This is a genomic window from Arthrobacter psychrolactophilus, from assembly GCF_003219795.1.
GTDB lineage: Bacteria > Actinomycetota > Actinomycetes > Actinomycetales > Micrococcaceae > Specibacter > Specibacter psychrolactophilus.
In genome coordinates this window covers 1-56,284 of the sequence record NZ_QJVC01000008.1, presented here as the reverse complement: position 1 = coordinate 56,284, position 56,284 = coordinate 1, and the positions used below count along the sequence as shown (strand labels likewise).

Annotated in this window: 57 protein-coding genes (1 of these 57 cut by a window edge); 29 read left to right on the top strand and 28 right to left on the bottom strand. The window is 60.6% G+C overall.

All coding sequences use genetic code 11. The annotated features are described in order from the left end of the window. Both tpiA and secG read left to right on the top strand, forming a co-directional pair. Nucleotides 1-625: the 3' portion of a triose-phosphate isomerase gene (tpiA, locus tag CVS30_RS10100; RefSeq protein WP_110485264.1), read on the top strand. Its footprint begins 191 nt before the window's first position; only the last 625 of its 816 coding nucleotides appear in the window; its start codon lies beyond the left edge, outside the window; the stop codon is at nt 623-625. 180 nt (nt 626-805) lie between these two features. Continuing rightward, the gene (gene secG, locus CVS30_RS10095) at nt 806-1,060 is read left to right on the top strand and encodes a preprotein translocase subunit SecG (protein ID WP_110485214.1); all 255 of its coding nucleotides are present in this window, start codon (nt 806-808) and stop codon (nt 1,058-1,060) included. A gap of 190 nt (nt 1,061-1,250) precedes the next feature. Here the strand turns inward: secG and pgl are convergent, their stop codons facing one another. From pgl to tkt, 6 genes are all read right to left on the bottom strand, one after another. Next, nucleotides 1,251-2,054, bottom strand: coding sequence for a 6-phosphogluconolactonase (gene pgl, locus CVS30_RS10090; protein WP_110485213.1), 804 nt, complete (start codon nt 2,052-2,054; stop codon nt 1,251-1,253). After that, complete coding sequence (locus CVS30_RS10085; protein WP_110485263.1) at nt 2,051-2,992, bottom strand: glucose-6-phosphate dehydrogenase assembly protein OpcA; 942 nt, start codon at nt 2,990-2,992, stop codon at nt 2,051-2,053. The genes pgl and CVS30_RS10085 overlap by 4 nt, the downstream gene beginning before the upstream one ends. Beyond that, nucleotides 2,989-4,533: a glucose-6-phosphate dehydrogenase gene (gene zwf, locus CVS30_RS10080; RefSeq protein ID WP_110485212.1), complete on the bottom strand. Its 1,545-nt coding sequence runs from the start codon at nt 4,531-4,533 to the stop codon at nt 2,989-2,991. Before zwf ends, CVS30_RS10085 begins: the two co-directional genes overlap by 4 nt. 16 nt (nt 4,534-4,549) lie before the next feature. Next, nucleotides 4,550-6,187 carry a glucose-6-phosphate isomerase gene (locus CVS30_RS10075; protein WP_110485211.1) on the bottom strand — a complete coding sequence of 546 codons (1,638 nt, stop codon included), beginning with the start codon at nt 6,185-6,187 and terminating at the stop codon, nt 4,550-4,552. A 5-nt stretch (nt 6,188-6,192) separates the two neighbouring features. Further along, nucleotides 6,193-7,314 carry a transaldolase gene (gene tal / locus CVS30_RS10070; RefSeq protein ID WP_110485210.1) on the bottom strand — a complete coding sequence of 374 codons (1,122 nt, stop codon included), beginning with the start codon at nt 7,312-7,314 and terminating at the stop codon, nt 6,193-6,195. Between the two features lie 221 nt (nt 7,315-7,535). Continuing rightward, nucleotides 7,536-9,710 carry a transketolase gene (tkt, locus tag CVS30_RS10065; RefSeq protein WP_110485209.1) on the bottom strand — a complete coding sequence of 725 codons (2,175 nt, stop codon included), beginning with the start codon at nt 9,708-9,710 and terminating at the stop codon, nt 7,536-7,538. A 355-nt stretch (nt 9,711-10,065) separates the two neighbouring features. Between tkt and CVS30_RS10060 the strand changes: the two genes are divergently transcribed. The 3 genes from CVS30_RS10060 to CVS30_RS18460 all read left to right on the top strand — a co-directional run bounded on the left by CVS30_RS10060 (nt 10,066) and on the right by CVS30_RS18460 (nt 12,212). Then, the gene (locus CVS30_RS10060; RefSeq protein ID WP_370800778.1) at nt 10,066-11,025 is read left to right on the top strand and encodes a heme o synthase; all 960 of its coding nucleotides are present in this window, start codon (nt 10,066-10,068) and stop codon (nt 11,023-11,025) included. A 181-nt stretch (nt 11,026-11,206) separates the two neighbouring features. Beyond that, on the top strand, nt 11,207-11,503 hold the full coding sequence (locus tag CVS30_RS18465; protein WP_306418770.1) for a hypothetical protein: 297 nt from the start codon (nt 11,207-11,209) through the stop codon (nt 11,501-11,503). Next, nucleotides 11,442-12,212 (top strand): intradiol ring-cleavage dioxygenase, encoded by a 771-nt coding sequence (locus CVS30_RS18460; protein WP_370800776.1) that lies wholly within the window; start codon nt 11,442-11,444, stop codon nt 12,210-12,212. The genes CVS30_RS18465 and CVS30_RS18460 overlap by 62 nt, the downstream gene beginning before the upstream one ends. A 167-nt stretch (nt 12,213-12,379) precedes the next feature. Here CVS30_RS18460 and CVS30_RS10050 read toward each other — a convergent pair whose 3' ends face one another. Next, the gene (locus CVS30_RS10050; RefSeq protein ID WP_146233382.1) at nt 12,380-12,685 is read right to left on the bottom strand and encodes a hypothetical protein; all 306 of its coding nucleotides are present in this window, start codon (nt 12,683-12,685) and stop codon (nt 12,380-12,382) included. Between the two features lie 244 nt (nt 12,686-12,929). Here CVS30_RS10050 and CVS30_RS10045 point away from each other — a divergent pair, with 244 nt between their 5' ends. Together CVS30_RS10045 and CVS30_RS10040 are read left to right on the top strand one after the other, a co-directional pair. Next, nucleotides 12,930-13,460 carry a C39 family peptidase gene (locus CVS30_RS10045; protein WP_110485206.1) on the top strand — a complete coding sequence of 177 codons (531 nt, stop codon included), beginning with the start codon at nt 12,930-12,932 and terminating at the stop codon, nt 13,458-13,460. Nucleotides 13,461-13,646: 186 nt separating this feature from the next. Then, entirely contained in the window at nt 13,647-14,399 is a 753-nt protein-coding gene (locus CVS30_RS10040) for a phosphotransferase (protein WP_110485205.1), read from the top strand. Between the two features lie 908 nt (nt 14,400-15,307). On the opposite strand, the gene CVS30_RS10035 is transcribed toward CVS30_RS10040, so the two are convergent. Then, nucleotides 15,308-15,955, bottom strand: coding sequence for an isochorismatase family protein (locus CVS30_RS10035; RefSeq protein ID WP_110485262.1), 648 nt, complete (start codon nt 15,953-15,955; stop codon nt 15,308-15,310). A gap of 104 nt (nt 15,956-16,059) precedes the next feature. Here CVS30_RS10035 and CVS30_RS10030 point away from each other — a divergent pair, with 104 nt between their 5' ends. Continuing rightward, a complete protein-coding gene (locus CVS30_RS10030) occupies nt 16,060-17,007 on the top strand; it encodes a GlxA family transcriptional regulator (RefSeq protein WP_110485204.1) in 948 nt (315 codons plus the stop codon). Nucleotides 17,008-17,058: 51 nt separating this feature from the next. Here the strand turns inward: CVS30_RS10030 and CVS30_RS18420 are convergent, their stop codons facing one another. Both CVS30_RS18420 and CVS30_RS10020 read right to left on the bottom strand, forming a co-directional pair. Beyond that, nucleotides 17,059-17,259 carry a CGNR zinc finger domain-containing protein gene (locus tag CVS30_RS18420; protein WP_281268080.1) on the bottom strand — a complete coding sequence of 67 codons (201 nt, stop codon included), beginning with the start codon at nt 17,257-17,259 and terminating at the stop codon, nt 17,059-17,061. A 772-nt stretch (nt 17,260-18,031) separates the two neighbouring features. After that, nucleotides 18,032-18,943, bottom strand: coding sequence for an Abi family protein (locus CVS30_RS10020; RefSeq protein WP_110485202.1), 912 nt, complete (start codon nt 18,941-18,943; stop codon nt 18,032-18,034). Between the two features lie 917 nt (nt 18,944-19,860). Between CVS30_RS10020 and CVS30_RS10015 the strand changes: the two genes are divergently transcribed. The 3 genes from CVS30_RS10015 (at nt 19,861) to CVS30_RS10005 (ending at nt 21,668) form a co-directional block, all read left to right on the top strand. Then, on the top strand, nt 19,861-20,517 hold the full coding sequence (locus CVS30_RS10015; protein WP_281268079.1) for an NADPH-dependent F420 reductase: 657 nt from the start codon (nt 19,861-19,863) through the stop codon (nt 20,515-20,517). A gap of 240 nt (nt 20,518-20,757) precedes the next feature. Next, nucleotides 20,758-21,024, top strand: coding sequence for a GNAT family N-acetyltransferase (locus tag CVS30_RS18455; protein WP_306418768.1), 267 nt, complete (start codon nt 20,758-20,760; stop codon nt 21,022-21,024). 359 nt (nt 21,025-21,383) lie between these two features. Continuing rightward, on the top strand, nt 21,384-21,668 hold the full coding sequence (locus CVS30_RS10005; RefSeq protein WP_110485200.1) for a hypothetical protein: 285 nt from the start codon (nt 21,384-21,386) through the stop codon (nt 21,666-21,668). 292 nt (nt 21,669-21,960) lie between these two features. On the opposite strand, the gene CVS30_RS10000 is transcribed toward CVS30_RS10005, so the two are convergent. From CVS30_RS10000 to CVS30_RS09990, 3 genes are read right to left on the bottom strand one after another with little or no spacing between them, the layout of a single operon-like run. Beyond that, nucleotides 21,961-22,923 carry a COX15/CtaA family protein gene (locus CVS30_RS10000; protein WP_245934541.1) on the bottom strand — a complete coding sequence of 321 codons (963 nt, stop codon included), beginning with the start codon at nt 22,921-22,923 and terminating at the stop codon, nt 21,961-21,963. A gap of 14 nt (nt 22,924-22,937) precedes the next feature. Continuing rightward, complete coding sequence (locus tag CVS30_RS09995; RefSeq protein ID WP_110485198.1) at nt 22,938-23,708, bottom strand: ABC transporter permease; 771 nt, start codon at nt 23,706-23,708, stop codon at nt 22,938-22,940. After that, complete coding sequence (locus CVS30_RS09990; protein WP_110485197.1) at nt 23,705-24,682, bottom strand: ABC transporter ATP-binding protein; 978 nt, start codon at nt 24,680-24,682, stop codon at nt 23,705-23,707. Before CVS30_RS09990 ends, CVS30_RS09995 begins: the two co-directional genes overlap by 4 nt. A gap of 150 nt (nt 24,683-24,832) precedes the next feature. Here CVS30_RS09990 and CVS30_RS09985 point away from each other — a divergent pair, with 150 nt between their 5' ends. From CVS30_RS09985 to CVS30_RS09960, 6 genes are read left to right on the top strand one after another with little or no spacing between them, the layout of a single operon-like run. Next, nucleotides 24,833-25,636: a helix-turn-helix transcriptional regulator gene (locus CVS30_RS09985; RefSeq protein WP_110485196.1), complete on the top strand. Its 804-nt coding sequence runs from the start codon at nt 24,833-24,835 to the stop codon at nt 25,634-25,636. Further along, the gene (gene sufB / locus CVS30_RS09980; RefSeq protein ID WP_110485195.1) at nt 25,636-27,111 is read left to right on the top strand and encodes a Fe-S cluster assembly protein SufB; all 1,476 of its coding nucleotides are present in this window, start codon (nt 25,636-25,638) and stop codon (nt 27,109-27,111) included. Before CVS30_RS09985 ends, sufB begins: the two co-directional genes overlap by 1 nt. Further along, entirely contained in the window at nt 27,112-28,413 is a 1,302-nt protein-coding gene (gene sufD, locus CVS30_RS09975; RefSeq protein ID WP_110485194.1) for a Fe-S cluster assembly protein SufD, read from the top strand. Continuing rightward, nucleotides 28,410-28,766 (top strand): non-heme iron oxygenase ferredoxin subunit, encoded by a 357-nt coding sequence (locus tag CVS30_RS09970; RefSeq protein WP_110485193.1) that lies wholly within the window; start codon nt 28,410-28,412, stop codon nt 28,764-28,766. Before sufD ends, CVS30_RS09970 begins: the two co-directional genes overlap by 4 nt. Nucleotides 28,767-28,808: 42 nt before the next feature. Then, nucleotides 28,809-29,576: a Fe-S cluster assembly ATPase SufC gene (gene sufC, locus CVS30_RS09965; protein WP_110485192.1), complete on the top strand. Its 768-nt coding sequence runs from the start codon at nt 28,809-28,811 to the stop codon at nt 29,574-29,576. A gap of 39 nt (nt 29,577-29,615) precedes the next feature. Beyond that, on the top strand, nt 29,616-29,966 hold the full coding sequence (locus CVS30_RS09960; protein WP_110485191.1) for a metal-sulfur cluster assembly factor: 351 nt from the start codon (nt 29,616-29,618) through the stop codon (nt 29,964-29,966). Between the two features lie 96 nt (nt 29,967-30,062). Here the strand turns inward: CVS30_RS09960 and ypfJ are convergent, their stop codons facing one another. Then, a complete protein-coding gene (gene ypfJ, locus CVS30_RS09955) occupies nt 30,063-30,968 on the bottom strand; it encodes a KPN_02809 family neutral zinc metallopeptidase (protein WP_110485190.1) in 906 nt (301 codons plus the stop codon). Nucleotides 30,969-31,018: 50 nt separating this feature from the next. Between ypfJ and CVS30_RS09950 the strand changes: the two genes are divergently transcribed. Together CVS30_RS09950 and CVS30_RS09945 are read left to right on the top strand one after the other, a co-directional pair. Beyond that, nucleotides 31,019-32,440, top strand: coding sequence for a class I adenylate-forming enzyme family protein (locus CVS30_RS09950; protein WP_181419766.1), 1,422 nt, complete (start codon nt 31,019-31,021; stop codon nt 32,438-32,440). After that, nucleotides 32,421-33,593: a thiolase family protein gene (locus tag CVS30_RS09945; protein ID WP_110485188.1), complete on the top strand. Its 1,173-nt coding sequence runs from the start codon at nt 32,421-32,423 to the stop codon at nt 33,591-33,593. Before CVS30_RS09950 ends, CVS30_RS09945 begins: the two co-directional genes overlap by 20 nt. Here CVS30_RS09945 and CVS30_RS09940 read toward each other — a convergent pair whose 3' ends face one another. The 3 genes from CVS30_RS09940 to CVS30_RS09930 are packed head-to-tail and all read right to left on the bottom strand — an operon-like array spanning nt 33,594 to nt 35,601. Then, on the bottom strand, nt 33,594-34,229 hold the full coding sequence (locus tag CVS30_RS09940; protein WP_306418767.1) for an energy-coupling factor transporter transmembrane component T family protein: 636 nt from the start codon (nt 34,227-34,229) through the stop codon (nt 33,594-33,596). 17 nt (nt 34,230-34,246) lie between these two features. Next, entirely contained in the window at nt 34,247-34,966 is a 720-nt protein-coding gene (locus tag CVS30_RS09935; protein WP_370800766.1) for an energy-coupling factor ABC transporter ATP-binding protein, read from the bottom strand. Beyond that, entirely contained in the window at nt 34,963-35,601 is a 639-nt protein-coding gene (locus tag CVS30_RS09930) for a biotin transporter BioY (RefSeq protein WP_110485186.1), read from the bottom strand. Before CVS30_RS09930 ends, CVS30_RS09935 begins: the two co-directional genes overlap by 4 nt. A gap of 151 nt (nt 35,602-35,752) precedes the next feature. On the opposite strand from CVS30_RS09930, the gene CVS30_RS09925 reads away from it, so the two are divergent. Beyond that, entirely contained in the window at nt 35,753-37,351 is a 1,599-nt protein-coding gene (locus CVS30_RS09925) for an ABC-F family ATP-binding cassette domain-containing protein (RefSeq protein ID WP_110485185.1), read from the top strand. 101 nt (nt 37,352-37,452) lie between these two features. Here the strand turns inward: CVS30_RS09925 and CVS30_RS09920 are convergent, their stop codons facing one another. From CVS30_RS09920 to CVS30_RS09905, 4 genes are all read right to left on the bottom strand, one after another. Further along, on the bottom strand, nt 37,453-37,950 hold the full coding sequence (locus CVS30_RS09920; RefSeq protein ID WP_245934540.1) for a YbaK/EbsC family protein: 498 nt from the start codon (nt 37,948-37,950) through the stop codon (nt 37,453-37,455). 78 nt (nt 37,951-38,028) lie between these two features. Beyond that, entirely contained in the window at nt 38,029-38,922 is an 894-nt protein-coding gene (locus CVS30_RS09915) for an SURF1 family cytochrome oxidase biogenesis protein (RefSeq protein WP_110485184.1), read from the bottom strand. A 4-nt stretch (nt 38,923-38,926) separates the two neighbouring features. Then, complete coding sequence (locus CVS30_RS09910) at nt 38,927-39,190, bottom strand: hypothetical protein (protein ID WP_110485183.1); 264 nt, start codon at nt 39,188-39,190, stop codon at nt 38,927-38,929. Then, nucleotides 39,177-39,668: a DUF3099 domain-containing protein gene (locus CVS30_RS09905; protein ID WP_110485182.1), complete on the bottom strand. Its 492-nt coding sequence runs from the start codon at nt 39,666-39,668 to the stop codon at nt 39,177-39,179. The genes CVS30_RS09910 and CVS30_RS09905 overlap by 14 nt, the downstream gene beginning before the upstream one ends. Before the next feature lie 149 nt (nt 39,669-39,817). Between CVS30_RS09905 and CVS30_RS09900 the strand changes: the two genes are divergently transcribed. Together CVS30_RS09900 and CVS30_RS09895 are read left to right on the top strand one after the other, a co-directional pair. Further along, entirely contained in the window at nt 39,818-40,552 is a 735-nt protein-coding gene (locus CVS30_RS09900; RefSeq protein ID WP_110485259.1) for a beta-ketoacyl-ACP reductase, read from the top strand. A 126-nt stretch (nt 40,553-40,678) separates the two neighbouring features. After that, nucleotides 40,679-41,419: an SDR family oxidoreductase gene (locus CVS30_RS09895; RefSeq protein WP_110485181.1), complete on the top strand. Its 741-nt coding sequence runs from the start codon at nt 40,679-40,681 to the stop codon at nt 41,417-41,419. 118 nt (nt 41,420-41,537) lie between these two features. Here CVS30_RS09895 and serB read toward each other — a convergent pair whose 3' ends face one another. Beyond that, nucleotides 41,538-42,455 carry a phosphoserine phosphatase SerB gene (gene serB, locus CVS30_RS09890; protein ID WP_110485180.1) on the bottom strand — a complete coding sequence of 306 codons (918 nt, stop codon included), beginning with the start codon at nt 42,453-42,455 and terminating at the stop codon, nt 41,538-41,540. A 114-nt stretch (nt 42,456-42,569) separates the two neighbouring features. Here serB and CVS30_RS09885 point away from each other — a divergent pair, with 114 nt between their 5' ends. The 6 genes from CVS30_RS09885 to lplAB all read left to right on the top strand — a co-directional run bounded on the left by CVS30_RS09885 (nt 42,570) and on the right by lplAB (nt 46,952). After that, nucleotides 42,570-43,355: an ABC transporter ATP-binding protein gene (locus CVS30_RS09885; RefSeq protein WP_110485179.1), complete on the top strand. Its 786-nt coding sequence runs from the start codon at nt 42,570-42,572 to the stop codon at nt 43,353-43,355. 15 nt (nt 43,356-43,370) lie between these two features. Continuing rightward, nucleotides 43,371-44,150, top strand: coding sequence for a sulfite exporter TauE/SafE family protein (locus CVS30_RS09880; RefSeq protein ID WP_110485178.1), 780 nt, complete (start codon nt 43,371-43,373; stop codon nt 44,148-44,150). Further along, the gene (locus CVS30_RS09875) at nt 44,147-44,962 is read left to right on the top strand and encodes a TrmH family RNA methyltransferase (RefSeq protein WP_110485177.1); all 816 of its coding nucleotides are present in this window, start codon (nt 44,147-44,149) and stop codon (nt 44,960-44,962) included. Before CVS30_RS09880 ends, CVS30_RS09875 begins: the two co-directional genes overlap by 4 nt. A 9-nt stretch (nt 44,963-44,971) precedes the next feature. After that, complete coding sequence (locus CVS30_RS09870; RefSeq protein WP_110485176.1) at nt 44,972-45,430, top strand: peroxiredoxin; 459 nt, start codon at nt 44,972-44,974, stop codon at nt 45,428-45,430. A 114-nt stretch (nt 45,431-45,544) separates the two neighbouring features. Then, nucleotides 45,545-45,799 (top strand): type B 50S ribosomal protein L31, encoded by a 255-nt coding sequence (locus CVS30_RS09865; RefSeq protein ID WP_110485175.1) that lies wholly within the window; start codon nt 45,545-45,547, stop codon nt 45,797-45,799. 91 nt (nt 45,800-45,890) lie between these two features. Then, on the top strand, nt 45,891-46,952 hold the full coding sequence (gene lplAB, locus CVS30_RS09860; RefSeq protein ID WP_110485174.1) for a lipoate-protein ligase LplAB: 1,062 nt from the start codon (nt 45,891-45,893) through the stop codon (nt 46,950-46,952). Nucleotides 46,953-46,996: 44 nt separating this feature from the next. Here lplAB and CVS30_RS09855 read toward each other — a convergent pair whose 3' ends face one another. The 5 genes from CVS30_RS09855 to glgC form a co-directional block, all read right to left on the bottom strand. After that, nucleotides 46,997-47,962, bottom strand: coding sequence for a VOC family protein (locus CVS30_RS09855; RefSeq protein WP_110485173.1), 966 nt, complete (start codon nt 47,960-47,962; stop codon nt 46,997-46,999). A gap of 71 nt (nt 47,963-48,033) precedes the next feature. After that, entirely contained in the window at nt 48,034-50,646 is a 2,613-nt protein-coding gene (gene pepN / locus CVS30_RS09850) for an aminopeptidase N (RefSeq protein WP_110485172.1), read from the bottom strand. A 48-nt stretch (nt 50,647-50,694) separates the two neighbouring features. Further along, nucleotides 50,695-51,744: a YeiH family protein gene (locus tag CVS30_RS09845; protein WP_110485171.1), complete on the bottom strand. Its 1,050-nt coding sequence runs from the start codon at nt 51,742-51,744 to the stop codon at nt 50,695-50,697. After that, nucleotides 51,738-53,177 (bottom strand): SDR family NAD(P)-dependent oxidoreductase, encoded by a 1,440-nt coding sequence (locus CVS30_RS09840; protein WP_110485170.1) that lies wholly within the window; start codon nt 53,175-53,177, stop codon nt 51,738-51,740. The genes CVS30_RS09845 and CVS30_RS09840 overlap by 7 nt, the downstream gene beginning before the upstream one ends. A gap of 15 nt (nt 53,178-53,192) precedes the next feature. Next, nucleotides 53,193-54,605, bottom strand: coding sequence for a glucose-1-phosphate adenylyltransferase (gene glgC, locus CVS30_RS09835; protein ID WP_181419765.1), 1,413 nt, complete (start codon nt 54,603-54,605; stop codon nt 53,193-53,195). A 106-nt stretch (nt 54,606-54,711) separates the two neighbouring features. On the opposite strand from glgC, the gene glgA reads away from it, so the two are divergent. Next, complete coding sequence (gene glgA, locus CVS30_RS09830; protein WP_110485168.1) at nt 54,712-55,911, top strand: glycogen synthase; 1,200 nt, start codon at nt 54,712-54,714, stop codon at nt 55,909-55,911. 124 nt (nt 55,912-56,035) lie between these two features. Here the strand turns inward: glgA and CVS30_RS09825 are convergent. Next, nucleotides 56,036-56,284: HNH endonuclease (locus tag CVS30_RS09825; RefSeq protein ID WP_146233381.1), on the bottom strand; the 249-nt coding region annotated here is incomplete at its 5' end.

The following is a 56,284-nucleotide window of genomic DNA, read 5'->3' as shown; positions in this document are numbered from 1 at the left end:
GACCTTGGTCCAAGGCGACAAGCTCAAGCTGGCCTATGGTGGACAGGACCTGTCTGCTCAGGATTCCGGCGCCTACACCGGTGATATCTCCGGTGCGTTCTTGAACAAGCTCGGTTGTGCTTATGTTCTGGTTGGTCACAGCGAACGCCGTGAAATCCACCAGGAAAGCGACGAGCTGCTGAACTCCAAGGTCAAGGCCGCTTACCGCAACGAGGTTACCCCCGTGCTGTGCGCTGGCGAGGGCTTGGAAATCCGCCAGGCCGGAACCCACGTGGAGCACACGCTCGCACAGGTTCGCGCCGGCGTTGCCGGTTTGACCGCTGAGCAGGCTGCAACGCTCGTTATCGCCTATGAGCCCGTCTGGGCCATCGGCACTGGCGAAGTTGCTGGACCGGAAGATGCGCAGGAAATGTGCGCCGCTATCCGCGCCGAACTCGTGGAACTCTTCGACGCTGAAACCGCCGCTAAGACGCGTCTGCTCTACGGCGGATCAGTCAAGGCCAACAACGTTGGTGCCATCATGGCAGAGCGCGACGTTGACGGTGTACTCGTGGGTGGCGCAAGCCTGGATGCCGGCGAATTCGCTAACATCGCCCGCTTCGAAAGCCACCTCGTCACGAAGTAGTCCCCGCGCCCCATTGGGGTCAGTCTTGAACCGTGTCCATTCGCTATGTGTGGGTGGACACGGTTAGACTTGATTGCGGATACTCCGAGGCCCTCGGACGAGGCGGTGTATCTTCGAACGCACTAATTTTTTGGCAGCCCAAGTCCTGGGCGGCTCCATCCCCACGCTGAAAGGCAACTCGTGGAAGCACTACAAATCGCCCTGCAGATCCTTCTGGGTGTCACCAGCTTGCTGTTGACCTTGCTGATTCTGCTGCACAAGGGCCGTGGCGGCGGTCTGTCTGACATGTTCGGTGGCGGCATGAGCTCCAACCTTGGCTCCTCCGGTGTAGCCGAGCGTAACCTCAACCGCTTCACGGTGGTCCTCGGACTCGTGTGGGGTGCGGTCATCATTGGCCTTGGCCTGATCATGTCCTACGGCAACATCGGCGGCTAAGCACGCGCCACAGCACGTAGAACGCAAAAAAGTCCCGTCCTTCTTCCGCTGGACGGGACTTTTTTGCGCCCTTTTGGGCTGGTAAGAGCTGCCCTACGAGAAATGCCATAGCTGGGCATTCTCGCTATAGCTCGAACTATAGCGAGAATGCCCAGCTATGGCATTTATGCCCCAAGGGGCTCTTGCTGCTTTAGTGCTCGCGGCGCATCAGCGCCGAGGGAACCTTTGCCGCTGCGGCTTCGTCAATCAGCCACATGGTCTTGTTGACGCCGCGGGCACCGGACGCCGGTACCTGGAAGGCATTGGCGCCAGCGAGACCGAGGCCAACGGCCGCAGCCTTGTCCGCTCCCGCTGCAACAATCCAGATTTCCTGGGCCGAGTTGATGGTTTCCAAGGTCAAGGACACACGCGTGGGCGGAGGCTTGGGGGAATTGTGCACTCCCACCACGGAACAACCCTTGGTACGGATTCCCGCCATCTCGGGGAAGAGCGAGGCAATGTGAGCGTCCGGGCCGAGGCCCAGCAGCAGAACATCAAAACGGGGTACGACGGGAGCTTCCGCGGGGGACGCGTCGTCGTTCTCCCATTCCTGCCGGGCCGCATCGGCTAGCTCGGCAGCATACCTGGCAACAGCCTCATCCAGATCGGCCACCTCATCCGAGGCGGCCATGATGTGAACACGCGCCGGATCCACGGGGATGTGGTTCAACAAGGCCTCGGCTGCCTGACCGTAGTTACGGTCAGCAGAATCGGCGGCCACAAATCTGTCATCGCCGAACCAGAAGTTCACCTTGCTCCAGTCAACCGCCAAATGGGCCGGTGACTGGGCAATCTCACGCAAGGTGGCGATGCCGACGCTGCCGCCCGTGAGAACAACGGTTGCCTCGCCACGTTCGCTTTGAACGTCCAGAAGCCGAGTGATCAGTCTGGCAGCCGTGGTGGCGGCCAAGACGTCAAAGCTCGGATGGGGAGTGATGCGGACATTTTTGCTCATGCCTTAACAACCTTTTCTTCGGCCAACAACTTGATGAGGCCCTCGGTGATGACCTCGCCAAAGACCAAATCCGGGTCGAGCCGACGCAATTCCTCGGCCAAGCAGTCCTGCAAAGAACGACGCGGCAGGGAAATCTTCTGCTCCGGTTGGCCCGGCTGAGTCAGGGAAGCTTCCATGGTGCCCGGGCGGGTCAGGGAAATATTGCCCTTGCTCCGCTCAATGATGACCTGACGGATTCCGGTTCCGCGAGGATCCTCGGTCACTGTGACGGGGACGTCCAAGGCACGGTGGAGCCACGCCGCCAACAACAAGGTGCTGGGGGAGTCGCTCGCGCCTTCCACCTGAAGACCCTCGATGGGATCTGAGCCATCGTACTGGTCCAGGGCGGCGGCGAGCTGAACACGCCAGCTCGTCAAACGCGTCCAGGCCAGGTCGGTGTCGCCATCTGCATACGTGGCCGCAATGTGCTTGAGCGCGTCACGCGGATCGGCCGCATTGGCCGAGTCGGTGATGCGACGGTGCGCAATGCGCCCCACGGGGGACTTGATGGGAGACTCGGGTGCCTCGCTATGCCACCAGGCCACAATGGGAGCATCTGGCAAGAGCAACGCCGAAACGACTGATTCGCTCTCAGCCGCCAGCTCACCTGAACCGCGCAGCACAATAACCTCAGAGGCACCGGCGTCGCCGCCAACACGAATCTCGGCATTCAAGCAGGTTGCCGCTTCCGGCGAACCGGCAGCCAGGACAATAATGCGGCACGGGTGCTCGCGGCTGGCCAGGTTGGCAGCCTCGATGGCTTCTTCTTCCAGGCCACTCTTCGTGATGACCACCAGGGTCAAGACGCGACCCAGGGCGACAACGCCACCCTGCTCACGCATCTTCACGATGCGCTTGGTGATCTGAGAGGTGGTTGTATTGGGGAGGTCAACGATCATGGTCGGCGCCACGTCCTTCCATCACGCTTCAAGAGTTCGTCAGCTGAAGACGGACCCCAGCTGCCGGGTTCATAGGCTTCCGGCTGAATGCCTTCGGCCGCCCAGAATTCCTCAAACGGGTCAAGGATCTTCCAGGACAGCTCAACTTCTTCGTGACGGGGGAACAGCGGCGGCTCACCGAGCAACACATCGAGGATGAGTCGTTCGTAGGCCTCCGGGCTGGACTCGGTGAACGCGTGGCCGTAGCCAAAGTCCATCGTGACATCCCGAACTTCCATCTGGGTTCCTGGAACCTTGGAGCCGAAACGGATCGTGACACCCTCGTCGGGCTGGACGCGAATAACGACGGCGTTCTGACCGAAGTCATCCTCGGCGTGGTCCGTGAACAACAGATTGGGGGCGCGCTTGAACACAACAGCAATTTCCGTCACGCGACGGCCAAGACGCTTGCCTGCGCGCAGGTAAAACGGCGCACCGGCCCAACGACGGGTGTTGATGTCGAGGCGGATAGCGGCAAAGGTCTCGGTAGTGGAGTCAGCGGGAATGCCCTCTTCTTCCAGGTAACCGAGCACATGCTCGCCACCTTGCCAGCCACCAGCAAACTGTCCGCGTGCCGAGTGAGCCGAGAGGTCCTCTGGCAACTTGACGGCTGCGAGAACTTTTTCCTTTTCAGCCCGCAGGTGATCTGCGTTGAAGGAGATGGGCTCCTCCATGGCCGTCAGGGCCAGCAACTGTAGCAGGTGGTTCTGGATGACGTCGCGGGCAGCACCCACGCCGTCGTAGTATCCCGCACGACCGCCGGTACCGATATCCTCGGCCATGGTGATCTGTACGTGATCGACAAAGTTTGCATTCCACAACGGCTCAAAGAGCTGGTTGGCGAAACGCAGGGCCAGGATGTTTTGAACGGTTTCCTTGCCCAGGTAGTGGTCGATCCTAAAGACAGCATCCGGCGGGAATACCGATTCAACGATGTCGTTGAGCGCGCGCGCCGACTTGAGGTTGTGACCAAACGGTTTCTCGATGACAACCCGACGCCAGGATCCATCAGGAGCCTGTGCCAGTTTGTGCTCCGAGAGCTGCTTACACACCAGCTCAAAAGCCTTCGGCGGAATCGAGAGGTAGAAGGCATGGTTGCCTCGTGTACCGCGCGTTTCGTCGAGCTCGGCCAAGGTGGCCTTGAGCCGCTCAAAGGCGGCATCGTCGTCAAACTCACCCTGCACAAAGCGAATACCTTCGCTGAGCTGATTCCAGACGGTCTCATCATAGGGTGTACGGCAATGTGCCTTAACCGATTTCTGGACCTCCGCTGCGAATTCGGCATCAGACCAGGCCCGACGGCCAAAACCTACTAGGGCAAAGCTAGGCGGCAACAATCCGCGGTTCGCCAGATCATATACCGCAGGCATGAGCTTCTTGCGGGACAAATCCCCGGTGACTCCAAAGAGCACCAGGGAAGACGGGCCCGCCACCCGGGACAGTCGCCGATCGCGACTGTCCCGGAGCGGGTTTTCAGTGTTTTTTGTGGCAGAGGATGACATCTTGAGAGAGGCTGCCTTATGCGTCTAAGGGACGGCCAGCAAGTTCGGCCACCACAGTTTCTAGTTGAGCAACGCCGGCGGCAACGTCCGTGAAATGCAGACGCAGTACCGGGCACCCATGGTCAGCGAGGACGGCTGCGTCGCCAGCGGCTTGAGCTGCAATGAGCTCTCCGAAGCTAAACGGCCGTTCCGGGATTGCCAGATCTTCCTGTGCGGCACCTGTTACCTGAAGGAAGACACCCACTGCGGGGCCGCCCTTGTGGAACTGGCCGGTGGAGTGCAGGAAGCGCGGGCCCCACCCGAAGGTGACGGGACGGCCGCTGAGGCCTGCAAGCTCGTCGCGAACCTGCTCTAGGGGAGCGTTGGCCAAGCGGTCGAGGTAAACCTGAACGCTAAGGTAGCCATCGCTCTGCAAGGTACCGGTCAAGGCGGTGATAGCGTCGGCGAGGGTCGAAACCTCAGCCAGCCATCCGGCGTCGTTATTGGCCGTACGGACCTCGACGGCACCGTCGGTGAACAGTGCCGGGGTCGGGGCCGGAGTCGCGTCGAGCAGGCCGCGAGCAGCAGACTTCGCTGCCTCAACGTCCGGCTGATCGAAGGGGTTGATGCCCAGCAGGCGACCGGCGACGGCCGTGGCAAATTCCCACACCATCATCTGTGCGCCCAGGTCACCGGCGATGCTGACTTCGTTGTCACGAAGTTCGACGTCGGAGTCCCCGGCTACCAGCCGCACCACAAGAACGTCCGCGGCACCGTTGAGCACCTCGGGGGAGTTCGGCGAGGCAACAACCGGCAGAACGCCCGTTCCGAGCTTGCCCGTGGATTCGGCGATGAGCTGTTCGGCCCAGTCGGGGAAACCAACAATGCCCGAGCCGTCTTCGACGATCACGATCTTGTTGCGCAGGGGCGAGGTGCCACCGAGGGCGGCGCCGAGGCGCAGACCTACGTTGTCAACATCGTCATCACGCAGCATCTCTGCTGCTTCTTCGGCGGAATCAAGCAAGGCGGCAAGATCCACGCCGGCCAAGCCGGAGGGGACCAGACCAAAAGCCGTCAGACCCGAGTAGCGGCCACCCACGTTGGGGTCAGCGTTGAAGACCTTGCGGTAGCCAGCCTCGCGGGCGGAACCGTCCAGCGGGGAACCCGGATCCGTGACAATGATGATGCGTGACTTCGCATCGATGCCAGCGGCATTGAATTCCTGCTCGAAAATGCGGCGCTGTGAGTCGGTTTCCAAGGTGGAACCCGACTTCGAGGAGACAACGATGGCCGTCGTGGCCAGGCGGTCGCTAATAGCGGCGCGCACCTGGGCGGGATCGGTGCTGTCCAGAACGCTCAGCTCAACACCGGCGGTACCGGTGATGACCTCAGGCGCGAGGGAGGAGCCACCCATGCCGCAGAGCACGATGTGGTTGATGCCTTCGGCACGCAATTCATCGCGCAAGGCGGTGATGTCGGCCAAGAGCACGGCGGAAACCTCGGGGGCTTCGACCCAACCCAGACGGATGGCCGATTCTGCTTCAGCGTCGGCGCCCCACAGGGTGGCGTCCTTGGCGAAGATCCGCGAAGCAACCTGATCGGCGACAAGCGTCATCAGGTGAGCATCGCCAGCAGCCTTAGCCGCACCAGTGGCTGCAAATGCCAGTGATGTCATGGTGCTCAGCCTTCCGCGCCGGCAGCGTCAAGAGCAACCTGAACGTGGTTCAGGAGGTCCTTCCAGCTGGCGACGAACTTGTCCAGGCCTTCGGTCTCAAGAACGCCGACAACGTCGTTGTAGGAGATGCCGAGACCTTCGAGCTGGTTCAGAAGAGCGTTAGCTTCTTCGTAGCCGCCCGTGATGGTGTCGCCCTTGACCACGCCGTGGTCGAAGGTGGCATCCAGAGTCTTTTCCGGCATGGTGTTGACGACGTGAGCGGCAACCAATTCGGTGACGTACAAGGTGTCGGGGTAGGCGGGGTTCTTGACGCCGGTGGAGGCCCACAGCGGACGCTGGGGGAGTGCGCCGGCTTCGGCGAGAACGGCCCAGCGCTCGGAGGAGAAGACTTCCTCGAAGGCCTGGTAGGCGAGACGAGCGTTGGCCAGTCCGGCCTTGCCCTTCAGGGCTGCAGCTTCCTCGGTGCCGAGGGCATCGAGGCGGTTGTCGATTTCCAGGTCCACGCGGGAAACGAAGAACGAAGCAACGGAGTGGATGTCGGCCAGATTGTGACCGTTAGCCTTGGCCAGTTCAAGACCGCTCAAGAAGGCGTTCATGACGGCGCGGTAGCGCTCGAGGGAGAAGATCAAGGTGACGTTGACGCTGATACCCTCGCCCAAGGTGGACGTGATGGCGCCGAGGCCTTCAAGCGTTGCGGGGATCTTGATCAAGACGTTCTTCTTGTTGACCTTGGCGTAGAGGCGCTTGGCTTCTTCGAAGGTGCCTTCGGTGTCCCAGGCCTTGCGGGGATCAACTTCAATGGAGACGCGGCCATCGACACCCTTGGTGGCGTCGGCGATGCCAGCGAAGATATCGCAACCGTCAGCAACATCTGCTGTGGTCAATTCAAAGACAGCTTCTTCGGCGGAAATGCCAGCAGCGGAGAACTTCTTCAGCTCAGGCTTGTAGTCATCGCTCTTCGTGATGGCTGCTTCGAAGATGCTGGGGTTGGTCGTAACGCCAACAACGTTCTTTTCGGCAATCAGCGCGGTGAGGTTACCACTGCTGATGCGGCTGCGGGAGAGATCGTCAAGCCAGATCGAGACACCGGCAGCTGAGAGGTCTGCGGTGGGAGTTGAATTCGTCATTGTGCTTACTTCCTTGAACTTAAGTACCGGCAGATTGCATGCTTCTTTAGTGTGCAACCTATTGGTGGGGTGTCGTGTTCCCGCGGCCGGAGAAGGAAGGCCGGATTGAGTCGGCGAGGCTAGTTGGTGCCAGCGGGAACACCTTGAAGATGAGGGGTGGTGCGAGGTGCCGTGTCGCTCAGGATCGTCCCGAACGACACGGCATCCTCAGTTTTCGCCTCTTAGGCGTTAGCGTCAGCCAAGGAGTCCTTGGCTGCTGCGGTCACGGCTTCGGTGGTGATACCGAATTCGTTGAACAGCACCTTGTAATCAGCGGATGCACCGAAGTGCTCGAGGGAGATGGAGCGGCCGGCGTCGCCGACGAATTCGCGCCAGCCCAAAGCCAGACCGGCTTCAACCGAAACGCGGGCCTTGATGGCCTTCGGCAGAACCTGCTCGCGGTACTCGGCGCTCTGAGCGTTGAACCACTCGACACACGGCATCGAGACAACGCGGGCAGCGATGCCATCGGCGGCCAGTGCTTCGCGGGCTTCCACAGCAAGCTGAACCTCGGAACCCGTGGCGATCAAGATGACCTCGGGGGTGACAACAGCGCCGTCGGACACTGCTTCTGCCAGAACGTAACCACCGTTAGCTACCAGCTCAGCCGAAGCGAACTCGGTGGCGGTAGCCGCACCTGCGCCACGGGCGTAGGTGGGGATATTCTGACGGGTCAGCACGATGCCAGCCGGGTTGTCCTTGGTTTCCAGGATCTTCTTCCAGGAAGCCGAGACCTCGTTGGCGTCACCGGGGCGGACAACGTCCAGTCCCGGAATCGCACGCAGGCTCGAGAGCTGCTCAACCGGCTGGTGGGTGGGTCCGTCTTCGCCGAGGCCGATGGAGTCGTGCGTCCAGACGTACACGGACGGGACACCCATGAGAGCCGAGAGGCGGATGGCCGGGCGCTGGTAGTCGCTGAAGATCAAGAAGGTACCGGAGAAGGCGCGTGTGGGCCCGCTCAGGTGGATACCGTTCACGATCGATGCGGCAGCGTGCTCGCGGATACCGAAGTGGAGTACGCGGCCGTAGGGGCCACCGGACCAGGTTTCGGTCTGCTTCGAGGCCGGGACGAAGGATCCGCCGCCCTCAATAGTGGTGTTGTTGGAACCGGCGAGGTCGCAAGAACCGCCCCAGAGTTCCGGCAAAACGCCACCGATAGCGTTCAGGACCTTGCCTGAAGCCACACGGGTGGAAACATCCTTGCCACCTTCGAAGACCGGAAGGTTTTCTTCCCATGCTGCGGGAAGTTCCTTCTTCTCGATGCGATCGAGCGTTGCGGCGTTCTCCGGGTTAGCGCTCTTCCACGCTTCGAAGCTGGTGTTCCACTCTTCACGTGCTGCCGCGCCGCGCTCAACGAGCTTGCGAGCGTGATCCAGAACAGCAGGCTCAACCTCGAAGTTCTTTTCCGGGTTGAAGCCCAGAACTTCCTTCAGGGCCGCAACTTCGGCTGCACCCAAAGCGGAGCCGTGAATGGCGCCGGTGTTCTGCTTCTTCGGTGACGGGAAGCCGATGATGGTGCGCAAGGAGATGATGGACGGCTTAGTCGTCTCGGCCTTGGCAGCAGCCAGGGCTGCGTGCAGCTCGGCAACGTCTTCAACGTATTCGCCGGTCTTGGTCCAGTCAACGCGCTGTACATGCCAGCCGTAGGCCTCGTAACGCTTGAGGACATCTTCGGAGTAGGCGATGTTCGTGTCATCTTCGATGGAGATGTGGTTGGAGTCATAAACAACAACCAGGTTACCCAGTTCCTGGTGACCGGCAAGGCTGGAAGCCTCGCTCGTGACACCTTCCTGGAGATCGCCATCAGAGGCGATAACCCAGACGGTGTGATCGAAGGGGCTCGTGCCCTCAGCAGCGTCGGGATCCATCAGGCCGCGCATGCGGCGCTGTGAGTAGGCAAAGCCAACAGCCGAGGCCAGGCCCTGACCCAACGGGCCGGTCGTGATTTCAACACCGGCGGTGTGCTTGTATTCGGGGTGACCCGGGGTCAAGGAACCCCAGGTGCGCAAGGCTTCAAGGTCAGAAAGTTCCAGGCCGTAGCCGGACAGGAACAACTGCACGTAGAGCGTCAAGGACGTGTGACCGGGGGACAGAATGAAACGGTCGCGACCGAGCCAGTCCGGGTTCTTCGGGTCAATGCGCATGACCTTCTGGAACAACAGGTAGGCGGCCGGAGCCAGGGACATTGCGGTGCCCGGGTGACCGTTACCGACCTTTTCCACAGCGTCAGCGGCGAGAATACGTGCAGTATCGACTGCTCGCTGATCTTCGGCGGTCCAGGTAAATGTAGGCAATTCCAGATGTGACACTGACAGGTCCCTCTCGTTATGGGAATAAAAAATGCAACTCCGGGGCATCCATAGAACATCAACCGAATCATTCGTTGTGTCCCGCGCCCCAGTACTCCTTCAGTAAACTTTAGCCATGTCCAGACGAGCGGCACTATAGCTCGACTCTGCTGTGTTAGGCGCTTCTAAAGCTACACGACATTAGGCGTTAGACGTGATTAGTTTTCACATGCTGAGAACAGTTCCGTCATGCTTTGACATTCCTGCTTTTAGTGGTGCAGCGGTAAGGGCGGCTATGATATGGAGTGATTAGCTACGGCGCAGGCCGGTCCCGCAAGACGCGTGCCCGTAGGTTCAAATGAAGTAACAGTTCGGCATTTTGCGGCAGGTGCGGAATTAACAACGAAAACATGGTGACATACACGTGAGTGCGACGCATGCCCCGAGCTCCGAAACCTCCCCTAAGGTTTCTGTCGGTTTTTCAGAAAAAGCCAAAGGCTATTTGGCCCTGACTAAACCTCGGGTCGTGGAACTATTGTTGGTTACCACTTTGCCGACCATGTTCTTTGCGCAGGGTTACTCGGGCAAGAGCGGTGTTCCCAGCCTCTGGCTCATGATCGCCACCATGGTGGGCGGCGCCCTCGCGGCCGGCGCATCGGGTGCCTTCAATTGCTACATCGACCGCGACATGGACAAACTCATGCACCGCACGTCCAAGCGCCCCTTGGTGACAGGCGTCATCACCCCGCGTGAGGCATTGGTCTTTTCTTGGGTGCTGACGGTGCTCTCGATTGCCCTGCTCTGGAGCATCAACCCGCTGACCGGCCTCCTGGGCGTCGGCGCGATCTTCCTCTACGTGGTGGTCTACACCTTGATCCTCAAGCGCCGCACCACCCAGAACATTGTCTGGGGTGGCGCCGCCGGTTGCATGCCCGTACTGATCGCTTGGGCCGCCGTGACCAACACGGTGCAGTGGCCGGCCGTCATTCTCTTCATGATCATCTTCCTCTGGACCCCGCCACACTACTGGCCGCTGTCCATGCGCTACAGCGACGACTACAACGCCGCCAACGTCCCCATGCTTGGCGCAGTTGCCGGATCCCGGACGGTTGCAGTTCAGGTTGTGCTGTACACCTGGGCCATGGTCGCCTGCTCCCTGCTCATGATCCCGCTCGGTGGCGCAGGCATCGTCTACACCGTGGTGACGGCCGCGGCTGGTATCTGGTTCCTCATCGAGGCACATACCCTCTACAGCAACTCCAAGAAGGACCTCGTCACGAAGAAGAACGCCATGAAGGTCTTCCATGCCTCCATCACGTACTTGACGCTGGTCTTCCTGGCTCTGGCCGTCGACCCCTTCGTCGGCTCGGCCCTCATGGGCTAGTCACCTCAAGAAGTACGACGGCGGCCGGCTGGCTCTCAAAGAGAGCTCGCCGGCCGCTTTTCTGATGTCTGCAGCGGGCAAGTAGCTTTCACAGCTGCCGCACAGCAATGGTATGGCGCGCACCTATTGGCTGCAGGGAGACTTGAAGTATTCCCCACAACGAGCCAAGCGAGGCCACCTGATGAAGATTCCAGAACCACAGAACAGCCCAGACGGTCTGCGCTACGAAGGTCGACTCCTTGACCGGGCCGATGAAGAGGTCGTTGACCACGGCATTTCCTTCGACATCGGCACCCTCGTGAGCCGCCGCTCGATGATGGGTTTGCTGGGCACGGGAGTAGGGGCTTTTGCCCTGGCTGCCTGCTCCACCGGCACCTCTCAAACCACACCCACGCAGAGCGCCAACGCGGCAGCCATTGCCACGCCATCGGCAAGCGCCGCCGCTACGGTCGGAGCGGTGGAAGAAATTCCGGAATGACACGGCGGGCCCCTACCCGGGTGACGGCTCCAACGGCCCCGATATTTTGGAAGGCGCCGGCATTCTCCGGAGCGATATCCGATCCAGCATCGGGGGCGGCACCACGGCGACAGGTGTGCCCATGACCCTGACGTTGAATATTAAGGACATATCCAAGGGCAACACAGCTTTCGCGAACTCGGCCGTCTATGTCTGGCACTGCGACGCCAGCGGGGCCTATTCGATGTACTCATTGGGGGTTGAAAACGAGAGCTACCTCCGGGGTGTACAGATCGCCGACAGCGATGGCAAGGTGACCTTCACTTCCATTTTCCCAGCCTGTTACCCAGGTCGCTGGCCACATATTCACTTCGAGGTGTACTCCGCCGCGGCGGACATTACGGATTCCTCCAAGGCGATTTCAACCTCCCAAGTTGCCCTGCCACAAGACATCAGTGAGGCCGTGTATGCTCTGGCCGACTACGAGGGTTCTACTGCCAATCTCTCCCAGCTGAGCCTCGATTCGGACAATGTCTTCGGCGACGACGGCGGCGCCTTGCAACTGGCATCCGTCACCGGCGACGTTACACAGGGCTTCCAAGTGGAGCTCACTGTGGGCGTCGACACTGCCACGGCACCTACAGCCGGAGCCGCTCCGGCCGGAGGTATGGGTGGCTCCGGGAGCACACCGCCCGAAGGTGGCCCGGGAGGTACCCCGCCGAGCAACTGACAACTGTCAGGCCCGGTGCTGTCGTTGCGATCCCGCTCCTGGGACTGCAGCTGCAGGCCACTACGGCGAGCATGCTCACCAAGACCCGCAAGCACGCTTCAGCCTGAAACCCAGGTTTCTCCTGTCTTCAGCCTCCGTTGACGCCTACGTCGAAAGCCTATTCAGCGTCAAGGATTGTTGGGGCTAATGACCACTCGATAGGGAATGCCGTCGTCATTCACGGCCATATGGAGCCCGTCCATAGGGTCCCCAGGGACGGGTGCCGGAGCCTGCAACTGACCTTGCCGTTCCAAATCAATCCGAGCCTCATAGCTCGACGGAGCGAAGCGGCTCTCCACCGAAAGCAAGCCGGCAGCCGCGCCTGTCCCTTTGCGACCGCCGGGATGGGCAAGGTGCCGTTGAAAATTGATCAGCACACCTACAATGACGCCAACGAAGACAACTATGAACAGAGCGTTACCCAACCAATCCATGGATTGATCCCGGCTCAGAACGGCCAGCAAGCTCCCGCGGTTCCGCAACGGCCCTAGAATCGGGGTCAGCGACAATTCCAGTCAAGATTCAGGCAATCCTGCTCGAGCTTCCGTTGCAGAAGCGGCGCGTTTCTTTTTCGATTTAGACTGTTGGCAGCAGCTAAAGCTCCTTGTCTCGCGCCTGAAATCAGTCTGAACGAGACTCCTTTAAGCTATTTTTCCGGTAACGATGGGATTCTCTCCCATGCAGTTTGCCAGCGCCATGGTCAGTCATGACTGGAGAAGACTGGGCTACCCCAGCGTACGTGTCGCCAAATTCTGGGACAGCAGATCCTGTGGCATTGCGTGCCTGAGAATGGCTTTCGGGGCACTAAACGTTGTTGGGTCCCTAGGGCCAGCCGCCCTGACCGAAGCCCTGTTAAAACGTGGAGCTTACTCGGAAGCCTCCGGATGGAATCACAGCCGTCTCGCGGCGTATGCCAACGAACTGGAGTTATCCGCCGCACCGCAGCGCATTGACAGCATTGACCAGTTGCTGAGAATCCTTGCCAGTGGCGCAGTCGTCATTGTCTCCGTCGGCCACAATTTTGAAACGCCAGGAAGGGCCGGCCACCTTGCCGTGCTCCTGTCAATCGTCGGGAACGGCGAAGCTGTTTTGCACATGCCCTCCGGGGACGACCCGCATCAGGGGAGAGGAATCACTGTTTCGACCGACGTTTTCTGGGAGCATTTCTCCGGGCGGGCAGTCGTCCTATCGAATCCCGATCACCCATAACGAGGCCCGATGCGGCATTTTTTCCCTCGTTCTTATTGCGGAAATTCCCAAGCGTCAGGACTCTGCCCGCTCAAGGTTCGGTTTGCGAAACGACGTTGCTTCGCGAGGCCGATGCTCTCCGCTGTAAATTGGCGGGCTGTCTAGGGTCCCCGCCGCGGGCCGGGACGTGAGCGCTAGGCTTGTGGGATGGAAGAGATTCTCCTGGTTGGCGGCAATGCCAGCGATGATGTTGTGCGTGTGGGCTCAACGGTACGAAAACCGTGGACGGCAGCGACTCCGAGTGTGCTCGCATATATGCACGCCGTGCGCGAGGCTGGCGTTGATGTGCCTGCGGTCCACGGGCGGGACGCCCAGGGGCGGCAAATGACGGAATTTATCCCCGGTGGCCTCGCCATGGATTCGGAACCGCTGTCACTCTCCGAGCTGTGCAGGGTCGGTCGCATCGTGCGCGCAATTCACGACGCCAGTGCCGCCTACAAGCCTGACTCCGAAGCAACGTGGAGCGCACTCATTCCGGCACCCGGGGCCGAACTGATCTGCCACAACGACCTGGCACCGTGGAATCTGATCATCGGAGAGCGATGGGTGTTTATCGACTGGGACGCGGCAGCACCGAGCACCCGGCTGTGGGACCTCGCGTACGCCGCGCAGACGTTCACGCTGAACGACGCATCCGCGGATCCCCGCGTGGCGGCACGGGCATTGGCGGCCTTCATTGACGGTTATGGTGCCGACGACGAGCTCCGGGCGGCCCTCCCCGTCACCATGTGGCAACGCACAGCGGCCATGCATGAACTGCTCAAGAATTCCCATGTATCAGGAATCGAACCGTGGGCGACAATGTTCACGAGCGGCCATGGTGACCACTGGCTCTCCGTGACCCAGTTCGTGAGGAACAACGAGCCCGTATGGGCAGAAGCGGTCCAGATTGCCCGGTAGACCTCTTCTTGCAGGACGAGTCGGGACTCTGGCGGGCAGGAATGCAGCCGAGTTCACATGTTCCTGCTCTAGTCCATCGTTGGGTTGATGGTTCACGGCGATATTGCCGAATTACGTGAGTTGAAAGATTAAATCTGTCGCGATGGGCTGCTTGCCTTTTCAAGGGTGTTTTTTTGGCCAACCGACGATGTTCCGTGCCAAAAGTGCCGCGTTCGGAAGGCCAATTTTCGACAGTCTCCGTTGCGGAACGTGGCGTCATAAGGAAACCACGGATTTCCGCCAGTTTCCTTCCCCGTGATTGAAAATCGTGACTTGGGCTGCTTGGGCTGCTTGGGCCCTCACTGGCTCTGAATTGCGCAACATAGCCGCCGCTCAGAGCCATTTTTGGCGCTCCGGGCGGTGCACCAGACGTGACTTGAACCCACGTCCAAGAGACACACAGGGCTCTCATGCCACCAGTGATCTTTTCACGTCAGAAACCGTGTGTTTGCGGGGGAGTGCGGAACAATAGTGCCCCTTTGGCTTGCCAAGGATTGGCGTGGGTTTCGTTCAATAACGTGAGAAAAACGTGACGAGCACCTGCACCGTGACGCCAAGGTTGCTGTTTGGTGGCCGGTCACATGCAATACTTCGTTGCATGCATTTGCCTTCTTCACTGCATCGGGCCGCTCGCGCATCAGCACGTGGGGTCGTTGCGCTACGCGGCGCGTAGGCCCGATGGCAGCAGAAACAATCCATTCTTCAATGGTCACCAAGGGAACTCTCGGTCGGTTGGCGTTGACACTGAGCCGCGCCCACCACAACTACGTCCACGTCAAACATTCCAACAGTTGCCAGATACTCATTCAGTCATATACACAACAGTGAGGCCACGATCGGCCTCACTGTTGTGTCACTATCCGGATTGATCAGGCGACCGGTGCGAATGCTGCCCGGCCCTGCACGGCCGAGGATCCCAAGTCGCCTTTGGGAAGGGTGGTTCCCGACGTGACGGCCTGCACCCAGTCGTTCGTGGTGGCAACGGTGGCGAAGTTGGAGTGCAGCAGGACCATCAGTGTCTCGTGCAGCTGCTGCGCGCCGACCTGGCCCGCCTCATTGGCCAGATGGACCGCGCCACTGGCATCGGAGAGCACTTCAACCCCGAAACCCAACGGTTCGGCTGCTGCTGCGGTGGCCAGATCGCAGTTGTTGGTCATATAGCCGACTACGGTGATGACCTCGACATCGTTGGATCGCAGCCACCCTTCGAAGTCGGTACCCGCGAAGACGCTGGCATGGCTCTTGGTGAGGTGCTTCCATGAATCCTTTCGGCGAGCGGATATCTCCGGGTGCAGCTTCCAGCCTTCAGAGCCCTCGGCGAACACCGGGGCACCTGCCGGATATTGGTGCTGCACCACGGCTACAGGCATGCTCTGAGCTTCGGCGAGGTCGATCACTTGGGTGATGTTAGCTAAGGATTCATTGCGATCAGGGTACTGGATTGCCAATGGTCCTTCATCAGCAAAATAATCGTTTTGCACGTCGACAATAACCAGTGCGCGGCGCAATTCAGCCATGGTGGGCTCCATTCGTTGTATGTGGTTGATGATTCCAGCATGTCATCGTGCTCTCCGGTACAGTGAGTGGCGTATATGCATACTTTCGATGGAAATGCGCCAAGTTGAAGATTGCCATCCACGCCTTCGACGGCATGACCATGTTCCACTTGGCGACACCGCTACTAGTCTTCGGTGAAGTGGTGCGGTTGGGTTTGGACGACGGCTGGGAGACGAGCGTATTCACCGAGGGTGGCCGGTCGGTGCACAGTGCCGAAGGGTATTTGATTGGGGGAGTCTGCGGGCCGGAGGCAGTCGATGACGCCGATCTTGTGGTGTTTCCGTCATGGTTGTCAGAGCTGCCGGATCCGTCCAAAGCTCTGCTTCGACTGGTCCGAAAATCCCACGAGCGGGGAGCCATGATTGCCGGCCTGTGCCTTGGCGCGTATCCGGTGGCGTGTAGCGGCGTTCTTGATGGACGCGCTGCGGTGACACACTGGGGTGCCGCCCGGACCGTGGCGGGCAAGGCTCAGGCCGTGAATTTTGACGACTCCGCGCTCTATGTCGATCACGGTGATGTACTCACCTCGGCAGGCACTGCTTCTGCGTTGGATGCTTGCCTTCATATTGTGCGAACACGTCTAGGTTCGGCGGCCGCGGCTGATGTGGCGCGTCAAATTGTCATAGCTCCGCACCGAGAAGGTGATCAGGCGCAGTACATCGCCCGACCCCTGCAGGATCCTGACTTGGACGGGCCGCTGGGCCGTACCATCCGATGGGCGATGGCGAACCTAGACCAGGACCTTGAGGTCGAGGGGTTGGCGGCGCACGCCTCAATGAGCAAACGGAATTTCACCCGTAGGTTCAAGGAAGTCACGGGGCTCTCCCCGGCGCGGTGGGTGCTGGGCCGCCGTCTCGACGACGCGCGTCAGTTGTTGGAAACCACGAGCTGGAGCATCGCACGCATTGCGGAATCGTGCGGTTTCGGCAGCCCGGTGACCTTTCGCCAGAACTTCATCGCAGCCTATGCCACGACCCCGACTTCCTACAGGGCCCGCTTCACCAGCCGCTAGGCTCCACTTCCCTCAACTGCCCGGCCCGGGCTCGACGTGGTACCGATCCCGTCACGCGGCCGGAGATTTGTCCTGCTTGCGGGCATAGGCGCGATTGGCCCTTTGTCTGGCGCCGCAGCGTTCCGAGCACCACTGCCTCCTTGCGTGCGTTCGAATCATGAACCGATCACACGGTGCGGCTGCGCAGCGTGCAATGCGGCGTGCATCCGGGCCAGTCAACAAGGCGGCGGCATCTTCGGCGATGTGAGCCATGGCGTGATTGACGAGCTGGCTCGTTGGGTGGTTCACAACCCGCAATAGCCCTTTGTCGGGGTCGTAGTGCAGCAATGCGGCGCTGGGCAAAAAGGGGGATCGAACTTCGCGGAAGATCTTGATGAAAAGGGGAGCTGACCCTACTCGCCTCTGAGGTGCGGATATAACCGCTGGTCCGAGGCCCTTTTGTGCCCCGGCGGGAATTGAACCCACGATCAAGAGAAACTCAGGACTCTCATGCCAAAAGCCTCCGTTGACAGTCACAAACATCGTGTTTTTCGGAGATTCTGGGACGACGGGGTCCCTTGGGCATGCCAAGGATTGCCAGGGGGCTTTCGTTCAAAAACGTGGGTAAAACGTGATGAGGCCCTGCAACGCAGCGCCGAGGCTGCTGTTTGATGGCCGTTTGGAGGTTCATCAGCATGATCGACGGTATGGCACCAGTTGTCGATGGCGGACTGTCATGTGTCAACGGCGGGTGCTGTCAAGGGTGCGGTTTCCTTCCGGTCCACCAGATGGATAATTGCCATTGCAAGGAAGCATTTCGGTGACTTCTCATTGGGCGATTGGAGGAGCATCAACTGCCGTGGTTTAGGGGGCAATTTGGGCCCGGTCTGTCGTCGTGCCCGGTATGGATTGGGATCATTTCTCGGGGTTAAATTGCAAACCAAAAGACGACTGTCGGACGCGATGAGGTGCGAATCTGGTTCCTGATCGCTTTGAGCGGGCCCCAGCTCGTGTTGTGAATACTCGCCGCGGGGTGTTCTCTGAGTTAGGTGGCCCAGATTGCGTGAGTCTGCCAGTTCTCTGGTGCGCCGATGTCATTGAGGGTCGGGCCTGGAACGCTAGGGAAGGAGGCCACGAGAGCCTGTGCCTTGTTCGTCCAATCGCTATTCTCACCAAGGCTGTCAAGGAGGAACGCGCAGAGATATAGGACTGAGTAGATGCGGGTTTTCGGCGTTCCGGTCAGCGTATTGAGTGGGTCTAGAAGGGGTGATATTCCGGTGGGTATTCGTTGGAGCCGGAAGGTCACTGGCTGGTTCCATACGCGCGCGTGGTGAGCGCACATATTGCGGACGTGATTGAGGACTTTGATCCAGTTGACCAGAAAGCTACCTTGGGAGATGCCGAAAGTCCGTGAGATTTCGCTTTGCTGGGCTTTGGTCAGAAATTGCCTGAAGAAGGTAGAGAGCATCCCGAAGTCAAGCAGCTCAACGGCAACCCATACAGGGGGTTTGAGCTCCCAGCGGGACCTGTACAACCGCAGAATGTCATCGTGTGTGCTTGCAAGCTTTTCTTCGTAGCGGGCCACCCACCATTGATGGGCGGTCATTGATCCTTGCGGTGTATGCACGATTGCCAGGCAGCGGGCCGTGTCCAAGTGGAAGGCGTTTAAGTGAGCGAAAGGATCCTGAGCGCCGATGCAGTGAGCCGTCCGGACACGCAGGGCAACCTCGATCTGTTCCAGCGCCTCCAACAGTATGAGACGCAGTCGTTGGTCGAACGTCCACAAAGCGTGAGCGTCATCGAACGTCGTTCCTGCTTGCAGGAGATCCGAGCGTACAACGGTCCCGTCCGCATCAACGTGGTCAATTTCGCGGAATGGATACCAGTAAGCGGCCAATCGGTAATAGCCAACATTGCGCAGATCTCGTAGCCCATGCTCGTGGCTGGGGATGATCATCCCGCGTGAGAGGAGGATTTCCAGCTGTTGCTCGTAGGTGCGATGCGGTTTCGGCTCCAGAATGGCCCCTTCGAGTTAAAGAAAGCCAGCCCTTGCCGATGGCAGAGGGGCTGGGGCTTAATACATACAGTCTATCGCAAACCGTGCGCAACTGGGGTATCTGTTCTCTGGGTTTTGACTACTTCCGCTTTGTCACACACCCTCCACCAGTAGTGCCGTCGTTCAGATGATCTTCGGTCCGGAAAACGACAGCTGCAATAGGCTAAGATCACGAAACGCGGGCCTGCATACCATCTCGATGCGGTAGCAATACGCGTCGCAGCGGTTGATGAACGGATCCAAATCCCACAAACACCCGACCAGGAAGCAACATCGAAACATCATCGGCGGGGTAACTGTGGGACTTTCTCGTGATCTTAATGGTCGCTGGACTCTCTGGATCAGAACCTGACGGCAAGTCGAGCACTCGCCTGGATTCGGGGCCGAGAGGTGTCCCAAATAACTTCGCGAGACCGGACTTTTTCTCGGGCACGGTATGCGGGAGTCTGACGCCTGCGGAACCACACAGATTCGAATGTTCAGAAGTCGTCTGCACCCGATCCGGTGAACTCACCTTCCCGCTACAAGAATGGGTACGTTCAGTACAAGGACACTCCGCGTGGCTTGATCCACGTAGCGTGAATTTCCGTACCGATCGTCCCCAGACCCCGGGGTCTGAGTAATCTTTCTTTCGGGATAATTCTGAGCTTCAATCCTGTCTTCGCGTTACTCACCGGCGTGATTGTTCTCGTACATCGTCTCGACGCAGTTGCCGCGTCGGTAATGCACCGTAAACGGCAGTATTCAGTGGCTGACGCCGCCGACACGTTGCACCCCAACGTCATCTGGCGACACATGGGAATACGGCGCCCAGCGGCATCGTTCGAACCAGCATGACAACCATAGGAATCATCGGAGCAGGACACATTGGATCACAGGTCGCTCGCAAAGCCGTGCAGCTGGGATATGACGTGGTCATCGGCAATTCGCGTGGGCCAGAAACCCTGACGGACCTGGTGGCCGAGTTGGGTCCGCGGGCGCGTGCAGCAACAGCGATCGACGCCGCGGAGGCGGGCGACTTCGCCGTGGTCACCATCCCAATGAAGAACTACACGGACCTTTCCGTCGAAGCGCTGGCAGGAAAGATCGTGATCGATACACTTAATTACTACTGGGAGCGCGACGGTCACATCGAGGTACTAGATGATGGCGAAGCCACAACCTCCGGCCTGGTCCAGGAACACCTGAAGGGTTCTATGGTGGCCAAGGGCTTCAACCACATCGAATCCGCGGACATCACGACCACCGGCGCGCTGACCGGCACCGACAACCGCCGCGCTTTAGCCACCGCGAGCGACCATCAGGAAGCGGTGGAGCTGATCACCGAGCTGTACGACGAATTCGGTTTCGACACCGTCAACATTGGCACGTTGGCCGAGAGCTGGCGGGTGGAGCGCGACCGCCCGGCCTACGGTCCGCGGCAAAACGCGCAGGAACTGACCGCCAACCTAGCCAAGGCGCCACGGGTCATTTAGTTCAGTCGCCGCATCGTCTGACAACGAGAAGGGGGTTCGTCACGGATCACAAACCGTGACGAACCGCCTTCTCGTTTGTTTGCGCTGCAATTCGCCGAGGCGAAGGCTTAGCGTCGGATATTCGACTTTTTCACAAGCCACCCATTACCGTCTCGCGGATGCAGCGGACACCATGGCGATCTTCCTTGCCCCAGTTACTGACACCGCTGCCGCCGATTACTCGCCGGAGCAGATTCAGGCGTGGGCACGGTCAGAAGAGCGCGAAGTATCCACTTGGCACGCCGCGATGCAATCGCGGAACAGCTATGTGGCTACCGTGGATGGGAACCAGCGGGATTCTCTGATGTAGACCCGAATGGGTACATAGACATGATGTTCGTGGCCCCTCGCTTTCACCGCCGTGGAGTAGCGAAGCAACTCCTGGCCCATGTAGAGACCCACATGCGCGCAAAGAGGTCTGATAGACCTCACTTCCAATGTCAGCATTACGGCCCGTTCCTTCTTTGAGAGATACGGATTCATCGTCCAAGTCGAACAACATCCTGTTATGGTCGGCGTGTAGCTAACCAACCACGCAATGAAGAAGAACCTGATCGCCACCTAATCCGCACCTGAAACCAGACTTCTCCCAACGGCAGGAGTCAACTGACGGCCTGACTTACCGGTTCCGCGGCGTGAGTGTCCGCCGGCATGGTGGGCGTGATGACCAGGAGAAATTCTGTGTGTCTGAAGCTTGGGAATTGGTGGTAAATGCTCGCGGGAAGCCGGTACGCCACCCCGCAACGTACCGGCTGCTCCTGGATGACGGCCGGGTCCTGCGAACCAGCATTTCTCGACCGGTGGACCGGACCACATAATCGCCTTCGATGTGGAACCATATTCTCCAGGAGCAGATCATCGTTGGCGGCGACGAATTTTGGTCCTGCGTTGCGGGTGGAGTGTTGCCGGTACGCGGTACCACGCCCGTTCCTGAGTCAGAGCTTCCGCTGGCCCTGGTCTGGCAACTCACCCACACTGCGGGTATTGATGAAGGGGGCGTGGCTGGGATGACAAGGGAGCAGGCCGTGCAGGCCATCAATGACTACTGGATGTCCCAAGGGAAAACCCGGCCACTGACGGATCGGTCCAGCAGGCAGTATGGCCTTGTGTGATGAGGCCGGGCGGATTCAAACGGGTCGGCTGCGGATTGGTCAATGGTGCCAGCTGCAGAACACCCAGCTGCTTGGCTAACATTTTGGAGCTAACCCCATTCGCCTTTGAGCTGCGAGGTATATCCGCAGGTCAGAGACTCTTTTGCTTGCCGCGAGTCGTGTGTGAGTCGGAATTGAACCCACGACCAAGAGATTCGTAGGTTTGAGACAGACACATCCACAAAGCCCGGTTCACCGCTTGACGTAGCGGTGAACCGGGCTTTGTTATGGGGTGAAGCTTGCGGGAAGAGTCCTACTGGGTAGGGGCTTGATCCTTGCCGCGCTTGAGGGCAATGTCGACAATGTTGGTACCCACCGCAAGGGTCAATGACGCTCCCAGCATGTGCACACCAACGAGCAGAGCCGGAATGCCAGTGAAGTACTGCCAGTAGCCGATGAAGCCCTGGAAGATGACCGTCACGAACAACAAAATCGCCGCATGACGAAGGATATCGCCCTTGCCATTGCGCCACAGCAGGATTAGCAGCAGCAATGAGGTGATGACCAGAACGTAGACGGGAACCACGTGAATGCGAGTGGTGAGGTATCCATCAAGTTCCATACGGGGGGAGGTGGAATCGCCCGAGTGCGGACCGGATCCTGTCACGAGCGTGCCCAGAACGACGGCGAGGTAGCTGGCGCAGGCGGCCACAACACTGAGTTGGCGGAGGAGGCGAGCCGGGCGCTTAATTGAGGTAGGCGCCGTCGTACCTGTCCTGCCATAAACCCGGTTGACGAGCAACATCGACACGACCACGAGGGCAGCCGAGACGAGGAAGTGCAGGCTCACAACATAGGGGTTTAGGCCCGACAGAACCGTGATTCCGCCGATGACGGCCTGGGCGGGGATGCTGGCGAGGAGGCCAAAGGCCAGCCAGAACAGGTCCTTTCGCTCCTTACGCAGGTTCCAGAGCAGAACCAGCAAGGCCAGGGCTACGGCGGCCAGAACGAAGGTGAGCGTGCGGTTGGCAAACTCAATCACACCGTGGATGCCCATCTCGGCGGTGTTGGTCAGCGACTCCTCCGTGCACTTGGGCCAGGTGGGGCAACCCAGACCCGAACCTGTCACGCGCACCACGCCGCCGGAGACGATCAAGACACCCTGGCCGATGAGGCTGCCAATGCTCAGCCGCTTGATGGCCGGCGTAATGGTCGTGGGTAGCTTGTTGGTGAAGCTGTGGAACGCATTCTGCAATGCGATGGTACGTTGACTCACTTTGGTGACGCCTCTCAATTCCATTTGAACCACTTAAGCGCGGCGACGGTGGCAAGCACGCCCCACGCGAGCAAAATAATCAAACCCCACACATCGAGTCGGCTCTCAATGAGTGCCGCCCTCATGAGGTTACCCAGTGCCCCTGAGGGGAGCCACTGGACGTACGCCTCCATCGAGCTGGAGAACTTTCCGGCGGGGAGCACGATACCGCCAACCGCGGCCAGCAAGATCCAGCCGAGGTTGGTAATGGCCAGAGTGGCCTCGGGCCGGACCGTGCCGGCGATCAGCAAGCCAATTGCCGTAAAGGCTGCGGCGCCAAGAATCAACAGCGGGATGCCCAGCAGGATCCCGGAGAGCGGGGGACGCCAGCCCATAAATGCTGCGACGGTCGAGATGAAGACCATCTGCAACAGCAGTACAACGAGAACGGCGATGACTTTCCCGGCGATCAAACCACCCTTGCCCAACGGGGTGGTCGAGAGGAAGCGCAGAACCCCGTAGCGGCGGTCGAAGCCGGTCGCGATGCCCTGGCCCGTGAACGCTGTGGACAATGCGCAGAGCGCCAGGATGCCCGGTGCGGCGATGGCGACGCGAGAATGGCCCATGTCATCCAGGAGCGGAGTTGCCACGAGTGCCAAGAGGCCCAGTAATGGCATAACGGCCATCAAAACGAGTTGCTCGCCATTGCGCAACATGGTGCTGGCCTCGTACTTGCCGTGGCTGATGATGCGCTGACTCAGTGTTGCGGGACGGCCCGCGGGGGAGTCGTGGAAGATGGTGCTCATAAATTTCCCCTCGTTTCGTTGCCGGCTCCGGCGCCCGAGATGGACAGGAACACATCTTCCAGTGACTGAGAAGCCAGATGGATCGACGTCGGCATGATGTTGTTGCTTGCGCACCACGCACCAAAGTTACCCACGTCCACCGGTGTGAGCTCACCCGTCAAGGTGTAACTGCCGGGGCGAGACTCGGAGCAGCTAATACCGGAGCGCAGCAACGGCTCGGTGTCGAGCTGTGGGCTCGCCTCAAAGGTCAGGGCGCGCTTGCTCAGCGCCGCCGTCGACTGTTCCAAAAGCTCCTGCACCGTGCCCTCGGCCACAGACTCGCCCTTGTCGACGATGTACACGTAGTCGGCAAGGCGTTGGGCGTCGTCGAGTAGGTGGGTCGTCAAAATGATGGCCTTGCCACTGTCGCGCAGTTCGCGGATCAGCTCAAAGACCATAAGGCGAGATTGCGGGTCAAGGCCGGCGCTGGGCTCATCGAGGAACAACACCTCAGGATTGCCGATCAGGCTCGCGGCCAAGGCCACGCGCTGCTTTTGGCCACCCGAGAGACGCCGGATCGTGGTGTCGGCGAAGTCGCCGATTCCGAGGCGATCAACCAGTGCACTCACGCTGAGCGGATTCTCATACAGGCTGGCGACATGCTTGAGCAAGGCGATGGGTCGTGCAGACGGGGGTAGGCCGCCGTCTTGGAGCATGACACCCACTTTGGCGCGGAGTCCGGCGTCGGCCTTGTGGGGGTCCTGCCCCAAAAGAGAAATTTCACCGCCCGTGCGCGGCTGCAGGCCCTGAGCGCATTCGATCGTGGTGGTCTTGCCCGCGCCGTTAGCGCCAAGGAGGGCCGTCACAGCACCGAAATGAGCCGTCAGGCTAATGTTAGATATAACGCGTTTCATCCGGCCGTCCAGACCCGCTACCGGGCCCACGTCCTTGATGAGCCCAGAGATCACCAGGGCAGGGGAAAGTGTGTTTGTCACGCGGCCATTCTACGCGACGTAGATGAGCGATTGACCGGGCGAAACTGCGCCTATGAGTGGGTAGGCTCACCTTAGTGGAACCGTTAGGGTAATTACGGCATACTTGTGTTGTGTAATGCTGTGTGTTATTTCGACTGCGTGGAGGTGTCAATGAGTCAGCATGTAGAAACCGATATTAGTCCCGGGATCGATCCTGATGAACGTACCCGAGACCGTGTCCTGACGGCGGTGCTAGAACAAGGGCCCGTCAGTGCTGCGCAACTTGGCAGCCTCCTGGGGTTGACTCCGGCAGCGGTGCGCAGGCACCTTGACACCTTGACCCGTGAGGGGATTATCGAGGTTAAGCTCATTAGCAATGCTAAGAGTGGTGCCGGCCGACCTGCTCGCCGCTATGTTGTGTCCCGCCGCGGACAGACAGAGATTGGCGACGACTATCTAGAAATTGCCACGCTGGCGCTCAGCGAGCTTGCCAAGACCAGTGGAGCCTCCGCTGTCAGTGATTTTGCTGAAAGTCGCTTTGCCAAGATGGAAGCCAAATACCAGTCTGTCGTGGACGCCGCCGGTGACGATGTTGCCGCACGCTCCAAGGCTCTCGCGGAGGCGCTGCAGCTGGACCACTTCGTCGCGAGCTCAAACTCCTTGAACCCGGGATCGGCCATGGCTGCCGAACAGTTGTGCCAGGGCCACTGTCCCATTCAGGAACTTGCCAGTTCCTTCCCCGAATTTTGCGACGCCGAGACCAAGGTTTTCTCCCGACTCATCGGCGTCGATGTGCGCAGACTCTCCACCATGGCCAGTGGCGGACATGTCTGCACTACCCACGTTCCAACAGGGCGTGCAGTTGTCCGCAAGCTAGCCACGACGACGGCCGATGCCGCCCCGTCGGCCGGCCGTACGGTGCGGATTCAACGCCCCTCCACCTTTGTTTCCAAACATCAGCAAGAAAGGCCGTGATGACGGATCAATTAGCGCAGGATGTACGCGCCGATGGTGAGGTGGCAGATGCCACCAACCACGACATTCTCGAGAGAAACCCCGAGCTTGAAGGCCTAGGCAACTATGCCTTCGGTTGGTCGGATAAGAATGCTGTCAGCGACAACGCCCGACGCGGCCTCAGCGAAGAAGTCGTCCGCGACATCTCCGCTAAAAAGGGCGAGCCCGAGTGGATGCTAGATATGCGTCTGAAGGGCCTGAAGTACTTCGACCGCAAGCCCATGCCGACCTGGGGTGCAGATCTCTCCGGCATTGACTTCGACAATATCAAGTACTTTGTCCGCTCCACTGAAAAGCAGGCCGGTACCTGGGAGGAACTTCCCGAGGACATTCGCAATACGTACGAGAAGCTCGGTATCCCCGAAGCTGAGCGTAACCGCTTGGTTGGTGGCGTTACGGCTCAGTACGAGTCCGAGGTTGTGTACCACCAGATCCGCGAGGACTTGGAAGCACAGGGCGTCATCTTCACCGACACCGACACCGCGTTGCGCGAACACCCGGAGATCTTCCAGGAGTACTTCGGCACCATGATTCCGGTGGGCGATAACAAGTTCGCCTCCTTGAACACGGCCGTCTGGTCCGGCGGTTCCTTCGTGTACGTTCCCAAGGGCGTTCACGTAGAGATCCCGTTGCAGGCTTACTTCCGTATCAACACGGAGAACATGGGCCAGTTCGAGCGCACGCTCATCATCGCCGATGAGGACAGCTACGTTCACTACATCGAAGGCTGCACGGCTCCTATCTACACCTCGGACTCCCTGCACTCGGCCGTCGTTGAGATCGTGGTGAAGAAAAACGCCCGCGTTCGCTACACCACCATCCAGAACTGGTCCAACAACGTGTACAACCTGGTCACCAAGCGAGCCATTGCTCACGAAGGTGCCACCATGGAGTGGGTCGATGGCAACATCGGTTCCAAGGTCACCATGAAGTACCCGGCCGTTTACCTCGTGGGTGAGCACGCCAAGGGTGAGACCCTGTCGGTAGCTTTCGCCGGCGAAGGCCAGCACCAGGACACCGGATCCAAGATGGTCCACATTGCCCCGAACACGCAGTCCTCGATCATCTCGAAGTCTGTTGCTCGTGGTGGTGGACGAGCCGCTTACCGTGGCCTCGTGCAGATCCGTGAAGGTGCAACACACTCGGCTAACACCGTTCGTTGTGACGCCCTCCTGGTCGATAACATCTCCCGCTCGGATACCTACCCCTACGTCGACGTACGTGAAGACGATGTCTCCATGGGTCACGAGGCAACCGTATCCAAGGTCAGCGAAGAGCAGCTGTTCTACCTGCAGTCCCGCGGCATGCCCGAGGACGAGGCCATGGCCATGATTGTGCGCGGCTTCATCGAGCCCATCGCCAAGGAACTGCCCATGGAATACGCACTCGAACTGAACCGCCTGATTGAACTGCAGATGGAAGGGGCCGTCGGCTAAATGACCGAGCTCACGCAAGAACAAGAAACAGAGTCAAAAATCTGGTCCCAGGGCTTCATTAAGGGCATGACCGAAGAGGGCGAAAGCCTCTCCGAGATCAACCCCGAATCAGGTCCCCTCGGCGGCAACGCAGCCAAGGCACACAGCCACGGCGCGGGTGCCGGCGTTCCGGATAGCTCACGTGCAGGCCGTTTGACCTCGTACAAGCTCGCCGACTTCCCGGCCATCACAGGCCGTGAAGAAGACTGGCGCTTCACCCCGCTCAAGCGTCTGCGCGGCCTGGATCGCGTTGGCATCAAGGGTATGGAGCTTAACGGCGCCGCTCCCTTGGTTGAGGCTTCCGCCCCGGAAGGCGTCACGGTTGAAACCGTGGGCCGTGACGACGCGCGCATTGGTTCCGCCGGTATCCCAGAGGACCGCGTAGCCGCCGCCGCTTGGGAAAACTTCAGCGAAGCAACCATCGTGACCCTGCCTGCCGAGTTCGTTGGCAACGCAGATAACGTGACGACCTTGACTCTCACGGGCCAGGGCGACACCCCCGCCGCATCGCACATCCTGGTTCACGCCAAGAAGTTCGCCACCGGTGTTGTTGTTTTGGACCACCGCGGTACCGCGGTTCTGTCTGAAAACGTCGAGGTTCTCGTCGAAGATGGTGCCGATCTGACGGTCGTCAGCATCCAGGACTGGAACGACGACGCCGTCCACGCCAGCGCCCAGCACGTCATGGCCGGCCGCGACTCCAAGGTCAAGCACGTTGTGGTCAACCTTGGTGGCGACTTGCTGCGCACCACACCGACCGCTCGTTACAGCGGCACGGGTGCCGAGGTTGAAATGTACGGACTGTACTTTGCCGATGCCGGCCAGCACCTGGAACAGCGTTTGTTCGTGGATCACTCCACGAAGAACTGCAAGTCTCGCGTGACCTACAAGGGCGCCCTGCAGGGCGACAACGCCCACGCCGTCTGGATTGGCGATGTGCTGATCCGCAAGCAGGCCGAAGGCACCGACAGTTACGAGATGAACCGTAACCTGATCCTGACCCAGGGTGCACGTGCCGATTCGGTGCCGAACCTGGAAATTGAGACGGGCATGATCGAGGGCGCCGGACACGCAAGTGCTACCGGTCGCTTCGATGACGAGCAGCTGTTCTACCTACAGACTCGCGGTATCGCCGAAGATGTGGCACGCCGCCTCGTCGTGCGCGGCTTCCTCAACGAAGTGATTCAGCAGATCAAGGTTCCGGCCTTGGAAGAACGCCTGCGTGACTCCGTCGAGCGCGAATTGGAATCGAGCGCACTGTGAGTGATTCCTCCACGCCAGCCGGCGTCATTGTCTGCCAAGTCGACGACGTACAGGTCAAGTCTTCCTTGCTCGTCGAGGTTGATGATTGCCCCATCGCGATCGTGCGGGACTCCTATGGAGAACTTCACGCGATTGGAGATACCTGTTCACACGACGATATCTCCTTGAGCGAAGGCGACGTGGAGGATGGCACGATCGAGTGCTGGGCACATGGCAGCTCATTTGATCTGAGCAGCGGCCAGCCGTTGACCTTGCCAGCATTTGAACCCGTGCCGGTCTTTGCCTTGACCGTTCACGGCAGCGACGTCTATGTGGACGTCACCAACATTCTTAATGGCGTCAGCGCTCAGTAGCGCCGCGGCCTGTTCATTAAACTTTTTAGGAGAAAATAGAGTATGTCTACTCTGGAAATCAAGGACCTGCACGTCAGCATCGAGACGGAACAGGGCATCAAGCCGATCCTCAAGGGTGTCAGCCTGACCATCAACACGGGTGAAACTCACGCCATCATGGGCCCCAATGGCTCCGGTAAGTCCACCCTGGCCTCCACGATCGCCGGTCACCCGCGTTACACGGTCGACAGCGGTTCCATCACCCTCGACGGCGAAAACGTCTTGGAGATGAGCGTTGACGAGCGTGCCCGCGCCGGTCTCTTCTTGGCCATGCAGTACCCGGTGGAAATCCCCGGCGTCACCATGACCAACTTCCTGCGCACCGCCAAGACCGCGATCGACGGCGAAGCCCCCAAGCTGCGTACGTGGACCAAGGACGTCAAGGCTGCCATGGCTCAGCTGCGCATCGAACCCGAGTTCGCTGAGCGTAACGTCAACGAAGGTTTCTCCGGTGGCGAGAAGAAGCGTCACGAAATTCTTCAGCTCGAACTGCTCCGCCCGAAGTTCGCCGTCTTGGATGAGACCGACTCCGGCCTGGACGTTGACGCACTGAAGATCGTCTCCGAAGGTGTCAACCGTGCCATCCATGCAGGTGGCCTCGGTACCTTGCTCATCACGCACTACACGCGCATCCTGCGTTACATCAAGCCGCAGTTCGTGCACGTATTCGTTGACGGAACCATCGCTGAGCAGGGTGGCCCGGAATTGGCTGACCGCTTGGAAGAAGAAGGCTACGACCGTTACTTGGTTGCCGAGACGGCCACGGCTTAATCGCCTCGCCAACCAACCGACCATCGTCAAGAAGGAATCATGACTGACATCAGCGAAACAAGCCCGGCCGTTGCCGCCGGGCAGACAAACCTGGAAGACGTTGAGGAAGCCCTGCGGGACGTCATTGACCCCGAATTGGGTGTCAACGTCGTCGACTTAGGTTTGCTTTACGGTCTTCGTTACGGCGACGACGGCGCACTGCTGCTGGACATGACGCTCACCACGGCGGCTTGCCCCCTGCAGGACGTCATCGAGGAACAAGTAGAAGCTTCGCTTGGGCCCATCGTTGACGAATGGCGTATCAACTGGGTGTGGATGCCGCCGTGGGGTCCGGAACGGATCACAGACGACGGTCGCGACCAGATGCGAGCCCTGGGCTTTAACATCTAGGCACGCACGCAAAAGGCCCGGTTTCTTGCTTCAACCAGTCATGGTGGAAGTAAGAAACCGGGCCTTTGCTTTTAATCCGCTGGATGCATTCCGTGGCTAGACCGACGGGACGGCGAAGGTGTCGCAGGCCGCAAGGTCAGCTTTTTGGTAGCCCGTGTAGAGCCATTGCTGGCGCTGTTTACTGGAACCGTGCGTCCACGACTCCGGATTGCTGCGCCCTGTTGCGGCTTCCTGGATCCTGTCATCGCCAACAGATGAAGCAGCGGAGAGGGCGTCGTTAAGGTCCTTTTGCGTCAGAGGAATCAGGAACGGTTCGCTGCTTCCCGGCGCGGGGTTGGACGAGGCGTACCGCATCCAAATGCCAGCGTAGCAATCAGCCTGCAGCTCGGTGCGTACGGCGGCCGATTGCGCGCCCTGCGGGTCTTGCTGCGCCTTGCCGATGGTTCCCAATAGATCCTGCACGTGATGGCCAAACTCGTGCGCCACCACGTATTCCTGGGCGAGAGGGCCGCCCGAGGAGCCGAACTGTGTCTCCAGCTGGGAGAAGAAGTCCGGGTCAAAGTAGGCTTTGTTGTCGCCGGGGCAGTAGAACGGTCCAACGGCAGAGCTGGCTTGCCCGCAGGCGGTGTTGACACTGCCCTGGAAGATCACGGTTTTGGGTGCTGAGTAATCGATCCCGCGTTCTGCGAGGTAGCTCGGCCAGAAGCTATTGAGCGAGTTGGCCGTGCCGAGAATACGGCAGTCCAGGCGCTCGTTCGCGTCTTGCCCGGTCAGGCAGCTCTCCAACGCTGAGTCGCCAGTTTGTTCGATGGCCGGCTGCGTTGAGGTATCCCCAAGAATGGACGAGAGTATCTCTGGATTGATGCCCAGCAGGGCGCCGATGAGCACGACGATGCCGCCGCCTAGGCCGAGCCCTACCTTGCCGCCGCGCCCCATGCCGCTGCGGCCTCTCTGGTCTTCTGCCTGCGATGGGTCCAGCCGGGCCCCCTGGTTAAATGTCATGCCACAAGAGTAGCGGCTGACGGGCCACAAACTCATCTACCATGATGACAATGCCATTCATCAAAGAACTCAGACACTGGGCCGCCGTGCGCGGGGACCGGACCGCCGTCGTGGTGGGGGAGCAGCGGCTCTCGTATGCGCAGCTGCTCCAGGCAGCTCAGCATCAGCCAAAGCAGGACGCCGGCACCTCGCCCGTCGTCGTGATTGAGCTCCCCACGAGTGTGGAGTTGGCGATCAAATTTTGTTCCGCGGTGGTGCAGCGGCGTCCCGTCATGGTCCTCGACACTCAGTGGCCCGACGGCGTCCGCCGGGCACTCATGGGTCAGGCCAGGGCGTGGGCCTCGAGTAGGCGACAACAGCCGGAAGCACCCGAGACCTTTCTCCTCGGACTGTCCTCGGGCACGAGCGGAGTACCGAAGGCCTTTCTCCGCCCCGCCATCTCGTGGCACACCTCGTTTCTGCGTAGCGCCGAATACTTCGATGTTGGGGAATCCACTCTCACGCTGGCCCCCGGTCCATTGGCCGCCAGCATGAATCTCTATGCCTTGGGGGAGTCGCTCTTCAGCGGCGGGACCTTCCTCGCGCTGCCCCACTTCAGCCCCGACGCGGCCCTGGACGCCATGGTCGAGAATGGGGCAAGCCGGCTCGTGCTCGTCCCGACCATCCTGGGGCTCATGGCGGCTCGAGGCCTGGCTACGGGACGCAGTGGAGAGCAGCTGAGCTCGATCGTGTGTGCCGGTTCCGAGATGCCGGACACACTCCTGGCCCTTGTGCAGGAATGGGCACCGCACGCGCGCATCCAGCAGTATTACGGCGCCGCGGAGTTGGGCTTCGTTTCGGCTGTCACCATGACCGGCACCGATACCGCAGGGGATCAGGGCGTGGGTCAGGCCTTTCCCGGAGCCGAGATCGCCATCCGGGACGAACTCGGCCAAGACTGTGCCCCCGGGCAGCAAGGCGATGTGTGGGTCAAGGGCCCCTATGCCTGCGATGGCTACGCCTGGGGCGACGACGGGCTCGCCTTTACAGTCGAAGCGGCCGCCGAACCAGACCAGAGGTGGTGCACGGTGCGTGACCAAGGCTCCCTCGATGCCCGTGGTCGCTTGCATCTGGCGGGTCGAGCGAGCGACATGGTTAATGTCTCGGGGGCCAATGTGTATCCGCACCCTGTGGAACAGCTCCTCAGGAGCGCCCTGGAGGCAGCTGGCGTGCGGGCCCCGCGGGTCATCGTGGCAGGGATTCCTGACCTGATCCGCGGGCAACGGCTCATCGCGGCCTGCCATGACGCGGGTGCCGAGCAGCAGCTTCTGGACACGCTACGCCGAGCCGCGCAGCACCTCCCCGAATCCCACCGGCCCCGCGCCTTCTTTGCGCTCTCGGAACTACCCCTCACCGGCAGCGGTAAAATTAGCCGTGCACTCTTGAGCCACTGGATCACCGAAGGAGACCCGCGTGCCCAGCGCCTTCGCTAACAGTCCCGACACGACGCCCGTGATCATTGCGGCCAAGCGGCTGCCCATCGCCAAGGTCGGCGGAGCCTATAAAGACATCCGGGCCCACATGCTCGCCTCGGCCGTGCTCGAGGACCTCGTGCGTCAGCCAGGTGTGGCCGCCGCGGAGATTTCCGACGTCATCCTCGGAAACGCCACCGGCGGAGGCGGCAATGTGGCGCGGCTGTCCGCCCTCACCGCCGGACTGCCCGAGAGCATCCCGGGCCTGACCGTAGATCGGCAATGCGGCTCGGGCTTGGAAGCGATCGTGCTGGCCTGCCGACTCATTCAGGCCGGGGCAGGCGAACTGTATCTAGCCGGTGGCGTGGAGAGCATCAGCACCGCCCCAGCGCGTGCCCATCGCGGCCCACAGGGTGAGTTGGAGTTCTTCGACCGCGCCCAGTTCGCACCTTACGAAACTGGCGATCCCGACGCCGGAGAAGCCGCTGAAAACGTGGCCAGCCACTATAAGATCACCCGCCAGCGGCAGGACGCCTATGCCTTGGAAAGCCATCGGCGCGCCGTGGCAGCTGCCCACAACGGCCATTTCGATGAGGAACTCATCCCCTTTGCGTCCCTCACAGCGGATCAAGGTCCCAGGGCCACGCTCTCGGCCAGCCTCTTGGCGCGATTCCCTGCCGCCTTTGTGCCCGGGGGAACCGTCACGGCCGGCAATTCCTGTCCCTATAGCGACGGCGCGGCCATCGTCGCCGTCACAACGCTCGCCCGAGCCCGGAAGCTAGCGGCCGCTGGTTTGGTCTTTTGCGACAGCGCCGTGACGGGCAACGATCCCACGCTCCTTGGCGTGGCTGCGGCGCATTCCACCCGGGCGCTCATGCGCCGCACCGGGCTGTCTCCGGAGCGCCTGCGGGCCAGCATGATCGAGTACAACGAGGCTTTCGCCGCCCAGGTCCTTGCCACGGCAGATCTCCTCGAGCTGGACCCGGCGCTTTTTAACCACGACGGCGGAGCGCTGGCTTTGGGGCACCCGTACGGCGCCTCGGGGGCAGTGTTGGTGACGCGGCTGCTGGCCCGGGCTAGGCGCGAGGACAGATCAGCGGCGGATGCCGTCGCCATGATCAGCATGGCCGGAGGCATCGGCATTTCGGCGCAGTTTCAGTGGCGTGCGCTGTAGCTAACGTGCCTCCGGCGGTTCGGGATCGCCCAGGCCACGGGCAGCAAGGGCATCGCCCGTTGCCCGGGCATATGCCACGGTGGAGATGACAACAGGTAGTGAGCGGGCCACGAGGTTACGTTCCAAGCCGCGGGCCCGTGCGGCATCACGCACGTCGGCAAAGGCGCCGATGACGTAGGGGATGCTGCGCAGCATGAGCGCCACCGTGAGGGAGAACCGCTCGGGGTCGGCGCCAAAACGGCGCAAGGGCCGCACAAGGGCCGCCAGACCATCCAGGAGCGTATCCACGGGCGTCGTGGACGTTAGAACATTGGAGGCGAGTACCGTTGCCACGATGGCGGCAATGACCTGCCACGCAATCAACGGCCCAAATTGCCACCACTGATAAGCCGCAATCAAGATCAAAAAGATCAGCATGAGCCGCACGGCACGCCAGAGCCGTTGCCAACCCAGCCCCGCGACGACGTGGCCGATGACGACAAGGATCAGGGTCGCCGTCGTAATTCCCACGCTGAACTCGGGGGACAGTGCGGGCGAGGCGAGGCATAGCACGGCCACGAGCAGCAGCAGAAGTGCCTTCAGGCCCAGGCGTGTGCGATGCACGATGGACTCGCCCGGCACGTACCCGGCCACCATGAAGGCGTGACCTCGCACTAGCCGGCCAGCTCTCGATATCGGGCAATGCCACGATCTGGCTCTCCGTCGAAGACGAGCTGGCCGCAATCGATCACCAGGATCCTGTCAAAGCGGGCAGCCAGGTCCAGATTGTGCGTTGACATGATGATTTGCTGGGGGAGAGCATCGAGGCGTTCCATCAGCAGCCGGGTATTGCGTAGATCCAGCAACGTGGAGGGCTCGTCCAGGACCAGGATGTCAGGGGCGACGGCGAGCACCGTCGCCAGGGCCGTCAGCTGGCGTTCCCCGCCGGAGAGTTCGTAAATGCTGCTCTCGGCCAGATGTGCCAGACCGTAGTCGGCCAGGATGGCGGTGGCCTTGTGGCGACGCTCGGCCTTGCTTAACTTTTGGCGGCGCAGGGACAGTTCAATGTCTTCCTGGGGTGTGGGCATGACCAGTTGCGAGAGTGGATCGGTGAAGACAAAGCCGACGCTGCGGCGCACTGCCGAGACGTCCCTTTGTGTGCTGTTGCCGTTGACCTGAACCGTTCCCGAGGAGGGGAGTACCAGGCCGTTGAGGAGGCGTAGGAGCGTGGATTTACCCGAACCATTTGCGCCGATGATGGCGATACGCTGCTCCGTCAGCGTCAAGGAGACCGGGGCGAGGATGGTTTTTGTTTCCTGCGACCTTGGATCGGCTGCCTCAACAGTGACGGCGGCGCGATCTAAGACAATGCAGTTATTTCCGGCGTTTCTCACTTGCGTCGGCGCACCAACAGGTCAGGGAAGGCGCGGTGCAGGCTCAAGGCAATCACAACGGCCAAGACATTCTTAATCACGTCACCGGGCAGGTAGATGACATCGGCGGCGATGGCGGCCGGCAGGGCCATCCCCTTGATGAGGAATCCCACAATGCCGAAGCTATGAACAACAATGGTTCCCACCATGGCTGCGCCAAAGAGTGCACCCGCGCGCCACCGGCTGCGAAGGGCGAAACGAGCGAGCAGGCCGATCACGGCCGCGCCAAAGATGAAGCCCACAATGTACCCGGCGGAGGGGCTGGCCAGGACGGCAGGTCCGGCGCGGAAGCCACTAAAGATGGGCAATCCGATGAGGCCAAGGAGAATATAGAGGCTCACTGCCGCGGTTCCCCGGCCAAAACCGAGAACGAGTCCACACAAGGCCACCACGAGTGTCTGCAGCGTAATGGGCACACCTAAAACGCCAACATTGATGCCCGGCACGGCAATGGAGGCGGCCATGAGGGCGGCAAATACCGCAATCAGTGAGAGATCCATGGCGCCCCACCGGCGTCGTGCGGGGGTGAAATCTACGGAGTCGCTGGGCTTCTTCGTTGTTGCCAACGTCTCATTTGTGGGTCGAGAGGAAGTCATTATGGCTACTTTCACTGAATTTTTCTTGATACCGGATTTTCCCCACCCCGGAACCTCGTTAGACTGGCTTGGTTGTACAACGTTCGTCTCAACCGGAATCGGCGGAGAAACGTTTCGCGGCATATACCCACTTACGTGAAAGGTTACTACGTTGATATCGGTCCAAGACCTTGAGTTACGTGCTGGAGCGCGCCTGCTCATGGACGAAGTATCATTCCGCATCGATTCCGGTGACAAGATTGGACTTGTGGGCCGAAACGGCGCCGGCAAGACCACACTGACTCGAGTTTTGGCCGGAGAAGGCCTCCCCGCCGGTGGCAAGGTCACCCGTTCGGGTGAGATTGGTTACCTGCCTCAGGATCCTCGCACCCCTGACATGGAACAGCTGGCCAAGGATCGCATCCTCGCCGCTCGTAACCTGGATAAGGTCATCGGCAAGTTGCGCAAGGCCGAAAGCGATATGGCCAGCGACGACAACAACATTCGCGACAAGGCCATGCGTCGCTACGATCGTCTCGAAGCCGAGTTCCTCGCCAACGGTGGCTATGCTGCCGAGGCCGAGGCCGCCGCGATCTCCTCCAACCTGGCCCTGCCCGAGCGCATCCTCAACCAGCCGTTGAAGACCCTCTCCGGTGGTCAGCGACGTCGTGTTGAGCTGGCTCGTATCTTGTTCTCCGGTGCGAAGACCATGTTGCTGGATGAGCCCACCAACCACCTTGACGCCGATTCGGTGGCCTGGTTGCGTGACTTCCTCAAGAGCCACACTGGTGGCTTGATCGTGATCAGCCACGATGTGGAGCTCCTCGATGCAACGGTGAACAAGGTCTACCACCTTGACGCCAACCGGGCCACGATCGATCAGTACAACCTTGGCTACAAGAAGTACCTCGCGCAGCGCGAAACCGATGAGCGTGCCCGACGTCGGGAACGCGCCAACGCCGAAAAGAAGGCCGGCGTCCTCATGGAGCAGGCCAACAAGATGCGTGCCAAGGCCACCAAGGCCGTTGCCGCGCAGAACATGGCCAAGCGTGCCGAGCGCCTGCTGGCCGGACTGGAAGAGGTCCGGGCGCAGGACAAGGTGGCAGCGCTGCGCTTCCCCGAGCCGTCGCCGTGTGGCAAGACCCCGCTCATGGCCGAGGGACTCAGCAAGTCCTACGGTTCGCTGGAAATTTTCATGGATGTCAGCCTTGCGATCGACCGCGGCTCCAAGGTTGTCATCCTGGGCCTCAACGGTGCCGGTAAGACGACCCTGCTGCGCATGCTGGCCGGCGTTTCTCAGCCTGACACAGGAAAGATCATTCCCGGTCACGGCCTCAAGGTTGGCTACTACGCCCAGGAGCACGACACGCTCGATGTCTCCCGCACGGTGCTGGAAAACATGCGATCGGCAGCCGGTGACATGAATGACGCCGAGGTGCGCGGCATTCTTGGGTCCTTCCTGTTCTCCGGCGATGACGTCAACAAGCCTGCCGGTGTCCTCTCCGGTGGTGAGAAGACACGTCTGGCCCTGGCCACGATCGTTGCCTCCAGCGCCAACGTGCTGCTCCTGGATGAGCCCACAAACAACCTTGACCCCGCCAGTCGTGCGGAGATCCTCGGTGCCCTGAAGAACTACACGGGTGCTGTGGTCTTGGTCAGCCACGATGAGGGTGCCGTTGCGGCGCTTGACCCCGAGCGCGTCGTGCTGTTGCCCGACGGCGACGAGGACCTCTGGAACCCGGATTACCTGGACCTGATCACGCTGGCCTAGCCTTCGGGTCTAACAGCCACGTACGACGGCGGGAGGTGACGAAAGTAAATTTCGTCACCTCCCGCCGTCGTTGTGTTCAGCTACGTGGCCCAGAGGGTCAGTTAGCGCACGACAGCTTCCGTAGCGCCCGTGACCGCGAGGAGTTCGTGGTAGCTCAGGGACAACATCGCCTGATGGCTCCCGGCTCCTGCCCACAAGCGGGAGTGCGCGGCCAGATCCGTGTCGAGGAAAGTTCGGATGGGGGCGGGGTGCCCCAGGGGTGCCACGCCACCCACGGGCTGACCGGCGTACCGCAACACAAAATCGTGATCGGCGCGGCTGATTTTCCCTAGTCCCTGCTCGAGGGCCAGCAACTTCACGTTGACCTTGCCCGCGCCGCTAGCCACGATCAGCAGTGGAGCGCCGTCGCACTCAAAAATGAGGCTATTGGCGATTGCCGCAACCTCGCAGCCTAAGACGGCGGCCGCCGTGGCTGCCGTGGCGACGGAGTCGGGAACCACCACGACGGTGTCCTCGAGCCCGGCCGCCTTTAGGGCAGCGCGGACATTCTCAACCCGGGGATCGGAGAGGGAAGCGGCGGGAATCTGCTCAGTAGTCACGCCGTCATTCTATGACAAACCCAGCTGTGAGAATTGCCACAGCTGGGTAGTTGGCGGCACCGCCTGTTGCTGCCGGGCTTAGAAGCCTTGGGCATCCAAGATGGCGTCTTCGGCTTCCTCGGCGGTCTGCCGGGCACCTGGCTTGCGCACCTTGGGGTGCTGCCGGGGGTGGAAGGCGGAGCCGCGACCGTACAGCTCCTCGACGGGAATGCCTGACTCTTCAGCCTCCAATGCATCGAATTCGTCGTTACGACGCTGCATCCTGGCCGCGTAACCAAAGCCGATGAAGGCCAGGACACCGAAGGCGATCCACTGCATGGCATAGCTCAGGTGGGAGCCCTCGTCGATCGAGGGTGCCGGGAAGGCCACCGGATTGCTGGCCGCGGCCGGGCTTTCCTTGGCCACCTGACCGTAAGCGCCGGTCTTGATGGGGTAGCTCAATTGGGCTGCGTAGTCGTTGAGCTCAATCGAGGCAAGCTGTCCCGCCGGTGCGCCGCGGTCCAGACGCGGCTCGGCCGGCTTGAGTCGGGCGATGACCTCAACCGTGCCAGATTCTGGCTCCGGGACGATGTCCGGGTGACCGGCTTCCTTGTTGCCGATGGGGAGCCAACCTCGGTCGATGATGACGGTGTCACCATTGACCAATCGCAAGGGGACCAGGACCTCATAGCCGGGCGTGCCATTGAGCGGCCGGTTCCGGACGATGCGCTGATCTTCCGTCAGATACTGGCCCACGAGGCGAACCTGCGTCCACTCCTTGGCAGCGTCAAAGTCTGCAAAGTTCCCGGCGATATCGGCGTAGTCGATCACCGTCCCGGAGTAGTTTTCCTGAATTTTCGTGATGTTGGCAACGACGGCCTCGCGACGGTTCATCTGCCAATTGCCCAAGGACACGCAGGCGATGGCAAAGATGAGAGCCACCGCGAAGTAGCCCATCCAACGACTTGAGAAGAGGAACTTATAGGTCTTCATGTACTTACGCGACATCCTTCGGGCTCAGAGGCAGAGTTTCTTTCCAGAGGGAACGACTCTGCAGATAGTCCTCCAGCCAGGCCACATGCTCGGAACAGGCCAGCCAGATCTTGCGACGCTCCGGGGTGTGGATCTTGGGGTTGTTCCACAAGAGTTGTTGCGTGGCCGCCGCACGGCAGCCCTTCCGGGAGCAGATGGGCTCCGGAGTATCGGCTGCCGGGGTGGTTTCCGGGTTGTGGGCACCGGGCAGCATGTCAAAGATGTTCATGGCGGTCCTGTTTCTCTGACGAATTCTCTGACGCGGTCTCGGCGGGCCCCGCTTCGCTGGGCTCCTCCTCGTCGGGGACGATTTCTCCCGTGAGGATCTCGCCTAGCTGATCCTCGTCGTCGTGCTTCTCTTGCTGGCCGGACTCCACCTCATACAGGGGAGCGGCGTCGAGCAGCTCAACGGTTTTGCGGTGGACAATATCGGCCCCGCCATTGGCGATCATGACGGCAACCCATGGCAAGATCACGGCTCCCACGATGGGGATAAGCACGTACCAACCGTGAAAAAGGAAGATGGCGCCCAGACACACCATGCGAATTCCCATGGTGACGGCGTACTTGATCATGCGTCCACGCATCTCATCGCTGTGCGCTTGCGTGGCATTGGTAATCGCGGGAATTTCTGATTCGGCGGCACCTTGACGGAACTTGCTTCGCCGGGGCGCACCGAACTTCGGCGTAGCTGGTTGCTCTTTCATCACACTCCAAAGGGACACACCCATTCTGTCACCGCAGCGGTACACAACCAAAAGTCAACTGTGTGGTGCTCGGTGATTCACCGTAGGATTCATTAACTAGAGTTGAATCATCTGTGTCATTTTTTATGAGCTTTTCTATGGAGGAATACATGAGTGCACCGGCAGGCGAAGTAAGCCAGGGTCGCAGCGTTTTAGTCACCGGCGGAAACCGTGGCATTGGTTTGGCCATTGCCCAGGCCTTTTTGGCCAATGGTGACAAGGTCGCGGTGACCTACAGGAGCCCGTCCGAGCTGCCCGAGGGCATCCTCGGCGTTCAGGCCGATGTCACCGATGCTGCCTCCATCGACGCCGCCTTCACCGAGGTTGAGGCCGCCCATGGACCCGTTGAGGTGCTCATCGCCAATGCTGGCATCACGAAGGACACCCTTCTGCTGCGCATGAGCGAGGACGACTTCACCTCCGTCGTGGACACCAACCTGACCGGTGCCTTCCGTGTCATCAAGCGCGCCTCCAAGGGCATGATCCGTAAGCGCAAGGGTCGCGTCGTGTTGATTTCCTCCGTGGTCGGCCTCTACGGTTCACCGGGACAGATCAACTACGCGGCGTCCAAGGCCGGACTGGTGGGCATCGCCCGCTCCCTGACTCGCGAGCTGGGATCACGCGGCATCACCGCCAACGTGGTGGCCCCCGGATTCATCAGCACCGATATGACCGCGGCGCTGCCCGAGGAAACGCAGAAGCAGTACCTCTCCACGATTCCCGCCGCTCGCTTTGCGACGGCGGAAGAGGTCGCCAACGTGGTGCGCTGGGTCTCCAGCGACGAGGCTTCCTATATCTCCGGGGCCGTCATCCCCGTTGACGGTGGACTTGGCATGGGGCACTAAAGAAGCTCTTCCACAGCTTCCCTACCGCCCAGTAGGGGAGCGCCCGGATATGATTCTTACAGACTCGCAGGTGGCCCCGGCCGTCTGGATTACTGAATGTACCGTTGAAACTTAAGGATATTTTTTATGGGAAAGCTTGACGGAAAGACAGCCATTGTTACCGGTTCCTCACGCGGAGTCGGTGCCGATGTAGCCAAGTACCTGGCCGCAGAAGGCGCAGCGGTAGTAGTTAACTACCGCCAGAAGGCGCCCCGCGCCAACAAGGTTGTCAGCCAGATCGTAGAAGCTGGCGGACGCGCCGTGGCCGTCGGCGCCGATCTGACCACCCAGGAAGGCGTGCAGGCTCTTGTCAGCGCAGCCCTGGAAAACTTCGGGTCCTTGGACCTGGTGGTTTTGAACGCTTCCGGTGGCATGGAGTCCGGCATGGCCGAGAACTACGCCCTGAAGCTCAACCGCGACGCTCAGGTCAACCTGCTCAACGCCGCGATGCCGCTGCTGCCGGCCGGATCCCGCGTGGTCTTCGTCACGAGCCACCAGGCACACTTCATTGAAACCGTGCCGACGATGCCCGAGTACGAGCCCGTTGCCAAGAGCAAGCGTGCCGGCGAGGACGCCCTGCGCGCCCTCATCCCGAACCTGGCCGCCGAGGACATCTCCCTCGTGGTGGTCTCCGGTGACATGATCGAGGGCACCGTGACGGCGACCCTGCTGGATCGTGCCAACCCGGGTGCCATTGAGGCTCGTCGCGCCGAGGCCGGCCGCCTCTACTCGGTGGCTGAATTTGCTGCCGAAATTGCCAAGATGGCCACGGCCGAGGTTCCCTCGGGCCACACCGAATACGTTGGCGGAGCCGACTACTTCAAATAAACACCAGCATGAGACCCTCACACGAGGGTTAAACGCCGACCGCTCCCGCACTGTGCAGTCAGTGCGGGAGCGGTCGGCGTTTAAAGCTGGTGTCTAGAGAACCTGAGGCAGTGCTGGATCAGGCAATGTTGGCTAGGGCCAGCGCCACGTCGAGGTTCGGCAGATTGATCTGCGCGTCGGCGACAGCCCGCACGGCCGGCTTGGCGTTGAAGGCCACACCCAGACCCGCCGCGGCCATCATGTCGAGGTCATTGGCGCCATCGCCAATAGCCATCGTGGCCTGCGGAGCAATGCCGGACTCTTGGCTCCATAGGCGCAGCTGCGTGGCCTTAGCAGCCCGATCTACAACAGCCCCGGAGACCTTGCCCGTCAGTACCCCGTCGATGATCTCCAGATCGTTCGCCATGGCGTAATCCAGTCCCAAGCGTTCGGCGAGGGGAGCGAGGATCTGGGAGAAGCCTCCCGAGACGGCAGCCACGACGTGACCGGCGGCCTTGGCCTGAGCCACGAGGCGCTCGGCACCTACGGAGAGCTTAATTTTTGCGCCAACTTCGGCCAATACGCTTTCGGGCAGGCCGGCCAGTGTGGCCACTCGATGATGCAGGCTCTGGGCAAAGTCCAACTCCCCGCGCATGGCGGCCTCGGTCACCTGAGCCACCTCGACCTCTGTGCCTGCATGAGCGGCCAAGAGTTCAATGACTTCCTGCTGGATGAGGGTCGAGTCAACATCCATGATGATGAACTTGCGTTCCGCGGCGCGCAGTGAATCAGGCACGACGGCGGTGCTCACCTCGTTGCCACCGGCCACGGCCAGCGCCGCGCGTAGGCGAGCCAAACGGGCCGCGCCCTGCTCATCGGTAGTCCCGGAAGGGTTCAGGGAACCCAGTTCCAAGACGACGGCGTCAAAGCCGGGATGGCTCTCACGGCGTTCGGAGGCGACCGTGTAGCCGTGCTCGGCCAAGACCGAGCGAACGGTGTCAAGGGCTGCGGGGGTGAGCGTTGTGGCATAGCTGACTGCTGTGAAAGTGGAAGGCATACTCTCGATTCTATCCATTGCGCCCCCTTCGGCTGTGAATCATGGCTCACATAAGGCGCAGAAATGCGCGCCCAGTTAGCGTTGGTGACCCCTCGTGTCATAGGCTCAGTAGTTATGAGTGAAGTTCTGGGATTGGCCGGTGTCAGCGTGGTCCGCGGCACCAAAACACTGTTGAATAATGTTGATTGGCGCGTCGCTGAAGGTGAACGTTGGGTTGTCTTGGGCCCCAATGGCGCCGGCAAGAGTACCTTGTTGCAAATTGCGGGCGCGCGGATGCACCCCACCCGCGGTGTTGCGGGAATTTTGGATGAGGTCCTCGGAGCCGTTGACGTCTTCGAACTACGCCCCCGCATCGGCGTCGCATCGGCAAGCGTTGCCCATCAGATCCCGGAGCACGAAAAAGTTTTGAATGTGGTGGTGACGGCCTCCTATGGCGTCACCGGCCGCTGGCGTGAAGACTACGAGCGCGACGACGAACGCCGTGCCTTCCGCCTCCTCGAAGAGTGGGGTGTCTCCACCTTCTTCAACCGCCCCTTCGCATCCCTCAGCGACGGCGAACGCAAGCGCGTTCAGATCGCCCGCGCCTTGATGACCGACCCCGAACTGCTGCTGCTGGATGAGCCGGGCGCCGGTCTTGACCTGGCCGGCCGTGAAGGCCTCGTGAAGCGCCTGAGCGAATTGGCTGCCGACCCCATGGCGCCGAGCACCGTCCTGGTCACTCACCACCTCGAAGAAATCCCCCCGGGCTTCACCCACGCGCTGCTCCTGCGCGACGGTGCCGTGGTGGCTCAGGGACCCATGACGGAGGTCTTGACCGAGGAAAACCTCAGCACGACCTTTGGCCTGCCCCTGAACGTCTCCAACAACGCCGGTCGCTACACAGCAACCGCACGCCACTAGGATCCCGCCGCACCCGTGAACGCCCTCGAATCAATATTTATCCTGCTGGGCGGTCTCTGGGCCGGAACCATCAACACCGTGGTGGGTTCGGGAACGTTGGTGACCTTTCCCATCCTGATCGCCCTCGGAATTGCGCCGGTCATGGCCGTTGTCAGCAACGCCATGGGCCTCATCGCCGGGGGCGTCTCGGGTACCTGGGGGTATCGCCGCGAGCTGCGGGGGATGGGGCATAACCTCGCCCGTCTCGTACCCGCATCCCTGCTCGGTGGCATCACGGGTGCGTATCTGCTCCTGCACCTGCCCGAGCAGGTCTTCCACTTCGTCGCGCCGATTCTGATCGTTCTGGCGCTGACGCTCGTCATCTTCCAGCCGCGGCTGCAGGCCGCCATCAAGAAACGGCGCGAGGTGGCGCCCGCGGGCCGATCTCACGACGTCCTCATGATGGTGCTGGTGTACCTAGCCGGTGTGTACGGCGGCTACTTTGTTGCGGCCCAGGGCGTCTTGCTCGTGGCGATTCTAGGAATCTTCATGCGCGGCACGCTGCAGAATTCCAATGCCGTCAAGAATGTGCTGTCACTGACGGTCAACATCGTGGCCGCCATTTCATATCTTCTTTTCGCCCCCGACAAGATCATCTGGAGTGTTGTTGGCTTAATCGCCGTCAGCTCACTCGTAGGCGGCTTCGTGGGCGCCCGTATTGGCCGCAAGCTCCCGCCCGTAGTGCTCCGCACAGTCATCGTGGTCCTCGGACTCGTAGCTCTCTTCTTCATGGTTCAGAAACTGGTGTCCGCGTGATTATCCATATTGACGACGCACAAGATCCCCGCGTCAGCGACTATTTGTCCTTGACGGACGTGCAACTGCGCCGGCGTAAGGAGCCCGCCGAGGGCTTGTTTATCGCTGAAAGCCTCAAGGTCATCCGCCGCGCCCTGGCCGCTGGCCATGAGCCCCGCTCCTTCTTCATGACCGAGCGTTGGCTGCCAGATCTGGCCAGCATCCTGGCCGAGTACGAACACATCCCCGTGTATGTGGGAACGCCGGAAATCCTCGAAGCCATCACGGGCTTCAACCTCCACCGCGGCGCCATGGCCGCCATGCACCGCCCGGCCCCGCTCGACCTCGACGCTCTTCTCTCCGGAGCGCGCCGGATCGCAGTGCTCGAGGACATCGTGGACCACACCAATATTGGCGCGATTTTTCGTTCCGCCGCCGCCCTGGGTGTCGACGCCGTCGTGGTGACCCCGCGCTGCGCCGACCCGCTCTACCGACGCAGCATCCGCGTCAGCATGGGCACCGTGTTCCAGGTGCCGTGGGCCCGGCTTCCCGAGTGGCCAGGTGGCATGGAGGTGCTGCGTGCGGCTGGATTTACGACGGCGGCTCTGGCCTTGGTGCCCGAATCGTTGACTATTCAGCAACTCGCCGCCCGCAATGACGAGAAGTTGGCCCTCATACTGGGAACCGAGGGTGACGGGCTCAAGGCCCGGACCTTGGCTCAGGCCGATCATGCCGTCATGATTCCCATGAAGGCCGGTGTCGACTCACTCAACGTTGCCGCGGCCAGCGCCGTTGCCTTTTTCGCCACCGCCGTCGCCGCCGAAGAGGGATAGGCTGGGGTCATGAAACTTGAGCAGGAAGTTCCCGATTTTTCTTTGCCCGATCAGCACGGAAACGTGCGAACCCTGAAGGAATTGACGACCGCGGGACCCCTCGTAATCTTCTTTTACCCTCTGGCAGGAAGCGGTGGCTGCACGAAGGAGGCCTGCCATTTCCGGGACCTTCAGGCCGACTTTGCGGCGGCGGGGGCCGCCATCGTGGGCATCAGCACCGACGCGGAAGCAAAGCAACTGGAGTTTGCGAACAAAAACTCTCTCTCGTACCCCCTCCTGAGTGACCTCAACGGTGAGGTGGCAGATCTCTTTGGGGTTCGGCGTCGACTCTTAGCCATGTCCCTGCCCACCAAGCGGGCCACCTTCATCGTGGGCCAGGATGGGCGCCTGAAATTTGAGCTGTCCAGCGAAACCAATATGAATGTCCACGCCGACCAAGCCCTCGAAGCGTTGCAGAAACTCGGCTAAATCGTGTCGGGCTTGGCGAAATGGGTTGGAGACGGTAAAGTTTCTAGCTGGTCCTTGTGACCATAACATTCATCTGTCTGGCAAAATCCAGGCAATTACACTCTGAGGTTTAAAGTGAAGCAGAACGCTCACCCGAAGTACGAAGCAATCGTTTTCAACGACTTGGCTTCTGACACCAAGTTCCTGACGCGCTCCACCGCGACGTCCACGAAGACCATTGAATGGGAAGATGGCAACACCTACCCCGTCATCGACGTGGAAATCTCCTCCGAGTCACACCCGTTCTACACGGGTAAGCAGCGCATCATGGACAGCGCCGGCCGCGTCGAGCGCTTCAACGCTCGTTTCGCTGGCTTCGGCAAGAAGTAATACTTCTTTCCAACGCTTTACGAGAATAGGGTCCGCACCAATTGGTGTGGGCCCTGTTTTTATATCCCGCAGCTTCTGAAAGACTGATTTTATGACTGAATCATTGCATGGCGAATACAAGGTCCACGGCGGAAAGCTCGTTGTGGTGGACTGCTCCATCAGGGACGGCGTGCTCTCCAACGTCCGGGTCAGCGGCGACTTCTTCCTCGAGCCCGACGAGGCGCTGGATGACATCAACGCTGCCCTGAATGGGCTCTCCGCGGATCTTCCCGGTGCCGAGATTGCCGCGGCCGTCACGGCGGCCCTGTCGGAGGATGTGGTGCTCTTTGGCTTCTCGGCCCAAGCCGTCTCGATCGCCGTGCGCCGTGCGCTCACGAAGGCCTCCAGCTGGGTAGATCACGAATGGGACATCATCGCACCCACGGTGCTGCCGACGGCCCTGAATGTGGCCCTGGATGAGGTGTTGGCCGAGGAGGTTGGCGCCGGAACCCGCAATCCCACGCTGCGCTTCTGGGACTGGGACGAGCGCTCTGTAGTGATCGGCAGCTTCCAGTCCGTGCGCAACGAACTGGATCCTGAAGGCGTCAAGAAGCATGGCGTGAATGTGGTTCGCCGCATCACCGGCGGTGGCGCCATGTTCATGGAAGCCGGAAACTGCATCACCTATTCGCTGTACGTACCGCAGACCCTGGTTGATGGGCTCAGCTTTGAGGATTCCTACAAGTTCCTCGACACCTGGGTCATGGCGGCCCTGGAGTCCATGGGTATCGAGGCGTTTTATGTCCCCCTCAACGACATTGCCACGGACAAGGGCAAGATTGGCGGAGCCGCCCAAAAGCGTTTCGGCAAGGGCGGTCTGCTCCACCACGTCACGATGAGCTACGACATTGACGCTGACAAAATGGTCGAGGTCTTGCGCATCGGCAAGGAAAAGCTCTCTGACAAGGGCACGCGCTCCGCGAAGAAGCGCGTGGATCCCTTGCGTCGTCAGAGCGGCATGAGCCGTGCGGAGATCGTCGAGCGGATGTCAACGACCTTCGCCGACCGTTACAACGCCAAGCCCTCGGTGTTGACGAGTGCGGAATTGGCTGAGGCGCAGCGCCGGGTCGAGGCTAAGTTCGGCACGGCGGAGTGGCTCCACCGCGTCCCTTAAGGTTTCCCGGGAGCAGGAGAGGGCCTGGAAGAGGGTCGGAGCTCTTAAGTGAGCAGCCTCACGGTGTTACCCCAGGGATCGTTGACGGTCACCATGCCGCCGTCCTGGGTGAACTCCAGACCAGCATCGGAGAGGCGCGCCGTGGCGGCGACGAGTTCGGCCTCGCTCGTGAGCTGGATCGTGAGGCTGCCCAGCCCGAGTGATTCGGGCCGTTCGGCGGCGTTGGCGCTACCCCAGGTGTTGGTTGCCAGGTGATGGTGGTAGCCGCCTGCGGCATAAAAGAGCGCCCCCTCGGATTCGGCGGTCACGGCAAAGCCGAGCGTGTCAGCGTAAAACGACCGGGCCTGGTCGAGATCTCCCACGCGCAGATGCACATGACCCATGCTGGGTGAGTCGTTGCTGGCCGGCGTGGCTGCGGCTGAGCCGAGGTGCTTCTGAATGAAGGCGTTGGGATCCAGGGGTGCCGCGCCCATCGTGACGAGGCCGTTCTTCCATTCCCAGCTATCTTCCGGGGTGTCGGCGTAGAGCTCTAGGCCGTTGCCATCAGGGTCCTGGAAATAAAAGGCCAGGCTCACGGAATGATCCGCACTGCCGGAATAACTTTGCGGTGCCGTCGTGGCGATGTTCATCAAGACGCTGGCCAACGATGTCTCATTGGGGTACAGCAGCGCCGAGTGGTAGAGGCCCGCGTTCGCCGGGCTGTCGGCGGCTCGCTCCGGAGCGTGCACGATACTCAACAGCTCCGTGCCCTCGCGGCCGAGGCTGAGCCGATCGGCCGATTCCTGCAGGACCTCCAGGCCCACAGCGTCGACATAATACGAGCGCATGGGGGCCAGATCGGCCGTCAACAGTTCGACAACACCCATCTGCGTGCCGTCGAGCAGGGTTGCCGCCGCGGGCTTATCGTTGCCTGTCGCTGAGGAGGAGCGGACTCCCCACCAGACGCCAGCGATGATGAGTGCCAGGGCTAGAACGGACGCGAGCGAGATATACAGGGTTCGTGTGGCCATACTCAACTCTAACTAGTTGAAGGCTAAAGTTATTCCTGTGGCTCTCGCTCGCTTTCCGTCCCGCCTCTACGCTAACGCTGCAGGGCCTGTGCCCTGAGCGAACGGTGCAATTGATCGCGCTGTTCGAGGATGATACGACGCAAGCCATTGGCGGCCGTCGCGTGCTCGGCCAACCACCGATCCGTGCGCACCAACACAGGCTGTTGCTCGGGCAAGGCACCCGGCAGCAGATCCTGATGCGCTGGGAACAGCTCGCGCACAATGCGCCCGGCAATGCCAAGACTCCGCTCGGCCCAAATCTTCTCAAGGACCTCGAAGTACGGCTCGACGTAGGGGTCCAGCAGCTCAGCCCCCGCCATCATGAAGCCCGCGATGGTAGCGCTGAGCAATTGATTGCTGAGCTTCGTCTGCTCGACTGCCTCCTGCCAAGCCTGTGCCTTGCGCTCGGCCTCAGGTAGTGCCGCCACGGCCGTGACGTGATGGGCACGGAACTCGGCAGTGGTATTGGCCGCGAGCTCGGCGTCCAGCTCCGCACTAGTGGCCTGACCTCTGGCTGCCAGCTGCTGCCACAAGAGCCAGCGCAGCTCACCGTCAACCGAGAGTCCCTCGGGCACATCCACGCCGGCGAGCAGGGCGCGACTGCTCGCCACCTGAGTATCGCTGCCACGACCCACAACGGCCAGAGCCCGGGTCCACACGAGCTGCTCATCGCTGCCGGGAACAGACTGTGAGAGGTGCGCGCGGAAGCCTGTGATGACATGTTCGCGTGCCGCTGCGCGCTTCCCCGCAGGGCAGTACGCGCCCAGGGCATGAATGGCGTTGTCGGCCAGAGTTTGCAGCAGGCTGATGTCGCTCTCGCCACCGCCATGGTGGGCGACGGCGTTCAGGTACAGTTCCGCTGGCAGGAGGGCATCCCGCGTCGCGTTCCACAACACAGACCAGACGAGGGAGCGCGAGAGGGGATCGGCAATGGTGCTCACCGAGGCCAACGCGGAGGCGAGAGAGACGTCGTCGAATCTGACCTTGGCGTAGCTGAGATCCTCATCGTTGACGAGCACCAGATCCGGGGCCGGCAGGCCCGCGGCACCGGGCACCTGCGTCACGGACCCGGCCACATCGAGTGTGATCGAGTGCGTGCGCACGAGGGTTCCGCCGTCGTTCGTGAAGAAGCCAACAGCCAGACGATGGGGACGCAAGGATTCCAAGCCCGTGATGGGATCCACGGAGAGCTGAGTGATCTCGAGGGAGGCAATCTTGCCGTCGGCAATGTCCAGACGCGGCGTCAGGGTGGACATGCCAGAGGTCTGGAGCCACTTCTGGGCCCACTCGCCCAGCTCGCGGCCCGAGGCAGCGCTCAGGGGAGTCAGCAGATCAGTGAGCGAGGTATTGGCGTATTGATGCGCCACGAAGTACTCGCGGGCTCCCGCAAAGAAGGCATCCTTACCCACATAGGCCACCAACTGCTTGAGCACCGAGGCGCCCTTAGCGTAGGTGATGCCATCGAAGTTCGCCTTAGCCGCCTCGAGATCGGGGATGTCCGCCGTGATGGGGTGCGTGGTGGGCAGCTGGTCCTGCGTGTAGGCCCAGGCCTTGCGACTGCTGGCAAACAGGGTCCACGACTTCGAGCCCCAGGGCGTGGCCTCCGAGACCGCGAGATGTCCCATGAAGTCGGCGAAGGACTCCTTGAGCCACAGATCATCCCACCAACCCATGGTCACGAGGTCGCCAAACCACATGTGCGCCATTTCGTGCATGATCGTGTTGGCGCGTTTTTGATACGCGGAATCCGTGGCACGGGAGGTGAATACGTAGGCTTCCGTGAAGGTCACGAGGCCGGGATTTTCCATCGCGCCCAGGTTGTATTCGGGGACAAAGGCCTGATCATACTTGCCGAAGGGGTAGGGGAAGTCGAAGAGCTCGTTGAAGTACGCCAGGCCGGCCTTGGTGACCTGGAAGATCTCGGCGCTGTCAAAGTTCGGGGCCAGCGAGGCGCGGCAGTAGGCGGCCAGGGGGATGTCCAGGGTTTCGCCGTGATGCTTGCTGCTGGTGCCGAAGGACATGGAGAAGTGATCCTCGGCCTTGAAGTATGGGCCGGCCAGCACGGTGGTGATGTACGTGGAGATGGGCAGTGTGGTGTCAAAGTCCCAGCGCGTGGCATCTGCGCCGATGCTCTTGAGGGCGACGGACTGGTTGGAGGCTACTTCCCAGCCGTTCGGCGCCGTGACGTGGAAGGTGTACGGCGACTTGAGGTCCGGCTGTTCGAAGTTGGCAAAGACGCGGCGCGCATCGGCCGGTTCGTACTGCGTGTAGGTGTATGTCTGGCCGTCGGCCGGGTCGACGAAGCGGTGCAGACCCTCGCCGCTGCTGGAGTATGCGGCGGTTGCGGTGACAACCACCTCGTTCTCCGGCGCCAGAATCGGCAGCTTAATACGCTGAGCATCGACAACCTCGGAGACGTTAAGCTCCTGGCCGTTCAGACGAACCGACTCCACACTCAGACCGATGAAGTCAAGGAAGGTGCCGGCCGTGCTGTTGGCCGAAAAATTGATGGTGGTGCGGCTTGAAAACCCCGGAACACTCAGATCGGCGGCCTGGCTTAGATCCAGTTCGACGTCGTAGTGGCTGACACTGACACGGGCTTTTCGGGCTGCGGCTTCACTGCGCAAAAGATTAATATTAGACACCAATTTATTCAATCACGCTTCTGCCGGACCCGCCGTCAGCTGGAAGCCCTAGCTGGCCATGAGGTGCACCGCACCGAAGGCGAGAGCAGCAATGAGCGCCCAGGAACACAACGCCATGACCGTGGCGCGCAGGCCGGTCTCCAGCAACTCCCGCACCCGCACGCTGGAACCAAGGCCAAAGAGTGCGGCACCCAAGGCGATGTCCTGGAGCAGCGCGCCAGTTTCGATGACGCCCTCGGAAAGCCAGCCCGTGCTGCGCAAGGCAACCATGAGCAGGAAACCAATCACGAACAGCGGAATAACGGGTGGAAACTTCGAGTCCGCGCCACCGTTAAGCGCCGAGGAACGCGCATGGCGCCTGCGCTCGATGACACCGGTGACCGCCACGATGGGTGCCAGGAGCAAGACGCGCGTCAGCTTGATGACAATGGCCGCGCTGAGCGCCACTGCGCCGGCCGTCTGCGCGGTGGCCACGACCTGACCCACATCGTGAACACCCGCGCCGACCCACTGGCCAAAGCGCAGCGGTGTGAGCCCCAGCGGGGTCATGAGCAACGGCAGGACGCCGATCGCGAGTGTGCCGCACAGGGTCACGAGGGCGACCGGCAATACCGTGTCCTCATGTTTAGTGCCTTTGACGGCAGCCATGGCGCCAATCGCCGAGGCCCCACAGATCGAAAAGCCGGTGGCAATCAACAGGGGAGTGTCGCCGTCGAGCTTAAACAGCTTCCCCAAAGCAAGGGTTCCGGCAAAGCTGAGTAACACCACGGCCACGACAAGGCCCACGCTGAGCCAGCCCAGATCCATGATGTCGCCCAGGCTCAGCTTGAGGCCCAGGATGACGATGCCGACGCGCATGAGATGTTTGCCGGCAAAGTTCAGCCCCGCCCGCCATGGTCCCTGACAGAGTGCGGTGCTGCCGGGCAGGTTCACTGCGGCGATGCCGAGTACGACGGCGACTGTCATGGCCGGGACCACCGGCACCAGTGTGTGTACCAGGAGGGAAACGACAACCGCCCCGAATGCTGCGGCAAGGCCAGGTGCTAAGGAACGCGCCGTGCCCCCAAAGGTGGGGCTGGCGCCGTCGGGCTTTACCACGGGCTGGGCTTGTAATCCTTAAGGAAGACGCCGTACTGGTCTTCGCCACCCTCGCCCATGACGATGGGATCATAGACGCGGGCCGCGCCGTCGACCAAGTCCAGGGGAGCATGGAAGCCCTCCTCGGCTAGGCGAACCTTGGTGAAGTGCGGGCGTTCGTCGGTGATCCAGCCGGTGTCGACGGCGGTCATGAGGATGCCGTCCTCGTCCAACATTTCCTTGGCGCTGGTGCGCGTGAGCATGTTCAGCGCTGCCTTCGCCATATTGGTGTGGGGGTGGCCGGGGCCCTTGTAGGCGCGGGAGAACTGGCCCTCCATGGCTGAGACATTAACGATGTACTTGCGGTCCGCGGTCGAAGCCTTCATAGCCGGGCGCAGACGCGAGACCAACAGGAACGGCGCCGTGACGTTGCACAGCTGCACCTCGAGCATTTCCAAAGGATCAACCTGATCGACGACCTGAGTCCAGCTATTGATCGTGGCAATATCTGGGACCAGACCGCCAGCGTCGATGGCCGTGCCAGCCTCGATGCGCTCCAACGAAGCCGAACCCATCGACAGCGCCAGGGCGGCAATCTCATCGCCGGCAAGCTGCGGGTGTTCCATCATCTGGGTAGCCAGGGCCAGCGGGTGCTTGTCATGGGCATGGCCAAAGGTGACCAGCTCCGGCATGGGGGTGTTAGTGGGGAGCTCTTCCAGCTCAGCGTCCACCAACGGCTTGTAGGCGTTGCCTGAGCGACGGACCGTCTGGGCGGCATTGTTGATGATGATGTCGAGCGGTCCAGCCTCGATCAGGGAATCCGTGAGGGCTACTACCTGGCTCGGGTCGCGGAGGTCAATACCCACAATCCGCAGGCGGTGAATCCACTCGCTGCTATCTTCCATGGCGGCGAAACGGCGAGCGGCATCTTTGGGGAAGCGGGTCGTGATAGTGGTGTGCGCGCCATCACGGAGCAGTCGCAGCGCAATGTACATGCCGATCTTGGCGCGGCCACCCGTGAGGAGGGCGCGCTTGCCTGTGAGGTCTGTTCGGGCATCACGTTTGGAGTGGTTGAACTCGGCACACTCTGGGCACAGCTGGTGATAGAAGGCATCCACCTGCGTGTAGCGCTGCTTGCAGATGTAGCAGGGGCGGGAACGCAAAAGCGTTCCCGCCGTAGCGCCTGTGGTTGACGGCTTGAGCTTATTGCCCCGAGTTTCATCGTCTATGCGGTCAGGTGCTGCTGTCGCGGTTTTCGCAAGAACAGCCTTGTCGGCGTCATTGACGGCGTCACGCTTGACGTTGCGACGGTAGCGTTTGACTGCCTTGAACATCTTTCCTGTAGCCCGGCGAACCAGGACATAGTCGGGATGCTCTTCGTCATAGACATGGATGTTCTCCAAAACTTTAAGACAATTTTGGATTTCTTCAGGGGTTAAGTCAGGGGCAGTCACCCCACAATTTTAGCCTCATGGCGCGGGTAGAACCGACTCGATCGCCGAGACCTGGTTTTCAACCACCTTATCGATGGTTTTCTGAGCAATTTTGTCTTGGCCAATAGCCAAAGCAAGTGCCTCGGGGAGTTCGGCAGCGGCCGCTAAAGCCAGTGCCCGTTCGGCCTCATCCGGGGCAGGAACTACTTGCCCCTTACTGAGAACCGTCAGGCCAGTTTCGGTGATGGCGAAGCCTCGAGCTTTATCCAATTTAGGATCCACACCGATGGTTGCCCCTGCAGGGATCCTGACGTTCTTATCGATGATGGCGCGGCGTACGACAGCCCCGGCGCCAACAATCACCTTGTCCATCAAGACCGAATCCTGCACGCGAGCTCCTGTGCCGACGTAGACGTCATTGGACAGGACCGAGTTCTCGACGACACCACCGGACACCACGACGCCGGGGGCGACGATCGAGTCCAGAGCAGCTCCGATGGAATTGCGTTCACCTCGAACAAACTTTGCCGGCGGCGAGGTAGTTCCTCGAGTGAAGATCGGCCATGCACGGTTGTACAGGTTGAACACCGGCACCGGCGAGATGAGGTCCATGTGTGCGTCGTAGTAGGACTCGATGGTACCGACATCGCGCCAGTAGTTGCGATCACGATCTGTCGCGTCCGGGATATCGTTCGTGGAGAAGTCATAGACAAAGGCTTCGTCGCGGTTCACGAAGTAAGGAATGATGTCCCCACCCATGTCATGCTTCGTACCGTCCGTCACTGCGTCAAGCTCGAGAGCCTCGACCAGAGCGTCAGCGTCAAAGACGTAGTTACCCATAGATGCCAGGAACTGATCCGGGGCGTCAGGCAAGCCCGGCGTCGTGGCAGGCTTCTCAACAAACGCGGAAATCTTGTGAGCGCCGATGGCGCCCGGGATTTCAGCTCCATCGACCTCAATAACACCGAACTGGTCGGCGAGGTTCAGGGGCTGGCGAACGGCGGCAACTGTGGCGCGCGCTCCAGAGTTGATGTGGCTCTGAACCATCTGCTCGAAGTCCATGCGGTAGACGTGATCGGCACCAACCACCACGATGATGTCGGGCTCGGCATCAACGATGAGGTTCATGGACTGATAGATGGCATTGGCACTGCCAAGGAACCAGTCTTTGCCGCGTCGCTGCTGAGCAGGAACGGAAGCGACGTAGTTTCCCAACTGGGTAGACATACGCCACGTTTCAGAAATGTGGCGGTCCAGACTGTGTGACTTGTATTGCGTCAACACAACAATTTTTAAATAGCCTGAATTCGCTAAATTCGACAAGGCAAAGTCGACCAAGCGAAAACCAGCAAAAGGTACTGCAGGTTTTGCGCGGTCCGCTGTCAAGGGCATCAAACGCTTACCCTCACCGCCTGCTAATACGATTGCCAGAACTTTCTTTACTGACATGATCCATAACCTCCGACAGCTTCTTATTTACACTACGTTGCTCCACATGAGAGTCACAACAACTTCACACTAGAACAATTCCGTCCGGACAGACTACCGTGAGACTGTGCGTATAGATATTGTGACGAAAGAATTCCCGCCCGAGATTTACGGAGGGGCTGGCGTGCATGTTGCCGAGCTCAGTCGTGTCCTCGCTGCGAAGGTAGATTTACGGGTTCATGCTTTCGGCAAGCCCCGCGAAGCGGACTTCCATGGAGCCACTGTGAGCTCCTATGAGAACCTGCCGGAGCTTGACGATGCGAATCCCGCCGTCCAGACTTTGGGTGTCGATTTGCAGGTAATTCCTGAGATTGCGGGCTCTAGCCTTGTGCATTCTCATACGTGGTACGCCAATATGGCCGGTCATATTGCCTCGCTACTGCACGGAATTCCGCATGTTCTCAGCGCTCATAGTCTTGAACCGTTGCGCCCCTGGAAAGCCGAACAGCTAGGTGGCGGTTATGCGGTCTCCTCATGGGTTGAAAAGACTGCATATGAAGGTGCTGCTGCCATCATCGCCGTGTCCGACGGTATGCGCCAGGACATTCTGCGTAGTTACCCCGATGTTGACCCTGAAAAAGTAAAGGTCATTCACAACGGGATCGATGTCGACACCTGGCAACGGGATGAAAATGACGACGCCGTCCGTGCCCTAGGTATTGACCCCGACCGTCCCAGCGTCGTTTGGGTAGGACGGGTAACGCGGCAAAAGGGTGTGCCGTACCTTTTGAAGGCTGCTGCTGCTCTGCCGCCAGAGGTTCAGCTCGTCCTGTGCGCTGGTGCGGCCGATACGCCGGCGCTTGGCGCGGAAGTTAACGCATTGATCGAGGGTCTCAAAGCCCAGCGTGATGGCGTCATTGTTATCGAGCGGATGTTGCCTCGTGCTGAACTCATTCAGGTTCTCAGCCATGCAACTGTTTTTGCTTGCCCGTCGATTTACGAGCCCTTGGGCATCGTCAACCTTGAGGCTATGGCTTGCGGTGCGGCTGTTGTTGCAAGTGCCACGGGTGGAATTCCTGAGGTTGTCGCCCATGGAGAGACTGGATTGTTGGTTCCACTTGAGCAAGTCTCAGATGGTACCGGAACGCCGCTTGATCCAGATAAGTTTGTGGCAGATTTTGCTGCGGCCATGATTGAGGTCGTCAATGACCCGACTCGTGCACGTTCTATGGGTGAAAAAGGTCGACAGCGCGCAACTGACCATTTCTCGTGGGAATCAATTGTTGAGCAAACATTGGAAGTTTACAAAAGCGTTCTTCCGGAGTAATAAAGTTTTCACTTTTAATTCACATTTGTATAGCTGAATTTGACGCTTCCATTTGATGTGTTTGCATAAACAGCGGGTTCTGGCCTTTGGGCTGGGGCTCGTTGTTTTTGTTACGGGTGTGGTTTTAGTTCCAGCCTTGGCCGCGGAGTGTGGGGTAGTTGGGGCGGGGTAGTCCGTGGTGGTAGGTGTTGCGGCGGGGTGTTTCACTGGGGTCTAGGAGGTAGGGGGCGGTGAAGAATGGTGTGCCCTGGATGAGTTGCATGCTCCAGTCGGTGTGGTGAAGGAGGGAATGGTGTCTGCTACAGAGTAGGGCGGCGTTGTTGATGTTGGTTTCGCCGCCGTGTTGCCAGGGAATGATGTGGTGCGCTTCGCA

What these genes read in the sequence shown, in the direction of transcription:
- pgl (WP_110485213.1), bottom strand. Translation starts at nt 2,054, where the DNA reads ATGAGCAAAAATGTCCGCATCACTCCCCATCCGAGCTTTGACGTCTTG.
- CVS30_RS10085 (WP_110485263.1), bottom strand. Translation starts at nt 2,992, where the DNA reads ATGATCGTTGACCTCCCCAATACAACCACCTCTCAGATCACCAAGCGC.
- zwf (WP_110485212.1), bottom strand. Translation starts at nt 4,533, where the DNA reads ATGTCATCCTCTGCCACAAAAAACACTGAAAACCCGCTCCGGGACAGT.
- CVS30_RS10075 (WP_110485211.1), bottom strand. Translation starts at nt 6,187, where the DNA reads ATGACATCACTGGCATTTGCAGCCACTGGTGCGGCTAAGGCTGCTGGC.
- tal (WP_110485210.1), bottom strand. Translation starts at nt 7,314, where the DNA reads ATGACGAATTCAACTCCCACCGCAGACCTCTCAGCTGCCGGTGTCTCG.
- tkt (WP_110485209.1), bottom strand. Translation starts at nt 9,710, where the DNA reads ATGCCCCGGAGTTGCATTTTTTATTCCCATAACGAGAGGGACCTGTCA.
- CVS30_RS18465 (WP_306418770.1), top strand. Translation starts at nt 11,207, where the DNA reads ATGAAGATTCCAGAACCACAGAACAGCCCAGACGGTCTGCGCTACGAA.
- CVS30_RS10050 (WP_146233382.1), bottom strand. Translation starts at nt 12,685, where the DNA reads ATGGATTGGTTGGGTAACGCTCTGTTCATAGTTGTCTTCGTTGGCGTC.
- CVS30_RS10045 (WP_110485206.1), top strand. Translation starts at nt 12,930, where the DNA reads ATGCAGTTTGCCAGCGCCATGGTCAGTCATGACTGGAGAAGACTGGGC.
- CVS30_RS10040 (WP_110485205.1), top strand. Translation starts at nt 13,647, where the DNA reads ATGGAAGAGATTCTCCTGGTTGGCGGCAATGCCAGCGATGATGTTGTG.
- CVS30_RS10035 (WP_110485262.1), bottom strand. Translation starts at nt 15,955, where the DNA reads ATGGCTGAATTGCGCCGCGCACTGGTTATTGTCGACGTGCAAAACGAT.
- CVS30_RS18420 (WP_281268080.1), bottom strand. Translation starts at nt 17,259, where the DNA reads ATGGCTCACATCGCCGAAGATGCCGCCGCCTTGTTGACTGGCCCGGAT.
- CVS30_RS10020 (WP_110485202.1), bottom strand. Translation starts at nt 18,943, where the DNA reads ATGATCATCCCCAGCCACGAGCATGGGCTACGAGATCTGCGCAATGTT.
- CVS30_RS10005 (WP_110485200.1), top strand. Translation starts at nt 21,384, where the DNA reads ATGTGGAACCATATTCTCCAGGAGCAGATCATCGTTGGCGGCGACGAA.
- CVS30_RS09995 (WP_110485198.1), bottom strand. Translation starts at nt 23,708, where the DNA reads ATGAGCACCATCTTCCACGACTCCCCCGCGGGCCGTCCCGCAACACTG.
- CVS30_RS09985 (WP_110485196.1), top strand. Translation starts at nt 24,833, where the DNA reads ATGAGTCAGCATGTAGAAACCGATATTAGTCCCGGGATCGATCCTGAT.
- sufB (WP_110485195.1), top strand. Translation starts at nt 25,636, where the DNA reads ATGACGGATCAATTAGCGCAGGATGTACGCGCCGATGGTGAGGTGGCA.
- sufD (WP_110485194.1), top strand. Translation starts at nt 27,112, where the DNA reads ATGACCGAGCTCACGCAAGAACAAGAAACAGAGTCAAAAATCTGGTCC.
- sufC (WP_110485192.1), top strand. Translation starts at nt 28,809, where the DNA reads ATGTCTACTCTGGAAATCAAGGACCTGCACGTCAGCATCGAGACGGAA.
- CVS30_RS09960 (WP_110485191.1), top strand. Translation starts at nt 29,616, where the DNA reads ATGACTGACATCAGCGAAACAAGCCCGGCCGTTGCCGCCGGGCAGACA.
- ypfJ (WP_110485190.1), bottom strand. Translation starts at nt 30,968, where the DNA reads ATGACATTTAACCAGGGGGCCCGGCTGGACCCATCGCAGGCAGAAGAC.
- CVS30_RS09950 (WP_181419766.1), top strand. Translation starts at nt 31,019, where the DNA reads ATGCCATTCATCAAAGAACTCAGACACTGGGCCGCCGTGCGCGGGGAC.
- CVS30_RS09940 (WP_306418767.1), bottom strand. Translation starts at nt 34,229, where the DNA reads ATGGTGGCCGGGTACGTGCCGGGCGAGTCCATCGTGCATCGCACACGC.
- CVS30_RS09930 (WP_110485186.1), bottom strand. Translation starts at nt 35,601, where the DNA reads ATGACTTCCTCTCGACCCACAAATGAGACGTTGGCAACAACGAAGAAG.
- CVS30_RS09915 (WP_110485184.1), bottom strand. Translation starts at nt 38,922, where the DNA reads ATGAAGACCTATAAGTTCCTCTTCTCAAGTCGTTGGATGGGCTACTTC.
- CVS30_RS09910 (WP_110485183.1), bottom strand. Translation starts at nt 39,190, where the DNA reads ATGAACATCTTTGACATGCTGCCCGGTGCCCACAACCCGGAAACCACC.
- CVS30_RS09905 (WP_110485182.1), bottom strand. Translation starts at nt 39,668, where the DNA reads ATGAAAGAGCAACCAGCTACGCCGAAGTTCGGTGCGCCCCGGCGAAGC.
- CVS30_RS09900 (WP_110485259.1), top strand. Translation starts at nt 39,818, where the DNA reads ATGAGTGCACCGGCAGGCGAAGTAAGCCAGGGTCGCAGCGTTTTAGTC.
- CVS30_RS09895 (WP_110485181.1), top strand. Translation starts at nt 40,679, where the DNA reads ATGGGAAAGCTTGACGGAAAGACAGCCATTGTTACCGGTTCCTCACGC.
- serB (WP_110485180.1), bottom strand. Translation starts at nt 42,455, where the DNA reads ATGCCTTCCACTTTCACAGCAGTCAGCTATGCCACAACGCTCACCCCC.
- CVS30_RS09885 (WP_110485179.1), top strand. Translation starts at nt 42,570, where the DNA reads ATGAGTGAAGTTCTGGGATTGGCCGGTGTCAGCGTGGTCCGCGGCACC.
- CVS30_RS09870 (WP_110485176.1), top strand. Translation starts at nt 44,972, where the DNA reads ATGAAACTTGAGCAGGAAGTTCCCGATTTTTCTTTGCCCGATCAGCAC.
- lplAB (WP_110485174.1), top strand. Translation starts at nt 45,891, where the DNA reads ATGACTGAATCATTGCATGGCGAATACAAGGTCCACGGCGGAAAGCTC.
- CVS30_RS09855 (WP_110485173.1), bottom strand. Translation starts at nt 47,962, where the DNA reads ATGGCCACACGAACCCTGTATATCTCGCTCGCGTCCGTTCTAGCCCTG.
- glgC (WP_181419765.1), bottom strand. Translation starts at nt 54,605, where the DNA reads ATGTCAGTAAAGAAAGTTCTGGCAATCGTATTAGCAGGCGGTGAGGGT.